The organism is Nocardia sp. CY15, from assembly GCF_009829295.1.
In the GTDB taxonomy this organism is placed as follows: domain Bacteria; phylum Actinomycetota; class Actinomycetes; order Mycobacteriales; family Mycobacteriaceae; genus Nocardia; species Nocardia sputi.
Map to the genome: position 1 here is coordinate 1 of NZ_VUOT01000031.1, position 55,153 is coordinate 55,153.

At 68.3% G+C, this 55,153-nt stretch carries 56 protein-coding genes (1 of these 56 cut by a window edge); 26 read left to right on the top strand and 30 right to left on the bottom strand.

Annotated features, from left to right (window positions below):
* Positions 1-132: 132 nt before the first annotated feature.
* The 5 genes from GVY39_RS26880 to GVY39_RS26900 all read left to right on the top strand — a co-directional run bounded on the left by GVY39_RS26880 (position 133) and on the right by GVY39_RS26900 (position 5,626).
* The gene (locus GVY39_RS26880; protein ID WP_159930397.1) at positions 133-1,323 is read left to right on the top strand and encodes an NAD(P)/FAD-dependent oxidoreductase; all 1,191 of its coding nucleotides are present in this window, start codon (positions 133-135) and stop codon (positions 1,321-1,323) included.
* A gap of 135 nt (positions 1,324-1,458) precedes the next feature.
* Positions 1,459-2,418, top strand: a complete 960-nt coding sequence (locus GVY39_RS26885; RefSeq protein ID WP_159930396.1) for an RNA polymerase sigma-70 factor — start codon at positions 1,459-1,461, stop codon at positions 2,416-2,418.
* Between the two features lie 34 nt (positions 2,419-2,452).
* Positions 2,453-3,496 (top strand): hypothetical protein, encoded by a 1,044-nt coding sequence (locus tag GVY39_RS26890; protein WP_195071610.1) that lies wholly within the window; start codon positions 2,453-2,455, stop codon positions 3,494-3,496.
* 145 nt (positions 3,497-3,641) lie between these two features.
* Positions 3,642-4,304, top strand: a complete 663-nt coding sequence (locus GVY39_RS26895) for a TetR family transcriptional regulator (protein WP_159930404.1) — start codon at positions 3,642-3,644, stop codon at positions 4,302-4,304.
* A 164-nt stretch (positions 4,305-4,468) separates the two neighbouring features.
* On the top strand, positions 4,469-5,626 hold the full coding sequence (locus GVY39_RS26900; protein ID WP_159930395.1) for an acyl-CoA dehydrogenase: 1,158 nt from the start codon (positions 4,469-4,471) through the stop codon (positions 5,624-5,626).
* Positions 5,627-5,782: 156 nt separating this feature from the next.
* Here GVY39_RS26900 and GVY39_RS26905 read toward each other — a convergent pair whose 3' ends face one another.
* The 4 genes from GVY39_RS26905 to GVY39_RS26920 all read right to left on the bottom strand — a co-directional run bounded on the left by GVY39_RS26905 (position 5,783) and on the right by GVY39_RS26920 (position 7,607).
* Entirely contained in the window at positions 5,783-6,040 is a 258-nt protein-coding gene (locus GVY39_RS26905) for a Txe/YoeB family addiction module toxin (RefSeq protein WP_159930394.1), read from the bottom strand.
* Positions 6,037-6,336: a type II toxin-antitoxin system Phd/YefM family antitoxin gene (locus GVY39_RS26910; RefSeq protein ID WP_159930393.1), complete on the bottom strand. Its 300-nt coding sequence runs from the start codon at positions 6,334-6,336 to the stop codon at positions 6,037-6,039. The genes GVY39_RS26905 and GVY39_RS26910 overlap by 4 nt, the downstream gene beginning before the upstream one ends.
* Before the next feature lie 133 nt (positions 6,337-6,469).
* Positions 6,470-6,832, bottom strand: coding sequence for a hypothetical protein (locus GVY39_RS26915; protein WP_223518565.1), 363 nt, complete (start codon positions 6,830-6,832; stop codon positions 6,470-6,472).
* Positions 6,833-7,175: 343 nt separating this feature from the next.
* On the bottom strand, positions 7,176-7,607 hold the full coding sequence (locus tag GVY39_RS26920; RefSeq protein ID WP_223518563.1) for a DNA-directed RNA polymerase subunit beta: 432 nt from the start codon (positions 7,605-7,607) through the stop codon (positions 7,176-7,178).
* A 210-nt stretch (positions 7,608-7,817) separates the two neighbouring features.
* On the opposite strand from GVY39_RS26920, the gene GVY39_RS26925 reads away from it, so the two are divergent.
* Both GVY39_RS26925 and GVY39_RS26930 read left to right on the top strand, forming a co-directional pair.
* Entirely contained in the window at positions 7,818-8,816 is a 999-nt protein-coding gene (locus GVY39_RS26925) for a helix-turn-helix transcriptional regulator (protein WP_236565764.1), read from the top strand.
* On the top strand, positions 8,813-9,010 hold the full coding sequence (locus GVY39_RS26930) for a DUF397 domain-containing protein (protein ID WP_159930391.1): 198 nt from the start codon (positions 8,813-8,815) through the stop codon (positions 9,008-9,010). The genes GVY39_RS26925 and GVY39_RS26930 overlap by 4 nt, the downstream gene beginning before the upstream one ends.
* Before the next feature lie 112 nt (positions 9,011-9,122).
* Here the strand turns inward: GVY39_RS26930 and GVY39_RS26935 are convergent, their stop codons facing one another.
* Together GVY39_RS26935 and GVY39_RS26940 are read right to left on the bottom strand one after the other, a co-directional pair.
* Positions 9,123-9,407: a GNAT family N-acetyltransferase gene (locus GVY39_RS26935; protein WP_159930390.1), complete on the bottom strand. Its 285-nt coding sequence runs from the start codon at positions 9,405-9,407 to the stop codon at positions 9,123-9,125.
* A gap of 46 nt (positions 9,408-9,453) precedes the next feature.
* Positions 9,454-10,812, bottom strand: coding sequence for an FAD-binding oxidoreductase (locus GVY39_RS26940; RefSeq protein WP_236565763.1), 1,359 nt, complete (start codon positions 10,810-10,812; stop codon positions 9,454-9,456).
* 141 nt (positions 10,813-10,953) lie between these two features.
* On the opposite strand from GVY39_RS26940, the gene GVY39_RS26945 reads away from it, so the two are divergent.
* Positions 10,954-11,451, top strand: a complete 498-nt coding sequence (locus GVY39_RS26945) for a GtrA family protein (RefSeq protein WP_159930388.1) — start codon at positions 10,954-10,956, stop codon at positions 11,449-11,451.
* Between the two features lie 28 nt (positions 11,452-11,479).
* On the opposite strand, the gene GVY39_RS26950 is transcribed toward GVY39_RS26945, so the two are convergent.
* Genes GVY39_RS26950 through GVY39_RS26960 form a run of 3 tightly spaced genes read right to left on the bottom strand, consistent with a single transcriptional unit; the run spans position 11,480 to position 13,432 of the window.
* Positions 11,480-12,133 carry a Type 1 glutamine amidotransferase-like domain-containing protein gene (locus GVY39_RS26950; protein WP_159930387.1) on the bottom strand — a complete coding sequence of 218 codons (654 nt, stop codon included), beginning with the start codon at positions 12,131-12,133 and terminating at the stop codon, positions 11,480-11,482.
* A gap of 4 nt (positions 12,134-12,137) precedes the next feature.
* Entirely contained in the window at positions 12,138-12,974 is an 837-nt protein-coding gene (locus tag GVY39_RS26955) for a maleylpyruvate isomerase family mycothiol-dependent enzyme (RefSeq protein ID WP_159930386.1), read from the bottom strand.
* A complete protein-coding gene (locus tag GVY39_RS26960; RefSeq protein WP_195071604.1) occupies positions 12,971-13,432 on the bottom strand; it encodes an HIT family protein in 462 nt (153 codons plus the stop codon). Before GVY39_RS26960 ends, GVY39_RS26955 begins: the two co-directional genes overlap by 4 nt.
* A gap of 405 nt (positions 13,433-13,837) precedes the next feature.
* Between GVY39_RS26960 and GVY39_RS26965 the strand changes: the two genes are divergently transcribed.
* The 5 genes from GVY39_RS26965 (at position 13,838) to GVY39_RS26985 (ending at position 19,006) form a co-directional block, all read left to right on the top strand.
* Positions 13,838-15,094: a Re/Si-specific NAD(P)(+) transhydrogenase subunit alpha gene (locus tag GVY39_RS26965; RefSeq protein ID WP_159930384.1), complete on the top strand. Its 1,257-nt coding sequence runs from the start codon at positions 13,838-13,840 to the stop codon at positions 15,092-15,094.
* Positions 15,094-15,420, top strand: coding sequence for an NAD(P) transhydrogenase subunit alpha (locus GVY39_RS26970; protein ID WP_159930383.1), 327 nt, complete (start codon positions 15,094-15,096; stop codon positions 15,418-15,420). The genes GVY39_RS26965 and GVY39_RS26970 overlap by 1 nt, the downstream gene beginning before the upstream one ends.
* A gap of 3 nt (positions 15,421-15,423) precedes the next feature.
* A complete protein-coding gene (locus tag GVY39_RS26975) occupies positions 15,424-16,842 on the top strand; it encodes an NAD(P)(+) transhydrogenase (Re/Si-specific) subunit beta (RefSeq protein WP_159930382.1) in 1,419 nt (472 codons plus the stop codon).
* Positions 16,843-16,940: 98 nt separating this feature from the next.
* Entirely contained in the window at positions 16,941-18,089 is a 1,149-nt protein-coding gene (locus tag GVY39_RS26980) for a DUF5925 domain-containing protein (protein ID WP_236565762.1), read from the top strand.
* Positions 18,090-18,262: 173 nt separating this feature from the next.
* Complete coding sequence (locus GVY39_RS26985; protein ID WP_159930381.1) at positions 18,263-19,006, top strand: hypothetical protein; 744 nt, start codon at positions 18,263-18,265, stop codon at positions 19,004-19,006.
* Between the two features lie 79 nt (positions 19,007-19,085).
* Here GVY39_RS26985 and GVY39_RS26990 read toward each other — a convergent pair whose 3' ends face one another.
* Complete coding sequence (locus GVY39_RS26990; protein ID WP_236565761.1) at positions 19,086-20,435, bottom strand: MFS transporter; 1,350 nt, start codon at positions 20,433-20,435, stop codon at positions 19,086-19,088.
* 149 nt (positions 20,436-20,584) lie between these two features.
* Positions 20,585-21,433: an NAD(P)H-binding protein gene (locus tag GVY39_RS26995; RefSeq protein ID WP_159930379.1), complete on the bottom strand. Its 849-nt coding sequence runs from the start codon at positions 21,431-21,433 to the stop codon at positions 20,585-20,587.
* An 81-nt stretch (positions 21,434-21,514) separates the two neighbouring features.
* Here GVY39_RS26995 and GVY39_RS27000 point away from each other — a divergent pair, with 81 nt between their 5' ends.
* Complete coding sequence (locus GVY39_RS27000) at positions 21,515-22,480, top strand: AraC family transcriptional regulator (protein WP_159930378.1); 966 nt, start codon at positions 21,515-21,517, stop codon at positions 22,478-22,480.
* A 58-nt stretch (positions 22,481-22,538) separates the two neighbouring features.
* Positions 22,539-22,961, top strand: a complete 423-nt coding sequence (locus GVY39_RS27005) for a thioesterase family protein (RefSeq protein ID WP_236565760.1) — start codon at positions 22,539-22,541, stop codon at positions 22,959-22,961.
* Positions 22,962-22,980: 19 nt separating this feature from the next.
* Here the strand turns inward: GVY39_RS27005 and GVY39_RS27010 are convergent, their stop codons facing one another.
* The 3 genes from GVY39_RS27010 to pdhA are packed head-to-tail and all read right to left on the bottom strand — an operon-like array spanning position 22,981 to position 26,441.
* Positions 22,981-24,318: a dihydrolipoamide acetyltransferase family protein gene (locus tag GVY39_RS27010; RefSeq protein ID WP_159930377.1), complete on the bottom strand. Its 1,338-nt coding sequence runs from the start codon at positions 24,316-24,318 to the stop codon at positions 22,981-22,983.
* Between the two features lie 30 nt (positions 24,319-24,348).
* Positions 24,349-25,332 (bottom strand): alpha-ketoacid dehydrogenase subunit beta, encoded by a 984-nt coding sequence (locus GVY39_RS27015; RefSeq protein WP_159930376.1) that lies wholly within the window; start codon positions 25,330-25,332, stop codon positions 24,349-24,351.
* Entirely contained in the window at positions 25,329-26,441 is a 1,113-nt protein-coding gene (gene pdhA, locus GVY39_RS27020; RefSeq protein WP_159930375.1) for a pyruvate dehydrogenase (acetyl-transferring) E1 component subunit alpha, read from the bottom strand. Before pdhA ends, GVY39_RS27015 begins: the two co-directional genes overlap by 4 nt.
* 150 nt (positions 26,442-26,591) lie before the next feature.
* Between pdhA and GVY39_RS27025 the strand changes: the two genes are divergently transcribed.
* A complete protein-coding gene (locus GVY39_RS27025) occupies positions 26,592-27,083 on the top strand; it encodes an Lrp/AsnC family transcriptional regulator (RefSeq protein ID WP_159930374.1) in 492 nt (163 codons plus the stop codon).
* Positions 27,084-27,276: 193 nt separating this feature from the next.
* Positions 27,277-28,083 (top strand): SDR family NAD(P)-dependent oxidoreductase, encoded by an 807-nt coding sequence (locus tag GVY39_RS27030; RefSeq protein WP_159930373.1) that lies wholly within the window; start codon positions 27,277-27,279, stop codon positions 28,081-28,083.
* Between the two features lie 58 nt (positions 28,084-28,141).
* On the opposite strand, the gene GVY39_RS27035 is transcribed toward GVY39_RS27030, so the two are convergent.
* Positions 28,142-29,323, bottom strand: coding sequence for a benzoate/H(+) symporter BenE family transporter (locus GVY39_RS27035; protein ID WP_223521578.1), 1,182 nt, complete (start codon positions 29,321-29,323; stop codon positions 28,142-28,144).
* 216 nt (positions 29,324-29,539) lie between these two features.
* Between GVY39_RS27035 and GVY39_RS27040 the strand changes: the two genes are divergently transcribed.
* A complete protein-coding gene (locus GVY39_RS27040; RefSeq protein ID WP_201295403.1) occupies positions 29,540-30,346 on the top strand; it encodes a sulfurtransferase in 807 nt (268 codons plus the stop codon).
* A gap of 12 nt (positions 30,347-30,358) precedes the next feature.
* Here GVY39_RS27040 and GVY39_RS27045 read toward each other — a convergent pair whose 3' ends face one another.
* Positions 30,359-30,721 (bottom strand): hypothetical protein, encoded by a 363-nt coding sequence (locus GVY39_RS27045; protein WP_159930370.1) that lies wholly within the window; start codon positions 30,719-30,721, stop codon positions 30,359-30,361.
* Positions 30,722-31,243: 522 nt separating this feature from the next.
* Between GVY39_RS27045 and GVY39_RS27050 the strand changes: the two genes are divergently transcribed.
* The 3 genes from GVY39_RS27050 (at position 31,244) to GVY39_RS27060 (ending at position 35,905) form a co-directional block, all read left to right on the top strand.
* On the top strand, positions 31,244-34,075 hold the full coding sequence (locus tag GVY39_RS27050) for a DEAD/DEAH box helicase (RefSeq protein ID WP_159930369.1): 2,832 nt from the start codon (positions 31,244-31,246) through the stop codon (positions 34,073-34,075).
* Positions 34,072-34,836 (top strand): SWIM zinc finger family protein, encoded by a 765-nt coding sequence (locus GVY39_RS27055; protein ID WP_159930368.1) that lies wholly within the window; start codon positions 34,072-34,074, stop codon positions 34,834-34,836. The genes GVY39_RS27050 and GVY39_RS27055 overlap by 4 nt, the downstream gene beginning before the upstream one ends.
* A gap of 271 nt (positions 34,837-35,107) precedes the next feature.
* Positions 35,108-35,905, top strand: coding sequence for a helical backbone metal receptor (locus GVY39_RS27060; protein ID WP_249644166.1), 798 nt, complete (start codon positions 35,108-35,110; stop codon positions 35,903-35,905).
* On the opposite strand, the gene GVY39_RS27065 is transcribed toward GVY39_RS27060, so the two are convergent.
* The 3 genes from GVY39_RS27065 to icmF all read right to left on the bottom strand — a co-directional run bounded on the left by GVY39_RS27065 (position 35,890) and on the right by icmF (position 40,839).
* On the bottom strand, positions 35,890-36,297 hold the full coding sequence (locus GVY39_RS27065) for a DUF3224 domain-containing protein (protein WP_159930367.1): 408 nt from the start codon (positions 36,295-36,297) through the stop codon (positions 35,890-35,892). The two genes, GVY39_RS27060 and GVY39_RS27065, sit on opposite strands and share 16 nt — an antisense overlap.
* Positions 36,298-36,355: 58 nt before the next feature.
* Positions 36,356-37,426 carry an amidohydrolase gene (locus tag GVY39_RS27070; protein ID WP_159930366.1) on the bottom strand — a complete coding sequence of 357 codons (1,071 nt, stop codon included), beginning with the start codon at positions 37,424-37,426 and terminating at the stop codon, positions 36,356-36,358.
* Between the two features lie 194 nt (positions 37,427-37,620).
* A complete protein-coding gene (icmF, locus tag GVY39_RS27075) occupies positions 37,621-40,839 on the bottom strand; it encodes a fused isobutyryl-CoA mutase/GTPase IcmF (protein WP_159930365.1) in 3,219 nt (1,072 codons plus the stop codon).
* Between the two features lie 244 nt (positions 40,840-41,083).
* On the opposite strand from icmF, the gene GVY39_RS27080 reads away from it, so the two are divergent.
* From GVY39_RS27080 to mmsB, 5 genes are all read left to right on the top strand, one after another.
* Positions 41,084-42,067 (top strand): DUF2157 domain-containing protein, encoded by a 984-nt coding sequence (locus tag GVY39_RS27080; protein WP_159930364.1) that lies wholly within the window; start codon positions 41,084-41,086, stop codon positions 42,065-42,067.
* A gap of 199 nt (positions 42,068-42,266) precedes the next feature.
* Positions 42,267-43,766, top strand: coding sequence for a CoA-acylating methylmalonate-semialdehyde dehydrogenase (locus GVY39_RS27085; protein ID WP_159930398.1), 1,500 nt, complete (start codon positions 42,267-42,269; stop codon positions 43,764-43,766).
* A gap of 3 nt (positions 43,767-43,769) precedes the next feature.
* Positions 43,770-44,909, top strand: coding sequence for an isobutyryl-CoA dehydrogenase (locus tag GVY39_RS27090; RefSeq protein ID WP_159930363.1), 1,140 nt, complete (start codon positions 43,770-43,772; stop codon positions 44,907-44,909).
* Between the two features lie 220 nt (positions 44,910-45,129).
* The gene (locus GVY39_RS27095; RefSeq protein ID WP_159930692.1) at positions 45,130-46,194 is read left to right on the top strand and encodes an enoyl-CoA hydratase/isomerase family protein; all 1,065 of its coding nucleotides are present in this window, start codon (positions 45,130-45,132) and stop codon (positions 46,192-46,194) included.
* Positions 46,194-47,093, top strand: coding sequence for a 3-hydroxyisobutyrate dehydrogenase (gene mmsB / locus GVY39_RS27100; protein ID WP_201295424.1), 900 nt, complete (start codon positions 46,194-46,196; stop codon positions 47,091-47,093). The genes GVY39_RS27095 and mmsB overlap by 1 nt, the downstream gene beginning before the upstream one ends.
* On the opposite strand, the gene GVY39_RS27105 is transcribed toward mmsB, so the two are convergent.
* From GVY39_RS27105 to GVY39_RS27155, 11 genes are all read right to left on the bottom strand, one after another.
* The gene (locus GVY39_RS27105) at positions 47,082-48,392 is read right to left on the bottom strand and encodes a hypothetical protein (protein ID WP_159930690.1); all 1,311 of its coding nucleotides are present in this window, start codon (positions 48,390-48,392) and stop codon (positions 47,082-47,084) included. The genes mmsB and GVY39_RS27105 overlap by 12 nt on opposite strands.
* 205 nt (positions 48,393-48,597) lie before the next feature.
* Positions 48,598-50,295, bottom strand: a complete 1,698-nt coding sequence (locus GVY39_RS27110) for a replication initiator (RefSeq protein ID WP_201295423.1) — start codon at positions 50,293-50,295, stop codon at positions 48,598-48,600.
* Complete coding sequence (locus tag GVY39_RS27115) at positions 50,296-50,922, bottom strand: hypothetical protein (protein ID WP_159930689.1); 627 nt, start codon at positions 50,920-50,922, stop codon at positions 50,296-50,298.
* On the bottom strand, positions 50,919-51,299 hold the full coding sequence (locus GVY39_RS27120; protein WP_159930688.1) for a hypothetical protein: 381 nt from the start codon (positions 51,297-51,299) through the stop codon (positions 50,919-50,921). Before GVY39_RS27120 ends, GVY39_RS27115 begins: the two co-directional genes overlap by 4 nt.
* Positions 51,296-52,000, bottom strand: coding sequence for a DNA methylase (locus GVY39_RS27125; protein WP_159930687.1), 705 nt, complete (start codon positions 51,998-52,000; stop codon positions 51,296-51,298). Before GVY39_RS27125 ends, GVY39_RS27120 begins: the two co-directional genes overlap by 4 nt.
* Entirely contained in the window at positions 51,997-52,197 is a 201-nt protein-coding gene (locus GVY39_RS27130; protein ID WP_159930686.1) for a hypothetical protein, read from the bottom strand. Before GVY39_RS27130 ends, GVY39_RS27125 begins: the two co-directional genes overlap by 4 nt.
* On the bottom strand, positions 52,194-52,523 hold the full coding sequence (locus GVY39_RS27135) for a hypothetical protein (protein ID WP_159930685.1): 330 nt from the start codon (positions 52,521-52,523) through the stop codon (positions 52,194-52,196). The genes GVY39_RS27130 and GVY39_RS27135 overlap by 4 nt, the downstream gene beginning before the upstream one ends.
* On the bottom strand, positions 52,520-52,732 hold the full coding sequence (locus GVY39_RS27140) for a hypothetical protein (protein WP_159930684.1): 213 nt from the start codon (positions 52,730-52,732) through the stop codon (positions 52,520-52,522). The genes GVY39_RS27135 and GVY39_RS27140 overlap by 4 nt, the downstream gene beginning before the upstream one ends.
* Positions 52,729-54,033, bottom strand: a complete 1,305-nt coding sequence (locus GVY39_RS27145; protein WP_159930683.1) for an FtsK/SpoIIIE domain-containing protein — start codon at positions 54,031-54,033, stop codon at positions 52,729-52,731. The genes GVY39_RS27140 and GVY39_RS27145 overlap by 4 nt, the downstream gene beginning before the upstream one ends.
* A 309-nt stretch (positions 54,034-54,342) precedes the next feature.
* The gene (locus GVY39_RS27150; RefSeq protein ID WP_159930695.1) at positions 54,343-54,984 is read right to left on the bottom strand and encodes a DUF2637 domain-containing protein; all 642 of its coding nucleotides are present in this window, start codon (positions 54,982-54,984) and stop codon (positions 54,343-54,345) included.
* Positions 54,985-55,010: 26 nt separating this feature from the next.
* Positions 55,011-55,153, bottom strand: the 3' portion of a protein-coding gene (locus GVY39_RS27155) for a hypothetical protein (protein WP_159930682.1). The gene runs 79 nt beyond the window's last position; the window shows 143 of its 222 coding nt (coding positions 80-222); its start codon lies off the right edge, out of view — the gene reads right to left on this strand; the stop codon is at positions 55,011-55,013.

Here is a 55,153-nt window from a genome sequence, read left to right on the forward strand (position 1 = left end):
CCGGAGCGTCCAGCACGGTGGGGCAGCCATTCCTTCGCAGCCACAACAACAGCAACCAACCATCAGCTACACCCCACCGCCCTGGGCATCCAGGGCACCAACCCCAGACACCCACAAACTTAGGGAGACACCATGAGCGAGAAAACCGAAGTGGTCGTGGTCGGCGGGGGATATGCCGGTGTGATGGCGGCCAACCGCCTGACCCAGCGTGCGGACGTGGCGGTGACGGTGGTCAATCCGCGCCAGGCGTTCGTTCCGCGGTTGCGGCTGCACCAGTTGGTGGGCGGGACCCACGACGCGGTCGTCGACTTTCGAGAAGTGCTGGCCGAGGGCATCCGGCTGGTCGTGGACAACGTGACCGGGATCGACGCGGCCGGGCGGAGGGTGACGCTGGCCGAGGGCGGCGAGATCGGCTACGACTACCTGATCTACGCGGTGGGCAGCGGCAGCGCGGGCCCGCGGGTGCCCGGCGCGGGGCAGTTCGCCTACCCGATCGCCACCCTGGAGGCGGCGCGGCGGTTGCGGTCGGTGCTGTTCGACACGCCGATCACGGCCGCGGTGACGGTCGTGGGTGGTGGTCCGACCGGTATCGAGACCGCCGCGGAGCTGGCGGAGCAGGGCCGCAGGGTCACGTTGGTCTGTGGCGAGGTGCTCGGTCCGTACCTGCATCCGAAGGCCCGGCGCACCGCCCACAAGTACCTCGCCAAGCTGGGCGTCAGCGTGCTGGAAGGCCCCGACGCGTCGGTCACGGAGGTGACACCGGAGTCCGTACGACTCAGCGGTGGCCGCACGCTGAACAGTCAGGTCACCATATGGACGGCTGGCTTCGGCGTGCCCGATCTGGCCGCCCGCAGCGGGCTGAGCACCGACACCGCCGGGCGGCTGCTCACCGATGAGACGCTGACCAGCGTCGATGACGAGCGCATCGTCGCGGCGGGCGATTCGGCGGCACCGTCGGATCTGCCGTTCCGGATGAGCGCCTACGCCGCGGGATGCCTGGGCGCCCACGCCGCCGACACGGTGCTGCACCGGATCGCCGGTGAGCAGCCGGAGCCGGTCGATCTGTCGTTTCCCGCCATGTGCATCAGCTTCGGCCGCCGCGCCGGGATCTTCCAGCTCGCCCACAAGGACGACACCGCGATCCGGCTCTACTTCACCGGACCCGTGGGCAAGAAGCTCAAGGAATTCTCCTGCGCCGCCAGCGTCGAACATTTGGTGGAGGAAGCGCACAAACCCGGCTCGCACTCCTGGCCCAAGGACGGCAAGCACAGGCCGGCGCTGCTGCAGGCTCAGCGCGACGACGCGGCGGCACGGGTCGCGTAGGACACCGCCATCGTGGTCGGGCCGGTGATCTCGGCTGCACGGGTGCGGCAGCGCCTGAAGTACGGACGCTGCCGCCCTGGGCGCCACCGGGCTACCGGGAGCCGGACCTGACAATGGCCGACTGGGGAGGACCCCATGGACACAACAAGTGAACCCCGTGGGCGTCGGCGGGCCGGTGACACGGCAGCGGGTCGCGACAGCGGCGACTACGCCACCATCGAAGCGACCGAGACGTTCGTCGCCCACCGCAGGCTGCTGTTCACCGTCGCCTACGAGATGCTCGGGTCAGCGGCCGACGCCGAAGACGTCATGCAGGAAGCCTGGCTGCGCTGGATCGCGGTCGACGCGACGAACGTCGACGACCCACGCGCCTACCTGGTTCGCATCACCACTCGCCAAGCGCTCAACCGGCTGCGGTCGATGAAGCGCCGCAGAGAGTCGTACGTCGGCTCCTGGCTGCCGGAGCCGCTGCTCACCACTCCGGACGTGGCCGTCGATGTCGAGCTCTCCGAAAGCGTGTCGATGGCTCTGATGCTCGTCCTCGAGACATTGAGCCCGACCGAGCGCGCGGTGTTCGTGCTGCGTGAGGCATTCGGGATCGATTACGACGAGATCGCCGCGGCGGTCGACAAAACCCCGGCGGCCGTGCACCAGATCGCCCACCGCGCCCGCCGCCACGTCGAAGCCCGCCGACCACGTCGCTCGGTCACCGCGCGCCAGGCCGAGGCGGCTGCCGAGGCTTTCCGCCGGGCGTTGGAAACACGGGACCTGCAAGGCCTGCTCGACGTACTCGCCCCCGACGTCGTGGCGATCAGTGACGGAGGTGGCATCAAACAGGCCACGCCACGGCCGGTCATCGGCGCCGACAAGGTCGCGCGCTTCATCGTCGGCGGCCTCACCAAGAACAAGGTCACGCTCACCGTCGAGCCGACCTCGATCAACGGCAGTCCCGCGTTGGCGCTGCACGTCGAGGGAGCGCTCGACGGCGTCATCGCGATGCGCGTCGAGGACGCCCGCATCACCGGCCTCTACTACGTGCGCAACCCGCAGAAACTGACCCACATCGAATCCGAGACCCCACTCACCCTGCGATGAACACCAGCCACGGCCCACTGTTCGAGGAGAAGACATGACCACGCGGGCACCGCTCGCCACCGACCCGCTTCCGTCCCGATGGACGACAGTGGCCGCAGCTGTAGCCCTGCTGACAGCGATCGTCAGCCTGCTGCTGATCGCTTTCGCCTGGCCATCGGTACGATCCTCGGTACACGATGTGCCGATCGCCGTCGCGGGGCCGGCCACGGTGGTCGGGCAGGTTCGCGCCGCCCTCGATCACCGTCTCCCGCACGGCTTCGAGTTCACCGAAGTCGCCGACACCGCGGCCGCCGAACAACTCATCCGTGACCGGCAGGTCTACGGGGCGATCGACCTGAGTTCCGGCGCCCCGCAGGTCCTCCTCGCCTCCGCAGCCAGCACCGCGGTCGCCCAGACCTTGCAGACAATGGCGACCGGCCTCGGCCAGGCGGGCAGCACCGGCACACCGCCCGCAGTCCGCGATCTCGCCGCCCTGCCCGCCGACGACCCACGCGGCGCGGGCTTGGCCGCAGGCGCCCTGCCCCTTGTCATGGGCGGTCTGCTGGCCGCCGTGCTGCTGACCAGGCTCGTTCGTGGCGCCGTCCGCCGGGTCACCGGGGCACTCGCCTTCGCGGTCACCGGCGGCCTGGCCGTGGCAGCGATCCTGCAGTTCTGGTTCGGCTCGCTGAGCGGCTCCTACCTCGCCAACTCCGGCGCGGTCGCCCTCAGCATCGCGGCCACCTCCTTGATCGTCCTCGGGCTGGAATCCCTGTCGGGATACGTCGGAATCGGAATCGGCGCCGTGGTCATGATGCTCATCGGCAACCCCCTGTCGGGTGCCGCGACCGCGCCGGAGATGCTGCCCGGCTGGTCCGGCGCGTTCGGCCAGCTGCTGCCGCCCGGCGCGGGCGGCAGGTTGCTGCGCTCCACCGCCTTCTTCGACGGACGCGGCGCCACCCAAGCCGTCATCGTCCTGCTGGCCTGGCTCGCGCTCGGTGTCGCACTCTGCCTGGTCGGCGGGTCGCGCGCGCGTCGTGCCGCCAACGGCGCGGTGCGCGACGCACCCACCGGCCCACAGCACGCCACCCTCGCCAGCTGACCCGCATCGAGCGGTAAGCCGGCCGGCGGTGGCATCCGATGCCCGGAGCGTCGGCGACTTCCCGCCACTGAGGTGACCGGCAGGAGGATTCCTACCTTCGGCCGCTGGCTACGGTTGGTGCGTGACTACAGGGGATATCGCTCGGATGCGGGGAGACGACGACACCGCGCATTTTCGGCTGACGGTGGTGGATCAGGCGCTGCGGTTGTTCGCCGAGAAGGGGTACGAGGCGACGACGGTGGACGAGATCGCGGAGGCGGCGGGGATCTCGCGGCGGACGTTCTTCCGGCAGTTCCGGTCGAAGGAGGACGTGATCTTCGCCGATCACGAGTCGCAGCTCGCGCAGGCGGCGGAATTCCTATCCGCGTCGCGCGAGGACCCCTGGGAGGCGGTGTGCGCGGCGGTGGTGCTGGTATTCGAGCGGTTCACGCAGTGGCGGGAGATCGCGGCGCGGCGGTATCAGGTGGTGCGCCGGGTGCCCGCGCTGCGTGAGCGGGAGATCGTCACGGTGTTCCGCTACGAACGGTTGTTCACCGACTTCTTGCGGGAGCGGCTGCCGGAGGCCCCGGATCTGGCGCGAGTGCAGTTCACCGCGGCCGTCACGGCGACGCACAACTATCTGTTGCGCCGGATGGTGCGGGGCGAGTCGGACGCGGGCGCCGCCGACCTGCGGGTGGAGCTGGCCGCGATCCCGCGCGGTGCCGGGCGTGCCGCGAATGCCGAGGATCTGGTCGTCGCAGTCTTCCCGCGCGATGTCCCACCCAGGCAGATCGCGGACCTGCTGGTCCGGAAGCTCGGTACTCTCTGAGGCGGATCGGATTGCGACCGATCTGACACTGAGTGCCACGTAATATCTGCACGTGGTCAGCGTTCTTGCGCGTATACTCGACCGGGATGTGGCACTGAGTGCCGATGCGCTGACTCCACTTGGCGGGAATCAGCGATCACCACCGACGACCAGGAGTGAACCCGATGGCGGGAAACCCCGATTTCGACCTGTTCAAGCTCGAGGACTTCCACGATGAGCTGCGCGCCGCGATCCGCGCTCTGGCGGAGAAGGAGATCGCCCCGCACGCCAAGGACGTCGACGGCAACTCCCGCTTCCCGGAGGAGGCGCTGGCCGCGCTGAACGCCTCCGGCTTCAACGCCGTGCACGTGCCCGAGGCCTACGGCGGCCAGGGCGCGGACTCGGTGGCCACCTGCATCGTCATCGAAGAGGTCGCCCGCGTGTGCGGCTCGTCCTCGCTGATTCCCGCCGTCAACAAGCTCGGCACGATGGGCCTGATCCTGAACGGCTCCGAGGAGCTGAAGCAGAAGGTGCTGGCCGACATCGTCAACGGCGAGATGGCCTCCTACGCGCTGTCGGAACGCGAAGCGGGCTCCGACGCGGCGAGCATGCGCACCCGCGCCAAGCAAGAGGGTGACGACTGGATCATCAACGGCTCCAAGTGCTGGATCACCAACGGCGGCAAATCATCCTGGTACACCGTGATGGCGGTGACCGACGCGGAGAAGGGCGCCAACGGCATCTCCGCCTTCCTGGTGCACAAGGACGACAAGGGTTTCGTGGTCGGCCCGCTGGAGCACAAGCTCGGCATCAAGGGCTCGCCCACCGCCGAGCTGTACTTCGAGAACTGCCGGGTGCCGGGTGACCGCATCGTCGGCGAGCCGGGCACCGGTTTCAAGACCGCGCTGCAGACCCTCGACCACACCCGCCCCACCATCGGCGCGCAGGCCGTCGGCCTCGCCCAGGGCGCGCTGGACGCGGCCATCGCCTACACCAAGGACCGCAAGCAGTTCGGCAAGTCGATCGCCGACTTCCAGAACACCCAGTTCATGCTCGCCGACATGGCGATGAAGATCGAGGCCGCCCGCCTCATGGTGTACACCTCGGCCGCCCGCGCCGAGCGCGGCGAGCAGAACCTCGGCTTCATCTCCGCCGCCGCCAAGTGCTTCGCCTCCGACGTCGCCATGGAAGTCACCACCAACGCCGTCCAACTGTTCGGCGGCGCGGGCTACACCACCGACTTCCCGGTGGAGCGCATGATGCGCGACGCCAAGATCACCCAGATCTACGAGGGCACCAACCAGATCCAGCGCCTGGTGATGAGTCGTGCCCTGCTCAAGTGAGCTTTTCCTGGATCACCGGAGGTTCGGGCGTGCCTGCGCACGCTCTGCGGCCGTCTCCAGGCCGTGGAGGAGCGCGGGCCGCCCGAACATTCTGTCGATAGCGTCCGCGCTCGCTCTCAGCTCAACGACACCGATCAGCGGTCCCGGCTGCTTCGATCACTCGTAGTGGTAGCGGCATGCGATGATCACGACTGAGTCATCCTCGATGGCGTACACGATCCGATGTTCAGTCGTGATTCGTCGCGACCAATAACCGGCCAGATGATGTTTCAAAGCTTCCGGCTTCCCGATCCCTTCGTAGCCGTTGCGCTTGATGTCCGCAATCAGTGTGTTGATCCGGCGCAAGATCTTCTTGTCGTTGGCCAGCCACCACTGGTAGTCGTCCCAGGCGGGATCTGTAAACGTCAGTTTCACGCGCTCGCCTTGCCGGGCGTTACGTTGCCTTCGGGCCCCTCGTCAACGTCTACTAGCTCGCGAGGCGTTGCGCCGCCGCCGCGATGTTCGGCTATGGACCGTTCGAGGTGCCGCGCATTAGCCGGACTGCCGAGCAGATACGCGGTCTCTTGTAGCGCTTGATACTCGCTGAGCGCGACAACGACGGCAGGTTCGTGGCCCGCCCGAGTGATCACCACCTCTTCCAGGTCTTCGGTGGCGCTGTCGAGAACCGATGCGAAGTTGGCTCGCGCCTCGGTATAAGTCATCGGCTTCATGCCTTCACTGTACAGGATCCTGTACAGGAAAGGGGTGGGTAAATCGGCGGACAGCTCTACCGGTCGCCCGCACAGACCGCGGGCCGCCCGAACGGTTTTATGGAGAGCATGCCAGGACGGCTGGCGGCTACGCCTAGCCGCGGTAGATCTCGACGTAAGCGTTGGTGGCTACTGCGAACACACCGGGACCCATTCCCGTGCAGCCCGTGGTGATGCGCTGGCCGTTCGGCGTGAAGGGATAGCTGAGTGCCTGGTAGGGCCCGATGCCGTAGAGCGGAAACGGGCCGCTGGCGTAGAGGCCGACGCAATCGACATGCAGGACGTAGTTACTTCCTCCGTCGGGTTGGCAAGTCGCCGACGCGCCGGAAAGATCCCGCTGGACGGCGCAATCCTGCGGCGCGGCTTGGGCGGTGCCGGAACCGACGATCGCGACGAAGGCGAGACCCGAAACACCAGCGGCCGCGACCCGTGCGGCGGCGACAATCGTCTTCTTCATGAAAGCTCCTCCTGTTTCAGTTCGATCTTCGGCCGAGACCGGCGAATGTTACTGCCGGTAGGTTTAATTCGCTTCGCCCCTAGGGCGGGCCTGTCGCTGCGGACCACCGTTGAGCCGGGCAGGTCGATATCAAGGTTCCAAGTACAGGCGTTCGCACGGCAATCGCGGGTAGCCGTCGGTGTCGTCTGTGGATACCTGCACGGCGTCGTGCCAGTGGTGTGCGCGCCATTCCTGGACGAAGAGGCATGCGGCCGTGACGCAGGCGACGAAGTCGAGGCGGGCTCCGTGCCAGAACACCGACAGGTGGACGTCCGGCTCGGAGGGGAGGGGGGATGGCGCACGGTCAGGCATATGCCGCCCATCGCCGACGGCGCGCGGCCTTTTCGGCCACGCAGCTACGGATCGCCGTGACGACGAGACGACCGGAGGGCCGAAAAGTCGTGTCGGGCCACGTTATCCACGCGCGGAACTTGGTTCCTCGATCTGCGGGGCTCGGCATCGCGATCAGCCCGCCGTAGCGGATGATGGACACGTTCAAGCGGAACATCTCGGCGAACAGTGGTACGTCGTCCGGCAGATCCGGCCGGATGATGTACGTCCACCGTTTCGACCGTGGATGCGACAGGATCGGCCCCAGCTCTTGGCCGTGGTTCTGCATCCACACCTTCACGTGCTGTCCCAGCACGGCGGGCATGGTGATCGCCCAGACCATCCCGGTGCGGACGACGATGCGCCCGATCTGGGGAGGGTCGACGGTCGCGGGGAGGCCGCACACCTGGCGGTAGTAGTGGCAGCGAGACAACGGTGTGTTCCCAAACGCTATGTGGCGCATCGAGACCTCTGCTTCGTCGGAGGGGTTCAGGTGCGCCCGGTCCGCGACCAGCCCTGATCGATACCGGGACGGGTGGGAGCGAACAACGTTGTGGGGGACGCGTTTCCGCGTGCCCTCCCGGGCGCAACTTCAGCGAATCACTGGACGTGCTCGATGAACTACGTGAAGATGAGATCTCATCAGCTCCACCAGCATGTTTTTCATCCTGCAATGAGAATTGGCCCGGAGATGAGAAGCCCGGGCCGCCCGAGTGGACAGGAATCCGGCATGGCCGAAAGTGGTGGCTCGACCCTCCCTCGTCGTCAGCTCGGCAGGCACCTGCGGAACGGACGCGAAGCGGCGGGATTGACGTTGGCCGATGTGGGGGAACGGATGCAGTGGAGCGTCAGCACCGTTCAGCGCATGGAGGTCGGCAAGACCGAGCGTATCCGCACCGTCGATATCGAGGCGCTGTGCAAGATCTACGACTTCACCGAGGAGTACACGACCGCACTCGTCGGACTCGCGAAGCAGGCCAGTGTGAAGTCGTGGTGGCATGAGTTCGGCGATCTGATCCCTGAGAACTTCGATGTGTTCGTGGATCTGGAAGCCACTGCGCGGGCTTTGACTTGGTACGAGCCCGAACTTGTTCCTGGGATTTTTCAGACCCCCGCGTACGCGAGTGGGCTGATCCGCGCTGGCTACCCCGACGAGACTCCGCTGGAACATGAGCGTCGGGTCCACCTCCGACGCAAGCGTCAAGCGCTGATCACCCGCAAAACGAAACCCGTGACCGTGAACGCCATCCTTCGAGAGTCCGTGCTTCGGGGAATTGTGGGCGACGATCGCATCATGTCCGCCCAACTCCGACATCTGGTGGACCTCATGGGCCTGCCCAACGTCACGATCCGAGTGCTCCCGTTCTCAGCTGGATTCCCGATGGGTGTGGCCGTCGGGCCGTTCGTGATTTTGAAGTCCGGGGGCGACGGTAAGCGACAGCCGAAGGAGCCTACAGTTGTCTACGTCGAAAGCTTCACGGGCGATTTGTACCTCGAGAAGCTCGGCGCTGTGCGCCGGTATGTCGATGCCTACCAGAAGTTCGAGCGCGCGGCGCTGGACCCGGACCAGAGTAAGAAGCTGATCCGGCAGATAGCAAGGGAGTACGCACCGTGAACATCGAGTGCTGCGAGGCGAGATGGTTCAAAAGCAGCCACAGTGGGGCTGACAAAGCATGTGTCGAGGTCGCCTTCCTCGAGGGAGGGCAGGTCGGCGTGCGGGATTCCAAGAACCCGACCGGCCCGGCGCTGGTGTTCGCACCCGGCGAGTGGGACGCCTTCACCACTGGTATTGCCGACGATCGTCCCTGAACCCATCCGGCACCTCGCTTTTGCCCCGCTACACGGGGCGTCCGCGGGCGGCCCATGGCTGTCGCGACCGCGAGTGGACCTCTCGGTGAGCGGCCAACTCGCGGCGCGTCGCTCAGGAGACCAGGTCCGCGTACTCCCGGTGTTCGGCGATGTACTTCTCCACATACCAGCAAGTGGGGATGACCGAGAAGCCCGCGTTGCGGGAGTCGTCGAGGGCGTATTCGACGACTTGGGCGGCTACTCCTCGGCCCCGGACTTCGGGGAAGGTCATGGTGTGGTGGAAGTCGCGGACCTTCAGGTCCGCGCGTTCGGCGTAGTCGGCGTACCCGGCGAGGGTGTCGTCGATGTAGATCTCGAAACGGGTGTCGGCGACGTTGTGCTCGAGCCTGGTCGTCATGATCGGGTAGAACTCCTTGGCGGTGGGGAATGTTCCGGCGTGGCGGCTACAGGATCGCGCCGGGGTTGAGGATGCCGTCCGGGTCGAGCGCGTCTTTGATGCGCCGGGTCAGAGCCATCACGTCGGGGCCGAGCTGCTCGGGCAGCCATGCTTTCTTCAAACGTCCGACGCCGTGCTCGCCGGTGATGGTGCCGCCGAGGGCGATGGCCAGATCCATGATCTCGCCGAAGGCGCGGTGCGCCCGCGCGGTGAGGTCGGCATCCGACGGGTCGTGCACGATCAGCGGGTGGGTGTTGCCGTCGCCCGCGTGGGCGATCACCGACACCGTCACCGCGTTGCGCTCGGCGATCTCGGCGACGCCGCTCACCAGATCACCGAGCCGGGGCAGGGGCACGCCGACGTCCTCCAGCAATAGCGGTCCGAGCTTTTCGACGGCGGGAATCGCCAGACGCCGGGCAGCCGTGAACGCCTCTCCTTCGTCGGGATCCTCGGTGTGGAAAACCTCTGTCGCGCCCGCCTTCTCACAGGCCGCGGCCATGATCTCGGCTTCGCGCCGGGCGAATTCGCCTGGTGCGTCGGAGCGCGCGACCAGCAGCGCGGCCGCCTGCCGGTCCAATCCCATCCGCAACTCGTCCTCCACGGCGTTGATCGACACCGAGTCCATGAACTCGAGCATCGACGGCCGCAGTTCGCCGGTGATGGTCAGGATCGCCTCGGTGGCCGCGGTGAGCGTGGCGAAGCTGGCGACGACCGTGCTCTGCGGCGGTTGCGCGGGCAGCAGCCGCAAGGTCAGCTCGGTGATCACGCCCAGTGTGCCCTCGCTGCCGACGAACAGCTTGGTCAGCGACAGGCCGGCCGAGTCCTTCAATCGGGGACCGCCGAGTCGCACGGCGGTGCCGTCGGCGAGCACGACCTGCATGCCGAGCACGTAATCGGTGGTCACGCCGTATTTGACACAGCAGAGCCCGCCCGCGTTGGTCGCGGCGTTGCCGCCGATCGAGCAGATCTCGAACGACGACGGGTCGGGCGGGTACCACAGGCCGTACTCCGCGACCGCGCGCTTGACCTCGGCGTTGAGCAGGCCGGGTTGCACCACGGCGGTGCGCGTCACCGGGTCGACGGTGATCGCGCGCATCCGTTCGGTGGTCAGCACGATCGCTCCGTCGACGGCCGTCGCACCGCCGGAGAGACCGGATCCGGCCCCGCGCGGGATCACCGGGACGCGCTGCGCGGTGGCCCACCGCAGCGTCGCGGCCACGTCGTCGGTGCTGGTGGCGCGTACCACGGCCAGGGCGGTTCCCGCCTCGGGATCGCGCGCCCAGTCCTGCCGGTAGCCCGCCAGCAGGTCGGCGTCGGTGAGCACCGTGCCGTCGGGGAGAGCCGCGATCAGATCATCCAGGTCCACAACCTTCACGCTAGCGCCCCGCGCCCGATTTCCGCCGACCGGCCGACTGCTGCGCGTGTGCGACCGAGGGAGACCGGCTGAGCCACCGGCCGGTCGCCGTCCGCTCATCTGACGGACACCTGCCGCTGTCACCCTGGTCGCGTGCATGAGCTGTCCGAGACCGCCGACACGATCGCCGACCGGTTCACCCACTGGTGCGAGGCCGTCGTGGACCGGCTTCCATTCGGGCTGAACCGTCTTGTGCCGCCCACCTTCCTGGGTTTCGGGCTGATCAACAGCGGCACCTTCGGTGTCGACCTGGCCCTGCTGACGATCTTGCACGGGTGGTTCGATCTGCCGGTGTGGCTGTCCTACGTGTGCGCGTTCGGGCTCGGCTTCGTGCTCAACCGCACGTTCAACTTCCATTCGCACGCGCCGGTGGGCAGGCAGGCTGCGGTGTATGTGGTGGTGGTCGTGGTCAACTACCTCGCGTTCATCCTCGGCGTCGGCAGCGGACTGACCGCGCTGGGCCTGCAGTACCACCTGTCCCGGTTGCTGGCGGGCGCGTGCGAAGCCGTCTACATGTACAGCGCGATGCGCTGGGTGGTCTTCCGCCGGGCCGCCGAGCCGGAACCGGCGCTCGCACCTGACGCGACGTGAGTCGAAGCGCTGCGTGCCACCCCTCCGTTCATGACCTCGCTGGATTGATCAGCACTTCGGTGCGCGCGCCGTCGACGACGATCGCGTCCTCGTCGGTGAGCGCCCAGTGCGCGACGCCTTCGGCGCGGTAACGGGCGGCGAGCCGAGTGCAGTCACCCTCGGGGTCGGTGGCCGAATCGATGTGCGGCACGATCCGGCGGTCGACCAATCCGAGGCCATCCCACCGCGGTTGCACTCCGCACGCCGGGGCGACCTCGCCGGGGTCGTCCACCGACTCCAGGCCGTGCAGGTCCGGGGTCAGTACGCAGGCCCCGGCGCTGTAACCGGCGTAGACCAGCGCGTCGGCGGCGAGCAGCCGGGGAAGAGCTCGGTCCGCTCCGCTGCGGGCGAACTGGGCGCGCAGAACGAACGTGTTGCCGCCGCGCACCCACACCAGCGGGAACTCGGCCAGCTTCCGCTCCAGCTCGGCTTCCCGCCCGGCGTACTCGCGCAGGTCGAGCACCTCCGGCGTGTAGCCGAGCTGGCGCAGTGGCGTCACGTCGCTGGTCACCGCGCCCGCCCACGCCTCCGGCCAGGCGTCGCAGGCATTCGGTATCACCGCGACCCGGCCCGGCGGGCCCGCGAGTGCGACGAGCCGGTCGTAGTGCGCCCCGAATCGGTAGCTGGAGAGGAAGAGTCGCATCGCGTCAGATGGTGAAGGCCAGGTGGCGGATGACGCGCTGCCCCAGTTCGGCGTCACCGTCGATGGTGATCTCGTCCCAGTGCTCCTCGGCGGTCGTCCGGCCGCCACCGAGACGCACGAAAAGCCGCGAGTCCAGACCGATCTCGACCGTAGCCGGTTCGTCGAAGGCGTCCACGTAGCTCGCCCGGCCCGCCACCTGGATGTGCAACGTCCTGGCCAGCGGACCGCTCAGCGCGAAGGTGATCCGGGCGCCGTCGGGCGCACCGCCTTTCTTGACCACCACGCGCGGGATGCTGCGCCCGAACTCGAGGAATGCCAGTTCGCCGCGTAGGCCGCCCTCCTCGACCGTGACCCCGAGCGCATCGGCGATGTCGAGTTCGTGCATCCAACAATCGAACAACCGCACTCGCATGAAGCGGCCATAGGTGATCTGCCCGATCGGCGACACCGTTTCCTTCTGCCACTCGGCATCGCCCAGCGCGGCGAGCGCCGCACGCCTGCGGTCCACGACGTCGCGATAGAGCTCGAGCAGCCGGGCGCCGGGCAGTGGGCGCAGCCGGTCCACCCAGATCTCGTTGAGCACCGCGGTCTCGTTGCGCACGTAGGGGAGGGTGCGCACGTCGGTCTTGGCCCTGGTCGGGTCGTGCGCGGGCGGGCGATCACCCAGCAGCCACGACTCGGTGCCGATGACGTGGGCGACGAGGTCGAACACCGTCCAGCCGGGCAGCGACGACGGAGTACGCCAACGGTCCTCGTCCAGCGGAGCGACCAGCGCGTCGATCGCGCCCCATTGCCGGGACAACAGGTCGATCAGCACGGTGCGGTCCAGCGTCTCGGTCATCCGTCGGTTTCCTTTTCCGGGCCTTCGCCCTCGTTGTCCAATGCCGCGATGCCGCCCCGGATGGCCGCGGCGGTGGCGACGGGGTCGTGCGGGCGACGCAGCAGAAACCCCTTGGCGAACTTCAGCGTGTCGCCATGCCGGCGGGGGATCACGTGCAGGTGGACGTGCGGGACGGTCTGGAAGGCGGCGGTGCCGTCGTTGAGCACCAGATTGGCCCCATCGGCGGCGAGGCTGCTGCGCCGGATGGCCAGTGCGAGCCGATGCCCGGCCCGGAAGATCTGCGCGCCGAGTTCGGCGTCGAGGTCCTCCAGTTCGGCGGCGTGCCGTTTCGGTATGACCAGCGTGTGCCCGCGGGCGACCGGCCGGATGTCGAGGAACGCGCACAGCGTGTCGTCCTCGTACACTTTCGCCGCCGGTGCCTCGCCCGCCACGATGCGGCAGAAGACGCAGTCGTTCACACGCTGGACCATACGGCGTACGAGCCGACCGGAACAGCCCGGACGGGCGATCGGCATGACGCGGGTCACCGCGCCCGTCCCGGCGAGGCCGAGACCAGGTATCGAACCTCGAGGTTGGTAACGAACTTCTTCGTACGGTCTTGCTGTGTTCACCGGCGGCGACAACGATCACACATCGAGAAGGAAAACGAGCAACTCGTTGCTCGGCGGCGGGCGGCGCGCTCCGAGGCGACCGGGACATCCGGCTTACCGGCGCGATTCGTCCGGCGTGTGTGACGGGCATCTCAGCTAGGCTCACCGCGGGCCAGGTACAGTGGCGAGGATTTGGACGAACTTACTCAGCGGTAACATCGTCCGGACGTCTACCCGTTGCCTGAAGCTCAGTAAGAGAAGGAAGTCTGACAAGTGGAGACAACGCAGAGCGTAGGCGATCCATCGCCGCGCGGCGCGCGTGTCGGTGTCGTCCGCGAATCCAACGCGGGCGAGCGACGTGTCGCTTTGGTGCCGAAGATCATTCCGTCGCTGTTGAAGCAGGGCGTGGAGGTCGTCATCGAGTCCGGGGCCGGGCAGGGTGCGCTGATCCCCGACGAAGCCTACGTGGAGGTGGGCGCGTCGATCGGTGATCCGTGGTCGGCGGACGTGGTGGTGAAGGTGGCCCCGCCCAGTGACGCCGAGGTCGCGAAGCTGTCGTCGGGGCAGACGCTGATCGGATTCCTCGCGCCGCGCAACGCCGACAATCAGATCGCCGCGTTGAAGTCGGCGGGGGTGCAGGCGTTCGCCGTGGAGGCGATTCCGCGGATCTCCCGTGCGCAGGTAATGGACGCGTTGTCCTCGCAGGCGAACGTCGCCGGTTACAAGGCGGTGTTGCTGGCCGCGTCGGAGTCGACGCGGTTCTTCCCGATGCTGACCACCGCGGCGGGCACGGTGAAGCCCGCGACGGTGCTGGTGCTCGGTGTGGGCGTCGCCGGCCTGCAGGCTCTCGCGACCGCGAAGCGTCTGGGCGGGCGGACCACCGGTTACGACGTGCGGCCGGAGGTGGCCGATCAGGTGCGGTCGGTGGGTGCGCAGTGGCTGGACCTGGGTATCGATGCCGCGGGTGAGGGCGGGTACGCCCGTGAGCTCACCGACGAGGAGAAGGCCGCTCAGCAGCAGGCTCTGGAGGACGCGATCAAGGGCTTCGACGTGGTGATCACGACCGCGTTGGTGCCGGGGCGTCCCGCGCCCAGGTTGGTGACCGCCGAAGCGGTCGCGGGAATGAAACCGGGCAGCGTGATCGTGGACCTGGCCGGTGAGACCGGCGGTAACTGTGAGCTGACCGAACCCGGCCGGACCGTGGTGAAGCACGAGGTGACCATCGCCTCGCCGTTGAACCTGCCCGCCACCATGCCCGAGCACGCGAGCGAGTTGTACTCCAAGAACATCGCGGCGCTGCTGGAACTGATGCTGGTCGACGGCGAGCTCGCACCGGATTTCAGCGATCAGGTGCTCGCTGATTCCTGCGTCACTCGTGATGCGACCGAATCGGCCGCCGCGACCGAGACGGTGGAGTCGCCCGCGGCCGCTGCGGCGGCGGAGTCGACTGTCGCTGAGGTCGCGGAGTCGACCGAGGGAACGAATACGGCTGAGGTGGCGGAGACGACCGAGGCGAAGGTGGAGAACTGATGTATACCGAACTGCTGGCGAATATCGCGATCCTCGTGCTGTCGGGGTTCGTCGGTTTCGCCGTGATCTCCAAAGTCCCGAACACGCTGCACACGCCGCTGATGTCGGGCACCAACGCCATCCACGGCATCGTCGTGCTGGGTGCGCTGGTCACCCTCGGCAAGATGGACGACCCGTCGATCGGCATCCAGATCATCCTGTTCGTGGCGCTGGTCTTCGGAACCTTGAACGTGGTCGGTGGTTTCGTGGTCACCGACCGCATGCTCGGCATGTTCAAGGGCAAGAAGCCGGTCGCCGCCGAAAGTTCTGCGAAGGCGGGGAAGTAAGCCATGGACAACCTCGTCAACATCCTCTACATCATCGCGTTCTCGCTGTTCATCTACGGCCTGATGGGCCTGACCGGACCGAAGACCGCGGTGCGCGGCAACTGGATCGCCGCGATCGGTATGGGCCTCGCGGTGGTCGCGACGCTGATCGCGGTCCGCGACACCGGCAACTGGATCCTGATCGTCGCCGGGCTCGTGCTCGGTGTCGTGCTCGGCGTGCCGCCCGCGCGCTACACCAAGATGACCGCGATGCCGCAGCTGGTGGCCGCGTTCAACGGCGTCGGCGGCGGCACGGTCGCGTTGATCGCGTGGGCGGAATTCCTCGACACCACCGGCTTCTCCGCGTTCAAGCACGGTGAGGAACCGACCGTGCACATCATCGTCGGATCGTTGTTCGCCGCGATCATCGGTTCGGTGTCGTTCTGGGGCTCGCTGATCGCCTTCGGCAAGCTGCAGGAGATCCTGCCCGGCAAACCGATCGGGGTCGGCAAGCTGCAGCAGCCGCTCAACCTGCTGCTGCTCGTCGTCGCCGTGGTCGCCGCCGTGGTGATCGGCATCGGCGCCGCCGATGGTGGCGCGCCGTGGTGGTGGATGGTGCTGTTGCTGCTCGCCGCCGGTGTGCTCGGATTGATGGTCGTGCTGCCGATCGGCGGGGCGGACATGCCGGTGGTCATCTCGCTGCTCAACGCCCTGACCGGTTTGTCGGCCGCGGCCGCGGGTCTGGCGTTGAACAACACCGCCATGATCGTCGCGGGCATGATCGTCGGCGCGTCCGGCACCATCCTGACCAACCTGATGGCCAAGGCGATGAACCGGTCCATCCCGGCCATCGTCGCGGGCGGTTTCGGTGGCGGCGGGACCGCGCCGGGCGCCTCCGGTGGTGAGCAGAAGCAGGCCAAGGCCACCTCCGCCGCGGACGCCGCGATCCAGATGGCGTACGCCAACCAGGTGATCGTCGTCCCGGGCTACGGCATGGCCGTCGCCCAGGCGCAGCACGCGGTCAAGGAGATGGCGTCGTTGCTGGAGGCCAAGGGCGTGGAGGTCAAATACGCCATCCATCCGGTCGCCGGTCGGATGCCCGGCCACATGAACGTGCTTTTGGCCGAGGCCGAGGTCTCCTACGACGCGCTCAAGGAAATGGACGACATCAACGGCGAATTCAATCGCACCGATGTCGCCCTGGTGATCGGCGCCAACGACGTCACCAACCCCGCCGCCCGCGAGGACGCCTCCAGCCCGATCTACGGCATGCCCGTGCTCAACGTCGACCAGGCCAAGTCGGTGATCGTGCTCAAGCGCTCGATGAACTCCGGCTTCGCGGGCATCGACAACCCGCTGTTCTACGCCGACCACACCTCCATGCTGTTCGGCGACGCCAAGAAGTCCGTCGGAGCGGTCACCGAGGAACTGAAGGCGTTGTAGGCCAGAGGTTTCGCGCGAAGCGCCTCTCCACTTCCGGTGGAGGGGCGCTTTCGTAATTCGATGGACAGCGCGGTCGGCCGCCCCGGATCATTCTCGGAGTGTCCGCACGTCATGAGCCCCTTCGGTTGATCGGTCCCGGGGAGCCCTCGGTCGATCCCGCCGAGCGGCTGCCGTGGACCGTCACGGTCGATTCCACCTACTCGATTCGCGACGCGATCGATGCCCTCGCGCTCAATCCGTTCCTGCGCGGCGATCAGCCGTGCGCGCGCACGGCGCATCTGGAGCGGGTGCGGCCGGACGCGCCGCTGCGTCCCGCACGCGGCCGCGTGGTGCGCACGGTGCGCGACAACGACAGCGGGGCCACGCTCGTGGTCGGGCACGGCTGGTCGCTGCGGTCGGTGCGCTGGTCGGGTGGTTCGGCGATGGTCGAGGTCACCGCCGTCACCGACGCGCTCGCGGACGAGTTGCTCGCCGAGGCCGTGCGCGACGCGGCAGCGCCGCCGGAGACGGGCGACACCGTGGAGATGGGCTTCTGGCACATGCACACCCATGGCCCGCAACGGCGTTCGCGTTCCATCTCCGCGCCCGAGTGGTCCTCGATCCGCGGCAATTACGCCGGCGAGGTGGCCGCCACGATGGATCGCCTGATGGCGATCACCGCCGACGACGTGCGCGGCCGGCTGGTACTGCTGCACGGGCCTCCCGGCACCGGGAAGACCACCGCACTGCGCGCACTGGCACGGGCCTGGGGCGCGTGGTGCCAGTTCGACTGTGTGCTCGACCCCGAGGTGATGTTCGGCAAGCCGGGCTATCTGATGGAGGTGGCCGCGGGTGTCGACAACCCCGACGAAGGCGCGCCCCGCTGGCGGATGCTGGTTCTGGAGGACTGCGACGAGCTGATCCGCGGTGAGGCGAAGGAGGCTGCGGGGCAGGGACTCTCGCGGCTGCTGAACCTGACCGACGGAATGCTCGGCCAGGGCAGGGACGTGCTCGTCGCCATCACCACCAACGAGGACCTGTCCCGCCTGCACCCAGCGGTGACGCGGCCGGGCCGGTGCCTGGCGCGAATCGAGATCGGGCGGCTGTCGGGCACGGAGGCGACGGCCTGGCTGGACCGGGAGCAGCGCTCCGAGGCCGGCGCGTATCCGGACGGAGCGACGTTGGCCGAACTCGTCGCGGTGCGCGACGGCGAGGCCCGCATCGACTCCGTCACCGAGAAAACGGTTAGTCCGGGACTGTATCTGTGAACCGGTTGGAAGGGCTCGGCTGAGCGGAACCTTTGCAGCGCGCGTCATTACGAGTGAGTGAAAAGAACCACGCGGTATCTCGCACGGCGGTGTTCATACCGATCGGCTAGATTCCATGGGTTCGCCCGTCGCGCTGTGCGCACGGAACCACGCGAGACCCGGGGAGGGGATCCATGACCACACCACCGAACTATCCGAATCCAGGCCCGCCCGGCCACCCACAGCAGCCGCCCGGTCCCGCTCCGCAAGGCTTTCCGGGGCAACAGGGTTACCCGGGGCAGCCTCAGGGCTACCCCCAGCCCGGATACCCTGGCCAGCCGGGCTATCCGCCGCAGGGTGGCTTCCCGCAGCAGCCGGGCTACCCGGGTGGCGGGTTCCCGCCGCCGGGGCCACCACCGCGGCAGAACAGGGGCGGCGGTGGCGTCGGCAAGATCCTGGCCGTACTCGGTGTCGTCGTGGTGCTCGGCTTGCTGGTCGTGGGGGCCCGCACCGTGTTCCGCTCGGACGGGGAGAAGATCGAGATCGGTCAGTGCGCGAAGTTGTCGGGCACCACGATCAAAGCCGAGTTCGCCACCAAGGAATGCTCCGATCCGGAAGCCAACTACGTCGTGGCGCAACGGCTCGACGGCTCGAACGCGGACTGCCCGACCAAGGATTACGCCAGCTACTACCAGACCGGCAGCAACGATTACACGCTGTGCCTGCGGCTGAACGTCAAGGAGGGCGACTGTATCGACGGCGGCTTCCTCGGCGCCAGCACGAAGGTCGCGTGTGGTTCGGCGGCGGACTTCAAGATCGGCCGGATCGTGCGCGGCACCGCGGACAAATCCGCGTGCGGAGCGAAGGCGACCGAGAACGACACGATCGTCTACCCCAAGCCCGAGCCGATAACCCTGTGCCTGGCGCCGCCCAAGTAGCGGTTCGTGGATAGTCGAGGAAGTCGGGGCTCGGCCATCGAGTGAGTGCCGATGGTCGAGCCGCGAGGCACCGAGGCGGTCAGGCCGCCTGCCTACCGGGCTCGGCGACGACGCTCGCGAACCAGCAGCAGAGCAGTATGGCGACCATCGGTACGACCATGGCCGTGGTCAGCGACACCACGGCGGTGAGCCAGCCGATGACCGTGGGACCGGCGAGCAATCCGACGTAGCCGACGCTGAACACCCGGGACATGTCGGTCGCGGCCGTGCCGGAGCCCAGATTGCCTGCCGCGGTGAAGATCTGCGGTACGCCACCGGCCAGTCCGATCCCGGTCATTGCCCAGCCCAGCAGCGTCAGCGGAATCCAGGGCGAGACGATGATCACCGCGAAGCCGAGGGCGGCGATCAGCGAGCCGTAGCGCACCACCGCGACCCGGCCGAAGACGTGGCTGACCCGGTCGATGCCGAAACGCCCGATTGTCATCGTGGTGGAGAAGGCGCCGAAGGCCAGCGCGGCGGTCGCCGCGTCGGCGCCCAGATGCTCGCGCATCTGCAACGCGCTCCAGTCCGCGGCCACGCCCTCGGCCAGGAGCAGTGCGAAGGCGATCGCCGCCAGAGCGAGAACTTTTCGGGCGCGATCGCGGGCGTTCACCTGCCCGCGTGCCACCTTGTCATCGCGAGGTCGGTCCAGCGGCTGTGCCGTCGCCGTCCCGTCGTACGCGGTCGGCGTGACGTCGTGCCCGGACCCGGCGGCCTCGTGCCGGGGCGTCATCGCGTCGTGGCCGAGCGGCGTGGCGTCGAGCTCGGTCGCGTGCACTGACGCGACACCGTGGGTGGCCGTGTGCGCGGAGGGGGAGACTTCCCGCAGCAGCCGCGGCACCAGCGCGAGCGTCAGCGCGACACAGGCGAGCGCCGCGAGCGTCAGGGTCGCCCGCACATCCCAGCCCGCCCGGAGCGCGGCGGCTCCGAGCAGTGAACCGAGCAAGCCACCGCCGGAGAACAGCGCGTGGAAGGCGGCCATGATCGGACGCCGGTAGGCCCGCTCGACCAGTACCGCTTGGGTATTCATCGACACGTCCAGCGCTCCGTTGCCGAAGCCGAAGAACATCAGAGCGAGCGCCAAAGTGAACGGGCCGGTGGCCAGGCCGGGCCCGATCATCGCCACCGACCCGATGCACGCGGCCGCGCCGACCAGCGTCCTGCTGCCGAACCGATCGGCGAGCGGACCCGCCAGCCGCATCCCGACGATGCCCGCACCGGACATCAGCAGGATGAACATCCCCAGTGTCGATTTCGAGATCCCGGTGCGGTCGATGACGACCGGGATGTGCACCACCCACATGGCGAGTAGGAAGCCGTTCAACGCGAAAACGGTGAACACCGCGGCGCGCGCGACGCGGATCGGACGATCGACCGTCGGGCTCAACACCACTTCGACGGTACCGATAAATGGTCCGTTTCGGCCGGCCTCGCCCGCGGAACCGGTCCAGGGCGTCGTCGACCTGGTCGTGCGACCGTGCGTGACGCTCGGCATTGCGCGTCGCGTCCGCGAGCGAGCCCGCTTATCTTCTCAACGCCTCATGCGGCCGGGACATTCCAGATTCCGGTGGCCGCCGTCTGCGTGACGTAGTCGGCGAAATCCTTCGGACTGCGGCCGATCGCACGGCGTACGCCCTCGCCCGGCTCGGCGTTGCGCCCGTCGAGCACCGTGCCGAACAAGTAGTCGAGCAGGCTCACCACGTCGGCGGGAACTCCGGATTCGGTCAGTCCGGCGACGAAATCCGTTCGGGAGACGGGCACGAAGGCGATCGGCCTCCCGGTGGCCGCGGCGATCTCCGCGACCGCCTCGCCGAAGGTGATCGCCCGCGGCCCGGTCAGTTCGTAGATCTCGCCGTCGTGCCGGTCCGAGGTGAGCGCGGCGACGGCTACGTCGGCGATGTCGTCGGCGTGCACGAACGGCTCGGGCACGCTGCCATTGGGCAGTGCGAGTTCCCCGGCCAGGATGTAATCGGTGAACGCGCCCTCACTGAAGTTCTGCGCGAAGAAACTGCTGCGCATGATCGTCCAGTGCAGGCCCGAGTCCCGCACGGCCTGCTCGCACTGCACGGCCTCCGGCTCGCCCCGCCCGGACAGCAGCACCAGCTTGCGCACGCCTGCTTGCGCGGCGGCCCCGGCGAACGCGCGGATCACCTCGGGCGCGCCGGGGACCGCGAGGTCCGGCTGGAACGCGACGTAGACGGCGCGCACGCCGGTCAGCGCGGCGGGCCAGGTGCCGCGGTTGGCCCAGTCGAACGGGATGTCCGCGGCTCGCGAGCCGACGCGGACCGGATGCCCGGCCGCGCGGAGCCGGGTGAGGACACGGCTGCCGGTCTTGCCGGTGCCGCCGGTCACGAGGATGAGGTGGTGGTCAGTGGTGGTGTTTGTCATGGATCCAAGTACATCCGCCGCAGCTGAGACGGAACATGGTTCAGCGGCTCATGATCATGCGTGATCGTCTACTCTGGAGGCGTGGATGCGCTCGCCAGTCTGCTCGAAGGCCCTCGCGCTCGCGGCGCGTTCCTGATGTGCTCGCTGCTGAATCCGCCGTGGTCGCTGCGCATCGAGGACGAGGCGCCGCTGACCGTGCTGTCGATGATCCGCGGCGGCGGGTGGATCGTCACCGATCAGGGCGCGCCGCGGCAGTTGGGCGCGGGCGATGTCGCGATCTTTCGCGGGCCCGCGCCGTACACGGTGGCCGACGACCCGGCCACCGAACCGCAGATCGTCATCCATCCCGGCCAGGTGACGAAGACGCCGGACGGCGAAATTCTTTGCGAAACACTCAGTTTGGGTGTCCGGCAGTGGGGGACCGATCCGCACGGAGCGACCCTGATGGTCACCGGCACCTATGAGTCCGCGGGCGCGGCCAGCCAGCGCCTGCTGCGCGCGCTCCCACCCGCGCTGGTGTTGCAGCGCGACGACTTCGACAGCCGGGTGCTCGACATCCTGGTCGACGAGGTGACCAAGGACGAGCCCGCCCAGAGCGCCGTGCTGGATCGCCTGCTGGATCTGGTGCTGATCGCCGCGCTGCGCGCCTGGTTCGCCCGCAACGACGCGCCCGCCTGGTACCACGCCTACGGTGACCCGCTGGTCGGCAGAGCCCTGCGCCTGCTCCAGCACAATCCGGCGCACGGGTGGACGGTCGCGGGCTTGGCCGAGGCGGTGGGGGTGTCGCGGGCCGCCCTGGCGCGCCGGTTCACCGACCTGGTGGGTGAGCCGCCGATGGCCTTCCTCACCGAATGGCGGCTGGCACTGGCCGCCGACCTGCTGCAGGAGTCCGACGCCACGATCGAGGCCATCGCCCGTCAGGTCGGGTACGGCAGTGCCTTCGCGCTGAGCACCGCGTTCAAGCGGCACTTCGGCGTCTCCCCGCGCGACCACCGGCACAGCCGCGTGCGGTCAGGCCCGGAGGAGGGAGCTCGCGTAGCCACGTAGGGCCCCGCACGCGGCTCGATGGATACAGCCGCATTCCCACTGAGCTATCGTCGGCCGGGTGACGCAGCAGTATCCGGTGCTCTGGCCGGTGCCGACCCGGTGGGCCGACAACGACCACTACGGGCACGTGAACAACGTGACCTACTACTCGTACTTCGACACCGCGGTCAACGCGTGGTTGATGCACGCCACCGGAACCGACATCCGCGAGTTGCCCGCGCTCGGAGTGGTGGCGCAGACCTCCTGCCAGTACCTCGGCTCGATCAGTTTCCCCGACCAGTTGCAGGTCGGCTTGCGCATCTCCCGGCTCGGCCGCTCCAGCATCACCTACGACCTGGCCATCTTCCGGGAGGCCGACGGCGCGCTGGAACTGTCCGCCACCGGCGTCTTCGTGCACGTCTACGTGGACGCCGAGACCCGCAAGCCGGTCGAGATCCCGGAGGTCATCCGCACTGCGGCGGCGGCGCTCGTCACGGACTGAGCGCCGAGGGCGGACGGCATCACACGCGGCTGAGCAGGGTGAGCGGGTCTTCCAGGAATCCCGCGGTGGTGGTGAGGAATCGGGCCGCGAGCTCGCCGTCGATCACGCGATGGTCGAAGCTGACGCCGAGGGTTGTCACCCACCGGACGGCGATCTCGTCCCGGACGACCCACGGCCGCTTGCTGATCGAGCCGAGACACAGGATGGCGGACTCGCCCGGATTGACCAGCGGGACTCCGGCGTCCACGCCGAAGACGCCGACGTTGGTGATGGTGAAGGTGCCGCCGCGCAGGTCGGCGGGCGTCGCGCGGCCCGCGCGGGCGGTCTCGGCCAGCCAGCCGATCTCGCGGGTCAGGTCGCGCAGGCTCGAGGTCTGCGCTTCTTTGATGTTCGGTACCAGCAGCCCACGCTCGGTGGCCACCGCGATGCCCAGGTTCACGTAGTGCTTGGTGACGATTTCTCCGGAGGCTTCGTCCCAGAAGACGTTCATGCCGGGATGGTCGGCCAGCGCGGCGAGCGTGGCCTTGGCGACCAGCGGCAGCGGCGTCAGGGTCAGGCCCGCGAACGGTTTGGTGCTGCGCAGGTGGTCGAGGAGTTCCATCGAGGCGGTGCAGTCGACGGTGACGAAAGCCCCGGCCTGCGGGATGGTGCGCGCGCTGTTCGTCATCGCCGCCGCGGTGCGCTTGCGGATGCCACTGATCGGAGTGCGTTCCTCGCGCGCTGACGGGAGGGCCGTCCCGGCGGGCGCGTCGGCCGGTCCGACCGGACGCGGCTGGGAGACGGGCACCGCGCCGCGGACGTCATCGAGGGTAACCGCGCCACCCGGACCTGAGCCCGCGATGAACCACAGGTCAATGCCGAGTTCACGAGCGAGTTTTCGTGCGGCGGGTGTAGCCGCCGGGCGGGTTTCGCCGAGCGCTTTGCCCGGCCGTTCCGGTTCCCGCAGTTCGGTATCCGCCTCGGCGGGCGGCGAGACGCGGTGTTGTTCCGAGGGAGGCCGCCGCCGGGATGTGGCCTCTTCTTCGGGGCCATAACCCACCAAGACCGACGCACGGCCCGTTTCCCTCGTGGTCTCTTCCGGCCGGGCCGCCTGCTCCACGCGGATGAGCGGCGCCCCCACCGCGACGGTGTCGCCCGGCCGCGCGAGCAATTCCACCACCCGGCCCGCGAACGGCGACGGCAACGACACGACCGCTTTGGCGGTCTCCACTTCGGCGATGGCCTGATTCAACTCGACCGTGTCGCCGACGGCCACCTCCCACGCCACCAGTTCGGCGTCGGCGAGGCCCTCCCCGAGGTCCGGCAACCGGAATTCCAACACGGACGCCGAAAAGTCTTGACGGGCCGAGTTGTCCACGGGAGCACCTCTCACTACGGCGAGCCCGCCTCACGCGGCGAGGGAACGGTCGACCGCGTCGAGAATGCGGTCGGGGTCGGGCAGGTGGTGTTTCTCGAGCTTAGCCGGGGGGTAGGGGATGTCGAATCCGCCGACGCGCAGCACCGGCGCCTCCAAGTGGTAGAAGCAGCGCTCGGTGATTCGCGCGGCGATCTCGGCGCCGAGCCCGGCGAATACCGGCGCCTCGTGCGTGACGACCAGCCGTCCGGTCTTCGCGACCGACTCCTCGATGGTGTCGAAATCGATCGGAGACAGGCTGCGCAGGTCGATCACCTCGAGTGCGCGTCCCTCCCGCGCGGCGATCCGCGCGGCCGACAGCGCGGTCGCCACGGTGCCGCCGTAGGCGACGACGGTCGCGTCCGAACCCGTGGTGCACACGCGCGCGCGGTCCAGTGCCAGGCCGCCGTCGCGGTCGAGCGCGACGAAGTCGACGTCGGCTTTGTCCCAGTACCTGCGCTTGGGCTCGAAGAAGATCACCGGGTCGTTCAACGCGATCGCCCGGCGGATCATCGAGTACGCGTCCGAGGGGTTGCTCGGTGTCACGACGCGCAGCCCGGCGGTGTGCGCGAAATAGACTTCGGGTGATTCGGAGTGGTGCTCGACCGAACCGATTCCGCCACCGAAAGGGATGCGAATGGTCAACGGCGCGTTGACCTTTCCCTGCGTGCGATAGTTGATCTTGGCGACGTGCGAGACGATCTGATCGAAGGCGGGATAGACGAAGCCGTCGAACTGGATCTCGCACACCGGCCGGTAGCCCCGCAGCGCCATGCCGAAAGCCGTTCCGATGATGCCGGATTCGGCCAGCGGCGTATCGATGACGCGGTTGTCGCCGAAGTCCTTCTGCAACGTGTCGGTCACCCGGAATACGCCGCCGAGGCGGCCGATGTCCTCGCCCATCAGCAAGACCTTCGGATCGTCCTCCAGCGCGCGGCGTAAGCCGGTGTTGAGCGCGGCGGCGAAGGTGGTGATCATCGCGGGACTCCTTCTGCTGGTGCGCGGTGCCCGCCGGGATCACCGGCCAGGTATTGCGCGTATGCCCTCCGCTGTTCGGTGATCAGCGGGTGCGGAGCGGTGTAGACGTGGTCGAACAGCTCGCTCGGCGCCGGATCGGGCATGCCGATGGTCGCGCCGCGCACCGCTCGGGCGACCGCGTCCGAACGCTCGGCGACCTGGGCGGCGAACGCGTCGTCCCAGTGCCCTTCGTGCTCGAGCAGCCTGCGGACACGGTCGATCGGATCGCGCCGCGCCCACTGCTCGGTCTCGGCGGCCGAGCGGTAGCGGGTGGGATCGTCCGCGGTGGTGTGCGGACCCATCCGGTAGGTGAGCGCTTCGATGAACGACGGGCCGCCGCCGGAGCGCGCCCTGGCCGCCGCCTGTCTGGTCACGGCGAGCACGGCGAGCACATCGTTGCCGTCGACCTGCGTGCCCGGCATGCCGTATCCGTACGCGCGGTGGGCGATCGGTGTCGCGCTCTGGACCCGCACCGGTTCGCTGATCGCCCAATGGTTGTTCTGGCAGAAGAACACCACGGGCGCGCTCCAGCTCGCGGCGAATCCGAGCGCCTCGGCCAGATCGCCCTGACTGCTGGCGCCGTCGCCGAAATAGGCGATGGTGGCGATCTCGGCGCCGTCCAAGTGCGCGGCGAACGCGTAACCGGTCGCGTGCAGGCCCTGGGAACCGACGACGATGTTCGGGTTGGTCATGTTCACCGGACGCGGGTCCCAGCAATGGTGGGCGGCTCCGCGCCAGAGCCGGGTGAGATCGGTGGGCGGCACCCCGCGGCAGTAGGCGACCGCCGTTTCGCGGTAGCTGCAGAACACGTAGTCGTCGGGACGCAACGCGTGCGCCGAGCCGACCTGGACGGCCTCCTGTCCGAGTAGGGGCGCCCACAGGCCGAGCTGGCCTTGCCGCTGCAGCGCGGTGGCCTCGACGTCGATCCGCCGGGTGACCACCATGTCCGCGTACAACGCCCGCAGCTGCTGCGGCCCGATGTCGGTGACCAGCGCGGCATGCGCTGGATCGAGGACACGGCGACCATCCGGCTGCACCAACTGAACCGGATACTCGGACTTGCCGGGCATGGACGATCGCCTCCTCACCAGGCCGTAGCGACACACCGGAATGTGCCCTACTTCACAGCATCCACCTCAATGCGAACTGCGCAAGCGGTCGGCCGATGGATGGGCAGAATGCTCAATTGCGACTGGCGGGCTGATGTCATACTGCGTGGTATGACCAGAGAAAACGTCGCCGTGAGCCTGGATGCCACCGACGCCAGGCTGCTCCTGGAGCTGGTCGCCAATCCCAGGGCAACGGGTGTCGAGCTGGCCGCGCGGCTCGGCCTGTCCCGCAATACCGTGCAGGCTCGGTTGTCCCGCTGGGAGGCCGGTGGCGTGCTCGGCAGCTTCGAGCGTCGAGTCGAGCCGCGCGCGCTCGGTTATCCGCTCGCCGCGTTCGTGGCGGTCGTCGTCGACCAGCACCGGCTGGATTCGGTGGTCGACGAACTCGCCGAGGTGCCCGAGGTGACCGAGGTGTGCGGCATGACCGGACTCACCGATCTGACGGTGCGAGTGGTCGCGCGCGACGCCGACGACCTGTATCGCATCGCCGGGCAGATCCTCAAGATCCCCGGCGTCGAGCGCACCAACATGGCGCTGGTGATGCGCGAGCTGGTCGGTCCGCGCACCGCACCGCTGCTCGATCGCCTGGCGAACTCGGGGTGAACGCCCCTGACCTCGACTGTGCTGAGGTTCGAGTCGTCGCCGTTCGCCAAGTAGACGAGTGGGATAGCGGGGGTTGTGCGCGTCGGCTCGAACTTCCGGGCCGCCCGGTTACACCGCGCGACCGATTCCCCGACGCGGCTCGCGGCGGCCGCGATGGCTCCGGGACAGCGCGATGTCCCGCTAGGGTGCGGGAATGGAGATTTCGGGCAAAGTGGCCATTGTGACGGGGGCGGGCGCGGGGATCGGGGCGGCGTTGGCCGCCCGGCTCGTCGCGGCAGGCGCGCGCGTGGTGCTGGCCGATCTGGACGGTGCGAGTGCGGCCAGGGTGGCGGAGTCTCTGGGGCCGGGTGCGGTCGCGGTGGGTGGTGATGTGGCCGACGAGGCGGTCATCCGCGAGTCGATCGACCGCGCCGAGGCCGAATTCGGGCCGGTGGACCTGTATTTCGCCAACGCGGGCATCGGCGGCGGCGCGGGCCTGGACAGCACCGACCAGCAGTGGGCAGCCGCGCTCGAGGTCAACGTGATGGCGCACGTCCGCGCCGCGCGGATGCTGGTGCCCGGATGGCTGGCGCGCGGCGGCGGCTACTTCGTCGGCACGGCGTCGGCGGCGGGGCTGCTCACCCAGCTCGGTTCGGCGCCCTACGCGGTGTCCAAGCACGCGGCCGTCGGGTTCGCGGAATGGCTGTCGGTCACCTACGGCGACCGTGGGGTCCGGGTGAGCTGCGTGTGCCCGATGGGCGTGGACACGCGGTTGCTGCAGGGCGGCCTGGTTCCGCCGGAGCACGCCGCCGAGGCGGAACTCGCGGTGAAGGCCGTCACCAGCGCGGGTGCGGTGCTGTCCCCGGAGGAGGTCGCCGAGGTCGTGCTGACCGGGGTGGCCGACGAGCGCTTCTTGATCCTTCCGCACCCCGAGGTGCTGAAGATGTACCGCCACAAGGGCTCCGACTACGATCGCTGGCTCGACGGAATGCGCCGCTTCCAGGCCGCACTGCAGGCGTAGGCGGCTGCCGAGCCTTCGCTCGACCCGGTGAGCCGTGGACGCACTTCCTCGGCCGGACTCATTGCGACCGAGGCAGCACTTTGCGCACCACGAGCCCGGCGAGCAGCGCCCAGAAAGCGGCGCCGATGCCGGCGAACCCGACCCCGGAGGCGGCGATCACGAAGGTCACGACGCCTGCCTCGCGGTGCTCGGAGCGCAGTGCCGCGCCGAGCGCCGCCGCCAGGGTCGCCAGCAGGGCCAGGCCGGCGACGGTTTCCAGCGTTCCCGCCGGAGCGGTCGCGATCAACGTCACCAGGGCGGCCGAACCCAGCGCTAGGGCCAGATACATCACGCCCGTGGTGAACGCCGCGATCCAGCGCCGCTTCGGGTCCGGATGCGCGGCGGGGGCTGCCGAGAGCGCGGCGCTGATGGCGGCGAGGTTGATCGCGTGCCCGCCCGCGGGCGCCCCGGCGACGGTGCCGAGACCGGTGACGGTCATCGCCGCGCGCCAGGGCACCCGGTAGTCGAACGAGGCCAGTACCGCGGTCCCCGGGATGTTCTGCGACGCCATGGTCACGACGTAGAGCGGGATCGCGACGCCGATCAGCGCTTGCCAGCTCCAGTGCGGCAGCGTCAGTTCCAGCCGCGGGGCCATCGCGGCCACGTCGAGGTGCCGGTGCTGCGCCATGATGCTGATCGCGGCGCCGAGCGCCGCGGTCGCGAACGCGGCGATCACGGCCCAGCGCTGGGCATACCGTTGCAGCACGAGCCAGACCAGGATCACCGGCACCACCACCGCCGGACTGGTCTGCACGGCCCGGACCGGAGCCAGGCACAACGGCAGTAGCACACCGGCCAGCATGGCCTGTGCTATCTCCACCGGGATCGCGGCGACCAGCGTGCCCAGCCGCTGCCACAGTCCGGTGACCACGATCAGCGCCCCCGCGACCACGAACGCCCCGATCGCGGCGGGCCAGCCGCCCGCCACCGCGCCGGTCCCGGCCAGCAGCGCCGCGCCGGGCGTGGACCAGGCCAGCGTGATCGGCATCCGGTAGCGGTAACTCAGCGCCATCATGCCGACCGCCTGCGTGAGGCACAGCGCGAGCAGGCCCGACGCGGCTTGGGCGGGACTCGCTCCCACCGCGGTCAATCCGCTCAGCACCACCGCGAACGAGCTGGTGAAACCGACGAGCGCCGTCACCGCGCCCGCGCCCAGCGGGGGCAGTAGCCCGGTCTTCGACCGTTCGGGTTCCCGCGTCACGGGGGTGGGGTCGGTGGAAACATTCGACACCGGTCGGATATTGCCCCTGGTCACGCGGGCGTGTCGCCTGCCAGTGCCCGGAAACTGGCCTGACTTGGACCGGCGGGTGACATGGGACACGAGAGTATGGCGACATCGGCACATCCGGATGCGTAGGGTAGGGGAGTCGGTGCGCGAGGACGCGATTCGGGACGAGGAGCTGAGTTGAGCGCGGTACTGATCTCACCGGGAGAGCTTCGGGACGCCTTGGCGGACAAGCGGCTTCACCTACTGGATGTCCGATGGGCGCTGGGCGACCCGGACGGGCCGCAGCACTATCTCGCAGGCCACATCCCGGGTGCGGTGTTCGTCGACCTGGAGATCGAACTGGCCGCGCCGCCCTCACCCGCGCGCGGCAGGCATCCCTTGCCGGACCTCGCGCAGTTGGAGAAGTGCGCGCGCAGTTGGGGTCTGCGCAACGGCGATCCCGTGGTCGTCTACGACGCCACCGGTGGCATGGCCGCCGCCCGAGCCTGGTGGCTGCTGCGCTGGGCGGGTGTCGCGGACGTGCGCATTCTCGACGGCGGGCTGCCCGGCTGGATCGAGGCGGGTGAACCCGTCGCGACCGGCGCCGAACCCGATCCCGAGCCCGGCGACGTCGACCTGAGCCCCGGCCATCTGCCGGTGATCGATGCCGACGCGGCGGCTCGCTGGAAGGGCGTACTCCTGGATGCCCGGGCCGCGGAGCGTTTCCGCGGTGACGTGGAGCCGATCGACCCCCGCGCCGGCCACATACCCGGCGCACTGAGCGCGCCGACCGCCGACAATCTCGATGCCAAGGGCCGCTTCCGCGCAGTGGAGCAATTGCGCGATCGTTTCGCCGGTTTCGGGTCCGGGCCGGTGGCCGTGTACTGCGGTTCCGGCGTGACAGCGGCGCACCAGGTCGCGGCCCTCGCCATCGTGGGAGTGGAGGCGGCCTTGTATCCCGGGTCGTGGTCGCAATGGTCGAACGATCCGAAACGACCGGTCGCGACAGGTAGCTGACCAGCGGGGGACCTACAGCCAGGCGCGGGCCAGGAGATCGTCGTCGGTGACCTCGCTCGCCCGGGGCGGGAACCGAGTGGCCGCGATCGACTCGATATGCGTGCCGTCGTGCCCGATCAGCCACGAGCCGCCCTGCTCCTCGCATTCGGCGATCTTGGCGAACGTGGTGAGCAGGAACGTGATCGCCTCGCTCGGGTGGGTGGTGCGGGCCAGGCACTGGGATTCCCCGGGCCGCGACAGGTCCAGCCATACGCCGCACTGCCCGTCGAGCCGCATGCCGACGATCTTGTCGGCGTGCACGAAGGTCCACTTGCGCCGTTCCCACGCGGTCGTCGGTGTGAAGCTCTGCTCGAGAACCTGGAGCAGGATCGTCATGCTGCTTCCTCCGCTTCCTCGACACCAAGCTGCGGTTTCTCTACGATGACCTGCGAATAACCCAGTATGTGCCGAACCGGCGCCGATCGGTAGTGACACGTCCATTCGTCCGGCCGCGACATTGCGATGTCTTCCCGGTACACGTGGTCCACCTCGAATTCGCGTGGTCCAGCACACTGTCGGTACCGTCCATACTGCTCCTGAACTGGGGGTTTCGCATGGATCATCGGTACGACATCCCGAAGGACCTGCACCGTCCCGGCTGACGGCAGGCGGCGAGTCCCGCTCGTGCCGCCTCGGGTGACATCCGGTGCTCGTGCCACGGCAGCGGAGTCGGTTCGACCGGGCCGAAGGCGCGCCGGTCGGGTGTTCTCGGCGTGGAAACCCGGACGTCGGCGCGGTGTGACGGCTCGGTGCGGTGGTCACGTTCGGCGCGTTCCGGCCACCCCGATCGAACTGCTCGACGATCCTGCCGACCACGGGGTGCGCGGGCGTGTCGGGGCCGCCTGCTTGGATGGGTTGATGCTGCACGGACTGTGGTCGCCGGGATCCGGGTTGCTGCTCTGGCACGACTCGCCGGTCGCTGCCGCGTCCGCCGAGCTTCCCGATCCGCTGGGCCGCGTGCTGCGGGCGTCGAAATTCCGGCACCGGGCCGAAGTCTTGGTCGTCGCGGGCGGCGTCACCGCTACCGAGCGGGTGCGTGCGCACGCCCTGGCCCCCGTGGCGGCGGCCGAGGCCCTTCGGCAGCGGCTTCCCGCCGAGCTGGTGTCGGGCGATCTGCGTTTCCTCGCCCACGTCGCCCATGGCATCGAACGCTGGGTGCGCGCCGGGCGGGTCGTGCCGGAGCTGCGCAGGGAGGACGGGCAGTGGTGGGTGCGCTGGCGGCTGGTCGGCGGGGAGCGGCAACGTGCGTGGCTGGCCGAACTGGCGGTCGCCATGCCGCAGGCCCTGCGGGTGGCCGGGCGTCCGGGCGCGCTGCTCGACGATATGGTCACCGAACTCACCGATCCGATCGCGCGGGCGCTGGCCGACCCGCCGGGCGCGTCGCATCCGTTGCTGGCCGCGCTGGTGGGCGACACCGCGCTGGACAACGGCAGCTACCAGGTCGCGGAGGTGCTGGAGCGCTGGCGGGCCAGTCTGACCGGTGACGAGCCGGAGCTGGTGCTGCGCCTGCTGGAACCGGACGGCGAGATCGGCGTGGCCGACGATGGGGTGGCGCTGTGGCGACTGGAGGTCTGCCTGCGGGTCACCGGTGAGGCGCCGAAAACGGTTGTCTTGCAGGAAGATCCGAATCTGATACGGATCGCCGTGGACAAGCTCGGCGCGGCGCAGCGCGCGTATCCGAGGCTGCGCGACCTGCCGAGCGATCCGCGCAGCCTGGATCTGCTGTTGCCCACCGAGGTGGTGCTGGACCTGGTGGCGCACGGCGCGCACGCCCTGCACGCCGCCGGAGTCCAGTTGCTGCTGCCGCGCGCGTGGAGCGTCGCCGAACCGAGTATGCGGCTGCGCGTGGACAGTGCGGTGCCCGCGGCGGAGAGCGCGGTCGGTCTGCGTGGCCTGGTCTCCTACCGGTGGGAGCTCGCGCTCGGCGACATGGTGTTGACCGCGGCCGAGATGCAACGCCTGGTGCGCGGCAAATCCGATCTGGTCCAGCTGCGCGGTCAGTGGGTGCAGGCCGATCACAAGGCGCTGGCCGCGGCGGCCCGGTATGTCGCCGCGCATGCCGACGACTCGCCGGTCACCTTCGCGGACATGCTCGGCGAGATCGCGGTCTCGCGCGTGCCGCAGGTGCCGATCACCGACGTCACGGCCTCGGGGTGGGCGGCCGACCTGCTCGACCGCACGCACGAGCCGGCGGCGGTCGCCCCGCCCGTCGGCCTGAAGGCCGAGCTGCGCCCGTACCAGGAACGCGGCCTGTCCTGGCTGGTCACGATGAGCCGGATGGGGTGCGGTGGAATCCTGGCCGACGACATGGGACTCGGCAAAACCGTTCAGGTGCTCGCGTTGCTGGTACACGAGCGCGAGAACTCGTCGCCGACCGTTACGCCCGATGCTGCTGAGCCGGGCCCCACCTTGCTCGTGTGCCCGATGTCGGTGGTCGGCAACTGGCAGCGCGAGGCGGAACGCTTCGCCCCCGACCTGCGGGTGTGGGTGCACCACGGCGCGGGACGGCGGACCGGCGCCGAACTCGACGAGACGGTCGCCGCCGCGGATCTGGTGATCACCACCTACGCGCTGCTCGTCCGCGACGCCGAGGAACTCGGCAAGCAGCAGTGGAACCGCGTCGTCTTGGACGAAGCGCAGCACATCAAGAACGCCGGAACGCGGCAGGCGCGGGCGGCGCGGTCGCTGCGGGCGCGGCATCGGTTGGCGCTCACCGGCACTCCGGTGGAGAACCGGTTGGAAGAACTGCGCTCGATCATGGATTTCGCGATGCCGAAGGTGCTCGGCAGTCCACAGTCGTTCCGCGCCCGCTTCGCGGTGCCCATCGAACGAGAACGCGACCAGAACGCGATCAGCCGCCTGCGCTGGCTCACCCAGCCGTTCGTGCTGCGGCGCGTGAAGACCGACCCCACGGTGATCAGCGACCTGCCGGACAAACTCGAGATGACGGTGCGGGCCAATCTCACCGTCGAGCAGGCCGCGCTCTATCAGGCGGTGGTGGACGACATGCTGGCCAAGATCAAGGACGCCGAAGGGATGGCGCGCAAAGGCGCCGTGCTCGGTGCGCTCACCCGGCTCAAGCAGGTGTGCAACCATCCGGCGCATTTCCTGGGCGACGGGTCGGGTGTGCTGCACCGAGGGGCGCACCGCTCCGGCAAGCTCGCCCTCGTCGAAGACGTAGTGGACGCGGTGCTGGCCGACGGCGAGAAGGCTCTGCTGTTCACGCAATTCCGGGAGTTCGGGGAGCTGGTCGCGCCCTATCTGGCGGAGCGGTTCGGAGCGCAGATCCCGTTTCTGCACGGTGGCGTGCCGAAGAAGAAGCGCGACGCGATGGTCGCCGGATTCCAGGCGCCGGACGGACCGCCGCTGATGTTGTTATCGCTCAAAGCGGGTGGCACCGGAATCAATCTCACCGCCGCCAACCACGTGATCCACTTGGACCGCTGGTGGAATCCCGCGGTGGAGAACCAGGCCACCGACCGCGCCTTCCGTATCGGTCAGCGACGCAACGTGCAGGTACGCAAGCTGGTCTGTGTAGACACGATCGAGGAGCGGATCGACGAGATGATCAACGGAAAGCGGCAACTCGCCGATCTGGCCGTCGGTGCGGGGGAGAATTGGATCACCGAACTGAGCACCGACGAACTGCGCGACCTGTTCACCCTCGGCGCGGCGGCGGTGGGTGAATGAGTTTCGTCGACTACTCCGAGTACGGGAAGAAGCTGCCGGTGCGCGGCGGAGTCCCAGCACGCAGCCTGCGCGGCGGCTTCGGTCGCACCTGGTGGGGTAAGGCGCTGGTGGAAGCGGTCGAGCGGATGGCGGAGCCGGGCCGGCTGGCGCGCGGCCGCAATTACGCCAGGTCCGGCCAGGTCGTGAACTACCGGATCGAGCCGGGCGCGGTGACCGCGGAAGTTCAAGGCAGTCAACCGCGCCCGTTCACAGCGGTGTTCACTGTGCGCCCGCTGCGCGAGGACGAACTCGAGTTGCTCATCGAGACCATTCGTTCGGCTCCGGGCATGCTCGCCGAGATCGCCTCGGGCGCGTTGCCGACGGGGTTGGGGCCGCTGCTGCTGCCGAGCACGGCGGCGGACCTGGATTTCTCCTGCACCTGCCCCGACCCGGGCTGGCCGTGCAAGCACGTGGCCGCGGTCTGCTACCTACTGGCCGAGCGACTCGACGAACGCCCGCGAGAGATCCTCACCCTGCGGGGACTCGACCTGGACACACTCATCGGCGGCATCGAGCGCGAGCCGCGATCACCCGTTTCCGACGACCCGTACGGCGAGCACGCTGCTCTGCCCGACCTGCCCGCCGTCGAATTCCGCCCGGCGCCGGAGGATCTGGATCCCGTGCTGCTGCGCAAAGCCTTGCGGATGACCTCGGCCGACGAGACGGTCGCCGCGACCGGTCTGCGTGAACTCACCGCTGTCTATCGGCTGTTCGACCGCTGACGTTGGTTGGCACCCAGCATCGAGGCTGTCGGTTACCGCCGGTCTGTCGGGGCGGGATCGATTCCGGCGGAGCGAAGGGACCGGAGACTTCCCGACGCCGGGTGCCGATATCAATTCTCCTGCCGCGCAACCCGGCACGGAACTGCCCCAGGAGCGCCTTGGCACTGCCCTTGCGCCGAACTTGGCGGTGAACCGCCGACTGCCACACAGCCCCTCTTCGTGCTCGAAAAGGGCACCGAGCAGCGCGGATGTTCTGTTATAGGCTGACAGCGTGGCAGGGAATAGTCCGTGGGCCGGATTGCCTCGCGACGACCTCGCAACTCCCGTGGACGTGCGCACACCGCCGCGCCGGGTGGTGTCGCTCGTTCCGTCACTGACCGAGGCGGTGGCACTCACCTGTCCCGAGGTCCTGGTTGCCGCCACGCGATGGTGCACGCACCCGGCCGATTTGGCGGTCGAGCGGGTTCGCGGCACGAAGAACCCTGACGTGCGGCGCATCGTCGAACTCGCTCCCGACTTGGTGCTGTGCAACAAAGAGGAGAACCGCCGCATCGATGTCGAACGCCTGCGCGCGGCGGGGATCCCGGTGTGGGTCACCGAAATAGAGACGGTCGACGACGCCATCGCCTCGCTCGCCCGGCTCTGCGTGGAAGCGCTGGGTGTCGAGGTCCCGGCGTGGCTGGCCGAGGCCGAAACCGCCTGGAAGCCACCGCCACCGGCACCGCCTCGTGCCGCCGTGATCCCGATCTGGCGCAACCCGTGGATGGTCGTCGGGCGGGACACGTTCACCGGCGACATCGCCCATCGCCTGGGCCTGCGGCTGGTGCACGCCGATCGCCCCGATCGCTATCCGCGCGTCAGCGAGGAAGAGTTGACCGCGGGTGTCGAGTTGGCAGTGCTTCCCGACGAGCCGTACGTCTTCACCGAATCCGACGGGCCGGACGCGTTCGCGGGGATTCCGGTCGCGTTGGTGGAGGGTCGCGCTCTCACCTGGTACGGGCCGTCACTGGCGACCGCTCGCGGCACGCTCACCGCGCGACTGGCTCGCGCGGCTCAGCCGAGTTCGTAGTCGAACCAGATGCGGTGGGTGCCGTCGGCGTCCACGCTGAGCCCGCCGGTGCCCGTGATCCCCGCGAGGCCGCCGGTGCCGCTGCTGGGGACGATTGCGCAGAACTCGTTGGTCCGGTCGGAGCCGGTGGTGCTCGCGACATGCAGGAAGTTGAAGGCGCCCGAGACGCCGCCGAGGGCGCCATCGAACGACTCCATGGCCACGTAGCTGCCCACGCCGGTGGCCTGGTCGAACGCGGAGGTGAAGACCGTCGACGAGCGGCCCTCGATCCCGCCGTGGAACTGCTTGGCGATGATGGCGACGCCCACCGGTAGCGCGGTGGTGATCGTCGAATCGGGGGCCACTTCGGCCGCGACGAAGGAACTCACGGAGAAGGTGCCGGTCGCTTTCACGCGGCAGATCCTAGCCACGGGCACCGACATGATCGCCCGGCCCCGAAGTGGGACCGTCTCAGTCCGCGATCCGGTACACCCGCTGCGCGGTGGTGCGGAAGACCCGCTCGAGTTCCGCGCGCCCGCCGCCGTGGCCGGTGACAGCCGTCGCGATCGCCTCGATACTGTTCGCGATGCTGGTGACCGGCTTGTCCACGGGGAAATTCGAACCCCAGATGAGTCGGTCCGCGCCGAAGACTTCCAAGGCGTGCTCGACCAGTGGGCCGATCCGGTCGAGCAGCTGCGGCACGGGCGTCGAGGTGCCCCGCGGTGGAATCGGGTGGCCGAGGATCGGCATCATCAGCCCGCTCACCTTCGCGACCACGTTCGGGCGCGCGGCGAGTGCGGCGAGATCGTCGCGCCACCGCACCAACAGCTGCCTGCGCAGTCCGGGATTGGTGCCGGTGTGTTTGCCGACGCCGCCGAAGATCCCCGCGGGCGTGCCCAGGTGGTCCAGCACTATCGGCACCTCGGGATAGCGTTCGGCCAGCGCGGTGACGTCGGGAATGGCGTGCGAGTACACCCACGCTTCGAAGGACAGGCCGCGCTCGGCCAGGCGCGCGAATCCGTCGAGGAACTCCTTGGTGGTCAGTTTGCCGGGCGCGTCGGTGAACGACCGCACGCCGGGATCGGGATGGTGGGCGACCATGGTGCGGATGCCGCGCAGCAGCGGCGACGCGGCCGCGTGCGCGTCGAGCAACTCGGCGAACCCCGGGTCGGCCGGGTCGCCGCCTGCGAGGATCGCCCCGAGTCGTGGCGCCGTCTCCAGCGGCAGGCCTGCCACCCACGCGGTCTCCCCGGCCTTCCCGAGCGGGCCCGGCTGTGACCATTCGACCTCGATGTGCGCGACCACCTCGACCGGTGCGTTCCCCGCGTCGGCGCGGTAGTCGAACGGCAAGTAGGGCCGCAGGTAGGCGGCCGGATCACCGACGAACTGCCGGTCCCGCCGCGGTGCGAGGCGCTTCGCCGCGTCCACCGGCACCGGCAGCAGGCGGAACATCTTCGCCAGGACGCTGAAATCTCGCGGTGTGGTGAACGGATCCCACTGGTGGATGTGTGCGTCGATGATCCGAATGCCCGAGAGATCCATGTCTGCCGTCCCAACCGCGCCGAAGGTTTGCTCGGCGATTGTCACATGCCCGCGCGCGGTGGGCTCGAAAACACCCGGAGCGGGATCGCTCGGCGAGTTCGGCCCAATCCTCGGTCGCGGGCCCCTGCCCGCGAGCGCGAGCCGGGCCACCGGGCGACGCCGTATCGGGTGCTCGAAGATGCGCGAGCGACCGCTCACACATTGCGGCGGTACTGACCGCCGACGGTGAAGAACGTGTCGGTGATCTGCTGCAGCGTGCACACGCGGGCGGCGTCCATCAGGACCTCGAAGATGTTGTCGTCGGTGCGGGCGACCGCTTCGAGCCGGGCCAGGGCGGCATGGGCGGCATCGCGGTTGCGCTGCTGGAACTCGCGGACCCGCCGCAATTGGGACTGTTTCTCCGCTTCGGTGCCACGCGCCAGCTCCAGCACCCGCTGGAGTTCGTCGTGGGAGTTGCGGAAGGTGTTCACCCCGATGATCGGCAGCGAACCGTCGTGTTTGCGCTGCTCGTAGCGCATCGATTCGTCCTGGATCTTGCCGCGCTGGTAGCCGGTCTCCATCGCGCCGAGCACGCCGCCGCGTTCGCTGATCCGGTCGAACTCGGCCAGCACGGCCTCTTCGACCAGATCGGTGAGCTCGTCGACCAGGAAGCTGCCCTGGAGCGGATTCTCGTTCATCGCCACCCCCCACTCCCGGTTGATGATGAGCTGGATGGCCAGCGCGCGGCGCACCGAATCCTCGGTCGGGGTGGTGACCGCTTCGTCGTAGGCGTTGGTGTGCAGGCTGTTGCAGTTGTCGTAGATCGCGATCAGAGCTTGCAGCGTGGTGCGGATGTCGTTGAAGTTCATCTCTTGGGCGTGCAGCGACCGGCCGGAGGTCTGGATGTGGTACTTCAGCTTCTGCGACCGTTCGTTGGCGCCGTAGCGGTCGCGCATGGCGACCGCCCAGATACGGCGGGCCACCCGGCCGATCACCGAGTACTCCGGGTCCATTCCGTTGGAGAAGAAGAACGACAGGTTCGGCGCGAAGTCATCGATGTGCATGCCGCGCGCGAGATACGCCTCCACGTAGGTGAATCCATTGGCCAGGGTGAAGGCCAGCTGGCTGATCGGGTTCGCGCCCGCCTCGGCGATGTGGTAGCCGGAGATCGACACCGAGTAGAAATTGCGGACGCCGTTGCGCACGAACCATTCCTGGATGTCGGCCATCATGCGCAGACTGAATTCGGTGGAGAAGATGCAGGTGTTCTGGCCCTGATCCTCCTTGAGGATGTCGGCCTGCACCGTGCCGCGCACCGTGGCCAGCGTCCGGGCGCGCAACTCGGATGCCTCGGCGTCGGTGGGCGGCCGCCCCTGCTCCGCCGTGAAGCGGTCCAGCGCCTGATCGATGGCGGTGTTGAGGAAGTAGGCCAGGATGGTCGGCGCGGGGCCGTTGATGGTCATCGACACCGACGTGGTGGGCGCGGCGAGATCGAAACCGTCGTAGAGCACCTTCATGTCGTCGAGCGAGGCGATCGACACCCCGGACGTGCCGACCTTTCCGTAGATGTCGGGACGCTCGGCCGGATCGTGCCCGTAGAGCGTCACCGAATCGAACGCGGTGGACAGCCTTTTCGCGTCGGAATGCTCGCTGAGCACCTTGAACCGGCGGTTGGTGCGGAACGGATCGCCTTCGCCAGCGAACATCCGCGCCGGGTCCTCGTTGTCGCGTTTGAACGCGAACACGCCCGCCGTGAACGGGAATCGGCCGGGTAGGTTCTCGGCGCGCAGGAAGCGAAGCAGTTCACCGTGATCGGTGTAACGGGGCAGGGCGACGCGCGGAATCGAGTTGCCGGACAGCGTCTCCCGGCGCAGCGGAGTGTGGATCTCCCGATCGCGCACCCGTACTACCTGCTCGTCGCCGCGATAGGACTCGGCGAGCGCGGGCCACTCGGCCAGCAGCGCGGCGTTCGCGGGGGTCAGGTCGGCGCGGGCGCGTTCGGCCAGTTCGGCGACGGCGGTGTCGCCGGGTAGCTCGGCTGCCACTTGCTCCAGGCGTTGCAGCCGCCCCCCGGCGACGACTTGGGCGGCGGTCTCGGCGTGGTAGCCGCGCACCGTCTCGGCGATCTCGGCCAGGTAGCGCACCCGCGCGGGCGGGATGAGCTGGGCGAAGCGCGTGGACGTGCGGGTATCCACACGGGGCAGCGCGCCGGGCTCCAGTCGCAGGCCGTGGTCGGCGAGCAACCCGGTCAGGTGCTGGTAGAGCGCCGTCACCCCGTCGTCGTTGAACGTCGCCGCGCTGGTGCCGAAGACCGGCATGTCCTCCGGGGCGGCGTGGAACTCCTCCCGGTTGCGGATCAGCTGCCGGGCCACGTCGCGCAGCGCGTCCGCGGCGCCGCGGCGCTCGAACTTGTTGATCGCCACGACGTCCGCGTAGTCCAGCATGTCGATCTTCTCCAGCTGGGAGGCGGCGCCGAACTCGGGCGTCATCACGTACATCGACACGTCGACGTGGTCGGTCACCGCGGCGTCGCCCTGGCCGATGCCGGGTGTCTCCAGGATCACCAGGTCGTATCCGGCGGCCTTGCAGGCGGTCAGGATGAGGTCGATGTTGTCGGGCAGCTCCCGTCCACCGCGGGTGGCCAGCGAGCGGAAGAAGACGTGGTCGCCGTCGAGGACGTTCATCCGGATGCGGTCACCGAGCAGCGCGCCGCCCCCGCGGCGGCGGGTCGGGTCCACCGCGAGGATCGCGACCCGCGGCTTGTCCTGCTGGTCGGAACGCAGCCTGCGGACCAATTCGTCGGTGAGCGACGACTTTCCGGACCCGCCCGTACCGGTGATGCCGAGCACCGGCACGGTCCGCGCCGCCGCGGCGTCGGCCAGCTTCTGCCGGTCGGTCTCCGGCAGGGTGTTCGCTTGCAGGCAGGTGATGGCGCGAGCCAAGGCGGCGCGCTCGCCGGCGAGCACCGCGTCCGCCACCGGCGGCTCGGCCGCGAGGTCGATATCGCAGGCGCGGATCAGTTGGTTGATCATGCCCGGCAGGCCGAGTCGCTGTCCGTCCTCGGGGGAGAAGATGGTCACGCCGGATCCGGCCAGTCGCGCGATCTCCTCCGCGACGATCACGCCACCGCCGCCGCCGAAGATCCGCACGTGCCCGGCTCCGGCCTTCCGTAAGGCGTCCGCCAGGTATTCGAAGTACTCGACGTGGCCGCCCTGATAGGAGCTGACCGCGACACCCTGGACGTCCTCGGTGAGCACGGCGTCGACGACCTCGGTGACCGAGCGGTTGTGGCCTAGGTGGATCACTTCGGCGCCCTGGCTCTGCAGGATGCGGCGCATGATGTTGATCGCCGCGTCGTGCCCGTCGAACAGGGCCGCCGAGGTGACGAAGCGAACGGGATGAGTGGGTGCGTAGAGCGCGCTGCTGTCGGCCACGGGATTCCTCCGGGGATTCCATTGTCGCCCGATACTAGGACGTCAAACTAATCGTACGGTGACTGTGATCACATCGCCAGCAGCGCGGACGGCCGAGGCGCTTCGGCTGCCGGTCGTGCGACGTGCGCGCGCCTGCGTCGTATCGCCCGGCGGTAGCTCGAACATCCGACCGGCGTGCGGGTTCGCCCATTCGCGCCGAGGGCGATTGTGTTGTCCGGGCGGCCGACTCGGACATACTGGGCGCATGGCGAGCGACGACAGGACGAGGACCGCGGTAGGGCGGCTGGTCGCCGAGGGCGTGCTGACCCGGGACCAGGCCGATGCCGTGGTCGCGGCGCTCGCCGCCGAGCAGGCGGCGGCGGCCGCGCGCGGAAAGGTGCTCGCCGAGATCGCGGCCTACGTCGGCGCCGGCCTGTTGTTCGGAGGGATCTTCCTGGTGGCGGCCTCGTCCTGGGATGATCTCGGGCGGCCGGTCCGGGTGGGCGTGCTCGCCGTCGTGGCGGCGGGCCTGCTCCTGGGAGGCGTTCTGCTCACGGGGTTGTCGTCCAGCCGCGCGAGCGCGAACAGTGCGCGCGCCAGGCTGGCGGCCGTGCTCTTCGCGCTGGGCGCCGTCGCGCTCGCCGGGTCTGTCGGCACGGCGCTCGAGGGTGGACAATCCGACGCCGCCTGGGTTTTCGCGTGCGCGGCGGGAGCGGTGATCGCGGTACTCGGTTACCTCGCGCTGCCCTCGGTCGTGGGACTGCTCGTTTGTGCCTGCTTCGTGCCCGCGGCCGTCGCGGGGGTCCTGACCGAGCTGATCGGTCTCGATGACATCTGGGGCAGCGCGGCGGTGTTGTTGCTCGGTGCCGCGTGGTTCGCGTTGACGCGGATGGGCGCCGTGGTCGACATCCGGGTCGGATACCTGGTCGCGATCGTCACTTCGGTCGCCGCCGCGCAGAGTCTCGAGATCGATGGCCGGACCTCGGCCTACTCGACCACAGCGCTGGTGGCGCTGGTCTGCTTCGCGCTGTACGCGACCCAGCGGACGGCGGTGCTGGTTCTCGGGGGCGGTGCGGCCATCGCGCTGGCGGCAGGTCAGGCGGTCTCGGATTGGACCGACGACTCGCTCGGCGCGGCGGCGGTGGTCGTCGCGATCGGCGCGATCACGCTCGCTTCGGGCGCGTTCCGCCTCGCACGACCGCGGCGGGCAAAGGGCGACGATCCGGCTGTTCCGCTATCGAAGGCATAGCCCGCGAGCGACGTGGATTGCCGCGCGCGTCCGCCGGAATGGGCGGGGGAACGGCTCGGCGTGTCGGACCAGGCGGGCCGTGGAGGCGTGGGATGAATCACATCACGCTCGCGGCTGTACGAATACTTGGACATCCAACTATAGGATGACCGCATACCGCTTCAGCGGTGTCCCGATCGGCTACGAGAACAGGACTGGCATGGTTCGCGAACTCACCCATTTCATCGGCGGACAGCATGTGCCGGGCAAGTCCGGCAACTTCGGCGACGTCTTCGATCCCAACCTCGGTCAGGTGCAGGCGCGGGTGCCGCTGGCGAGCAAATCCGAGGTCGAGGCGGTGATCGCGAACGCCGAGGCGGCGCAGCCGGTGTGGGCCGCGTTCAACCCGCAGAAGCGGGCGCGCGTACTGATGAAGTTCCTGACCCTGGTGCAGGACGAGATGGATTCGCTGGCCGCCCTGCTGTCCTCCGAGCACGGCAAGACCATCCCCGACGCGAAGGGTGACATCCAGCGCGGCCTGGAGGTCATCGAATTCGCCACCGGCATCCCGCACCTGCTCAAGGGCGAGTACACCGAGGGCGCGGGCACCGGCATCGACGTGTACTCGATGCGCCAGCCGCTCGGCGTGGTCGCGGGCATCACCCCGTTCAACTTTCCGGCCATGATCCCGCTGTGGAAGGCCGGTCCCGCGCTGGCCACCGGCAACGCGTTCGTGCTCAAGCCCTCCGAGCGCGACCCCTCGGTGCCGCTGCGGCTGGCCGAGCTGTTCCTCGAGGCGGGTCTGCCCGCCGGTGTGTTCAACGTGGTCAACGGCGACAAAGAAGCCGTCGACACACTGCTGCACGATCCGCGCGTCAAGGCCGTCGGCTTCGTCGGCTCGACGCCCATCGCGCAGTACATCTACGAGACCGCGACCGCCAACGGCAAGCGCGCCCAGTGCTTCGGCGGCGCGAAGAACCACGCGATCGTCATGCCGGACGCCGACCTCGACGACGTCGCCGACCAGCTGATCGGCGCGGGCTACGGTTCGGCCGGCGAGCGCTGCATGGCGATCTCGGTGGCCGTCCCGGTCGGCGAGGAGACCGCCGACCGCCTGGTGGCGAAGCTGACCGAGCGGGTGCACAAGCTCAACGTCGGCCGTTCCGACGACCCCGGCGCCGACTACGGGCCGCTGGTCGGCCAGGACGGCGTGAACCGGGTGAACAACTACGTCCAGATCGGCATCGATGAGGGGGCCGAGCTGGTGGTGGACGGCCGCGGCCTGGTCGTGGAAGGCGCAGAGGACGGCTACTTCGTCGGCGCGACGCTGTTCGACAAGGTGACGCCGCAGATGCGGATCTATCGCGAGGAGATCTTCGGCCCGGTGCTCAGCGTGGTGCGCGCCAAGGACTACGAAGAGGGTTTGCGGCTGGCCAACGAGCACGAGTACGGCAACGGCGTCGCGATCTTCACCCGCGACGGCGACACCGCCCGCGACTTCGCCGCGCGCGTGCAGGTCGGCATGGTCGGCATCAACGTGCCGATCCCGGTGCCGATCGCCTACTACACCTTCGGCGGCTGGAAGCGTTCCGGCTTCGGCGACCTGAACCAGCACGGCCCGGATTCCATCCGCTTCTACACCAAGACCAAGACGGTGACGCAGCGCTGGCCTTCCGGCCTGAAGGAGAGCAACGCCTTCGTCATCCCGACGATGGACTGAGCGATGTTCACACTCGACGATGACGAGAAGGCGATCCGCGACACCGCGCGCGGCTTCGCCGACGAATTCCTCGCCCCGAACGCGCTGGAATGGGACGAGCAGAAGCATTTCCCCGTGGACGTGCTGCGCAAGGCGGGCCCGCTCGGCCTCGGCGGCATCTACGTGCGCGAGGACGTGGGCGGTTCGGGGCTGCGCAGGCTCGACGCCGTGCGCATCTTCGAGCAACTGGCCACCGGCTGCCCGGCCATCGCCGCCTACATCTCCATCCACAACATGGCGACGTGGATGATCGACCGCTACGGCGACGACGACCAGCGCAACCGCTGGCTGCCGCGGCTGACCGCGATGGAACTGCTGTCCAGCTACGCGCTGACCGAGCCGGGTGTCGGCTCCGACGCGGCGGCATTGAGCACCAGGGCCGTTCGCGACGGCGACGACTACGTCTTCAACGGCGTCAAGCAGTTCATCTCCGGAGCCGGCGCCACCGATGTCTACGTCGTCATGGCGCGGACCGGTGACGCGGGGGCGCGCGGGATCTCGGCGTTCATCGTGCCCGCCGACACGCCCGGCGTCTCCGTGGGGGCCAACGAGAAGAAGATGGGCTGGAACGCGCAACCGACCCGTCAGGTGATCTTCTCCGACGCGCGCATCCCGGCGGCCAACCGGCTCGGCGCGGAGGGCGACGGTTTCCGCATCGCGATGAACGGCCTCAACGGCGGCAGGCTCAACATCGCCGCGTGCTCGGTCGGCGGCGCGCAGGCGGCGCTGGACAAGACGGTGCCCTACCTCGCCGAGCGCAACGCGTTCGGCAAACCGCTGCTGCGCAATCAGGCGCTGCAATTCGAACTCGCCGATATGCGAACGGAATTGGAGGCCGCCCGCACGCTGCTGTGGCGCGCCGCGTCGGCGCTGGACGCCGACGCGCCGGACAAGGTGGAGCTGTGCGCGATGGCGAAGCGCTTCGCCACCGACGCGGGCTTCGAGGTGGCCAACAAGGCCCTGCAACTGCACGGCGGCTACGGCTACCTGTCGGAGTACGGCTTGGAGAAGATCGTCCGGGATCTGCGCGTGCACCAGATCCTCGAGGGCACCAACGAAATCATGCGGGTAGTCGTCGCCCGCGCACTGGTAGGAGCGGCATGAGCGGTCAGGCCTGGAGGCGGCAGCGCAGCGTGACCACGCAGGGCCCCGCTCGTGCCGCCGGAAGTTACGGCATGAGCGGTCAGGCCCGGAGGCGGCAGCGCAGCGTGACCACGCAGGGCCCCGCTCGTGCCGCCGGAAGTTACGGCATGAGCGGTCAGGCCCGGAGGCGGCAGCGCAGCGTGACCACGCAGGGCCCCGCTCGTGCGAGAAAGGACACAGCATGAGCGAACCAGAGATTTTGCTCGAACAGCGCGACGGGCTCGGCCTGATCACGCTGAACCGGCCCAAGGCCATCAACGCGCTGAATCACTCGATGGCCCTTGCCATCACCGACGCGCTGCGCACGTGGGCCGACGACGACGCGGTGCGCACCGTGGTCGTCACCGGCGCGGGTGAGCGCGGCCTGTGCGCGGGCGGCGACATCGTCGCCATTCACGCCGACGCGAAAAGCGGTGCCACCACCGCGGATTCGGCGACCGGACGGTTCTGGCGCGACGAGTACGTCCTCAACGCCCTGATCGGCCGCTACCCGAAGCCCTACGTGGTGATCATGGACGGCATCGTGATGGGCGGCGGCGTCGGGCTTTCCGGGCACGGCAGCCACCGCATCGTCACCGAGCGGTCGAAGATCGGCATGCCCGAGGTCGGCATCGGCTTCGTCCCGGACGTCGGCGGCACCTACCTGCTCGCCCGCACCCCGGGTGAGATCGGCACGCACGTGGCGCTGACCACCGCGCGCATGAACGCGGGGGACGCCATCGCGGCGGGCTTCGCGGACTACTTCGTCGCCTCCGATGATCTGCCCGCGCTGCTGGAGACGCTGCGCTCGGAGAGCGCCGACATCGCGATCGCCAAGTTCGCCACGGACGCACCGGAATCGGAGTTGGTGGCCGGGCAGGGCTGGATCGACGCCTGCTATCGCGCCGACTCCGTCGAGGAGATCGTGGCTCGGCTCCAGGCGCACGAAGCCGCGCGGGCACAGGCGGCGGCCGCCGAGATCCTGGCGAAATCGCCGGTCGCGTTGAAGGTCACGTTGCGCTCGCTGCGATCGGCGCGCACCGCGCCGAGCCTGGAGGCGGTGCTGAACGAGGAGTACCGGGTGTCCATCGCGGCGCTGGCCTCGCACGATCTGGTCGAGGGCATCCGCGCCCAGGTCATCGACAAGGACCGCGACCCGCGGTGGTCGCCCGCGACCCTGGAGGCGGTCACGGACGCGCAGGTGGACGCATACTTCGCCGAGTTGGGCGATCGAGAGCTGGGTCTGGTGACCCCGGAGGTGTCGTGATGAGCAAGCGAATCGGTTTCCTCGGCCTCGGCCACATGGGCGGGCCGATGGCGGCCAACCTGGTGCGGGCGGGCTACGAGGTGCTCGCCTTCGACCCGGTGCCCGCGGCGCGGGAGCAGGCCGAGCGGGACGGCGCGATCGTGGTCGGCTCGGCCACCGAGGCCGCCGCCGCCGACACCGTGATCACCATGCTGCCCAACGGCAAACTCGTCCTCGACGTGTACGCCGAGCTGCTCCCGGTCGCCGCGCCGGGCACGCTGTTCGTCGACTGCTCCACCATCGACGTGGCCGATGCCAAGGCCGCGGCCGAACGCGCCACCGCCGCGGGCCACCGTGCGCTGGACGCCCCGGTTTCCGGCGGCGTGGCGGGCGCGGCGGCGGGCACGCTGACCTTCATGGTCGGCGGCGCCGCCGAGGACTTCGCCGACGCGCTCGGAGTGCTCGAGGTGATGGGCGGCAAGGTCGTGCACTGCGGCGGCTCCGGTGTCGGGCAGGCGGCGAAGATCTGCAACAACATGCTGCTCGGCATCTCGATGATCGCGCTGTCGGAGTCGCTGGTGCTGGGTGAGAAGCTGGGGCTGAGTCATCAGTCGTTCTTCGACGTGGTCTCCACCGCCTCCGGCCAGAGCTGGGCGCTGACCAGCTATTGCCCGGTGCCCGGCCCGGTACCGGCCAGTCCCGCCAACAACGACTACCAGCCCGGTTTCGCAACGGCGCTGATGTCGAAAGACCTGGGTCTGGCCGCGAACGCACTGCGCGAGAACAACGTCGACGGGCAGCTCGGTCTGCTCGCCGCCGCGATCTACGACCGCTTCAACCAGACGGATGCCGGACGGGACTTCTCGGCTATCGTCACCGATATCCGGGAACGAAGCGATAACCCCAGCTCAGACGGCTGATGAGCTGAGCACAAGGCCGAGAATCGTCACTTTGCCGTCACTTTCAGCCGGGTAGAGACCTTCGAGGGCGTCCGCATTGTCCACAGCTTTGCGGACGTACCCACTCCGGTCGATGTAGTGCCGAGTCGCCATGCTCGACCCCTCCGAGTGCCCCAGTTGCGCACTGGCACGCTTGGAGTTGCCGGTCTTTCCGGTCACCTCCGTCGCCACTGTGTCGCGCAGATTGCCCCAACTGAGCCACTTTAGAGCCGTGTTCTTGCGGATGCGATCGAGGCAGTACCCGGGGTTGTCCGGGTCGACCACCCCGCCCTTGTGCGTGAACATCAACTCAGCCTCATCCCGCGGCGCACAGAACCGTTTCCACACCCTCAACTCACGCGTGAGCCACGTAGGCAAGGTCACGAAGTACGAATCACCCTTCTTGCGGTGATCCTGCCTGAACGGCTTCTGACCGTCGAGCCGAACGACGGTGCCACACACGTGCAGCACCGCACGGTCGACTGTTTCGTCATCCAGGTCGAGGCAGTCCATCCAGCGGAACGCCAGACCCTCACTCGGCCGAACACCGGTGCCCAGCAGCGCCAACGTGAACGGCAGCAGGTAGCCGGAGTTCTTCGGCCGGCGAGGACTCGACAACACCAGATCGAGAAGCATCACGCGCTCATTCGGCCTCAACGCGCGCTGTTGGCCCCCACCCGTGTACGGATTGGGAACCAACCGCATCGGTGAATCATCGAACAGGCCCTCCAGCGTCAACGACGCGAAAACCGCTGTCAGGATCAGGTGATGCCGTGCCGCCATGCTCGGGGAATGCTTGGCCACTGCTCGCAGATACCTGTTCAGGAACTGCGGCTTCCCGACTTCACCGATCGCCAGATTGCCGAGTTCCTGATCCAGCTTGATCGCCTTGTCACTGGCACGAGCACTGTCGGTCGAATAGATCGCGTTCTTGTAGTCGCGCAACGATTGAGCCTTGAGCTTGCCCTCTTTGACCCGCTGCTGCTGTTCGTCCACGTACCGCACGAAAACGTCGGTCATCTTGTCCGTGAGCGTCAATTCACGTTCATCATCCAGCGCGTAGGCAACCACACTGCCCTTACACCGATTCTTCTGGAACTTTCGTTCCCAATCGGCCAAGCAGTCTTTCTTGGTGGTCCCGATGCCGCTGGTACGCACGTAGACGCCACTGAACGATCGGTGGCGAACCTCCGGGAGCCGCCAAAGCCCATCCGCACCTTTGACCGGCTGGAGTTTGTGCTTCGGCGGATACGCGCCCGGTTCCAAAGCGACTTGAGGCATTACGCTGCCTTCGCCGCCTGCGCCTCTTGCCAAGCCACCACGTCAGCCAGATCGTAACGGCACTGCCGGCCAACCTTGATGAAGCGTGGCCCCTTCGGGGGCGTCTGAGCAGCCCAGTTCGCCAACGTCTTCACCGAAAAACGCGTTCTCTGACTCACCTCATCACGGGTCAACCACGTCGGACCGTTGTTCATCATTCCTCCCTCTACGCTGCTTGCCGCATTGCCGAAAGTTGTTGTAGCGCCGCAGGTCCCGCGTCCAGGAGCGCTCTGTTGTACTCGACTCTCCACGCGAGACGTTGAGAGATCGCGGACATGATCAGGTGATCCCGCGGTGGCACCGCCTGGTCGCCGGGCTCGACCGGGGTGACCTGGAGGTGTGAGGTATCGGGTTTGACGATGCCGACCAGAGCCAACAGTTGCCGAACGAACTCCGCGCGTTCGGCCTTGTGGTCGGGGAGGGTTTTGCCCGACCACTGCCGGGAGTTCTTCACCCGCTTGCCCGGCAGCCCGAGCAGGTCACGGCGGTGCACTTTGCCGCGGCAGCGACCGGGCACGGTCTTTTCGTTGACGCCGGCGGGGACGATGCCGAAGCGCAGCCACACCGGGCAGGTCTTGGAGCACGGCACATGCTGAAGCTCTGCGTGCAACCGGTCGTAGTGCACCGCGGTCCGGGTGTTGGGTGGTTCGAGGATTTCCCCGATGGACTTGGTCAGGTACTTGGTGATGTAGCCGATGTGCCGGCCGGCTTCCTCTGAATTGCCGAGCACACCGCGCAGGGTTTTGCGGTCGATCTGGGTGCCGAACCGCACCACATGCGCTGGTTGCGGGTTTTTCACCGTCGCGAGGCATTCTTGCCTCTCATCGAAGGTAGGCAGGACCTCTCCGGTGTCCGGGTCCACGAACGTGAGCTTGTGGTCATCCCACACCGGGACCTTGTCACCAGGGTAGATTTCCTCCTCCGGGTCGAAGTGAGGCCACCACACTTGCAGGTAGGTCGCGTCGATGACCTGCTTGACCAGCTCACGCGGGACGGTGCCGCGGATGAGCATGTGGATATGCGGTGCGCCGCGGCGCTGGGGTTCCACGACGCCGTAGTACTGGACGTTCCAGCCGACCGCGCGGCGAAGGTTCTGCATCAGCCGATCCAGCAGGCCGGCGAAGTGCACGATGTCACGCGCCGCGCGAGCGTAGTCGTAGGTTTCCGGGTCGATCGGGGAGCCGTCGCCGCAGGGTTCGCCCTTGCTGTTGACCGCCCCGTCGCGGTGGACGTGCCCGTAGGAGGGCATGGTGAGCGTCAGCATCATCGAGGGCCGGAACTTGCCGGCGAACTCCCGCCCGATCGTGGTCTTGGCGACCCTCTTACGCGGCAGGTTCGGCGCATCCTGCCGGCGTCGAGTCGACCGCACCCGCCGCTTCTTGCCCGAGACTTCCAACGGCGGCAGCGGCTTACGCAGCCCGGTCGCGCGGAGTTGCTTGTCGATGCCGGCCACGTCTTCGGCGGCGTCGTCCATCCGCTGTTGGTCGCCGTCCTGCTTCGCAGCCTGGTAGACGTTGAACAGGTCCGACCGGCACGCCAACAGGTCTTGCTGCTGCTGGGTGGGTTCGTTCACCTCGTTCACGGGTTCTTCGTCCAGGTGCCAGCCCTCACGACATTGGGTGATGCGTAGATACCGGTTCTGTTCGGCGCAGGCCGGGCAGACCGAGGCGATGGTGGACTTGCACGGTGCGCCCACGTAGTACTCGGTGAGGGTCTTCGGGTCATACACCCGCATCGGCACCGGCCGACGGCACACCTTTTCCTTGTCGGCGAGAGCTTCGGCGATGTCCCGGAAATCCGGCATCGCACGACGCTGGGCCGCGGTCTGCCGGATCGGGACCACATTCTCTGCGGTGGATTCCATCTATGCCGCCTTCGGTCGGGTCCAGTGATCCACCCGCGGCAGGGCGATCGTTTGAGCCAATGCATCGGAGTGGCGGAAGGCCAGTTCGACCGTGCCGGGACCGGTGATGGTGGCGCGGCAGTCCAGGGCGCCGAACGCGTGCGCCAGATGCGTGACGCGGTTTTCGAAGTCGGCCGGGCAGTGGCCTTCCAGCATCCGCACCCGAACCCGATCGGTGGCCGGACCGATCTCCACACTCAACAGCCGCGGGATGAACGTGCGGTCGCCACGGTCGATACTCAGGTGGCAGGCGCTCATGAGCTTGGCCCACCGCCGGCGGTAGCGGTGCCAGGTCAGGAACCGGGTACGAGCCCGCGCGGTAACCCAACGCTCGAACATCGCAGGGCGAGCACGCTGCCACGCCAGGAGTCCCGCGACGGACACCCCGCCGGCCGCGAGACCCACCGGCCACCCCAGGACAACCCACGCGGTGACGACGAGGGCGAGGGGGATGGAGATCATCGGGAAAAGGATCAGCCACCACACGCCGATCACTGCGGCCCACAGCAGGTTGAGCAGGGCCAGCGCGAATCGGTCGGACGCGTCCAGGTGGGTGTCTTTGCGGATGTGAACGGTTTTGGTGGTCATCGGTTCGCCTCCAAGGTCGAGGGATCGAACAAGGTCATCTGCCCCCGGCAGGGGGCGTGCAGGTCGGTGGAGCGCCGCCGCTTGCGGACTTGACTCGCCGCGGCAGCCACGACCGGATTGACGCGTTTGACGGTGTTGTCGCGTCCGACTTTCAGCCGGGCATCGGCATCCACCCGCCGCGGACCACCGTGTTCGGGCATCAGTTCCCACCCGCCGCGACCGGCAGAGGTGGAATCCGTTGGCAACGGACGTGTTTCGTGGATGATCAGCGCACCGCCGGACAGCGGTCGGTCGTTGATCTCGTAGACGACATCACCGGGTTTCACCTGTGCGGGGTGGAGCAGGTAGAAGAACACCGCAGGCTCGGAGGCGCTCATGCCGCCACCTCTTGTCCGCCGGCCAAGTGAGCGAGCAGCGCGGTACCGATCCAATGGGTGTAGGCGGGTGGAATGGCTTCGGCGAGCCTGCGCCGGTTGGTCGTCCAGTCGATACCCATGGCCTCCTGCCACTCCGGAACGCTGCCCTTACCGCCACCCTCGCCGTACACCGCGACATACGGACCGGTGAACCATTCACCGTGACGGCAGCCCGACACCCGCCCGCGATGCTTCGGATGAACCGGCTGCGGAGTGCTCCACCCACCGAGTTCGAAGTAGCGATGGCGCAGCACACGAAGCCCGAACATCTCCCCGCACAGCCGCAGGTCCCGCCGGATCGGTGCACCTTGGACGTTCTCGATCACGAACGGTCGACCGATCTGCTCCAGCACCGCACGGGTTTCCGGGATCAACTGCGGATGCCGGCGACCCAGAGCCGCATTCCGGCGGGCGTTGGTGCCCTTCGTCAGCGCGGTCGAGGACTGACACGGAGGCGAAGCGTGGATCGCGTCGAACTCGTGGCCATGCCGGCGGGCGAACTCCAACGCATCCGCCTGGAACCCCTCGAACGGGTAATCCGGTTGCGAGTCGATGTCTACGCCTACTACGTCGAATCCGGCACGGTGGTAACCCATTCCGGCACCGCCGGCGCAGCAGAACAGGTCCAACAGCCGCGGACGACGCCCGATCGAGGTGTTCATGCCGCCTCATCCCATCCGTAGCCGTCGTCCAGGTCGGCATCCCACCCGGGCGCGTGCCCGGTCTCCACCAGCAGGTGAAACGCGATGCTCACCGGGTCGACGCCGCGGCGGTCGAGTTGGCAGCGCCGGCGAGCGCGGGTATCGATCACCGCATCGATCTCGTCTTGGGAATGGAGGGACCGGACGTTGCTGCTCATGACAGGGCCTCGATTTCCGGGATGCCGCACACGGTGCAGGTGCGGGAACGAGTGGAGGTACCCGGCGACCGCAGCGTGGTTTGCCAGGACTCGGGGAAGGAGTGGCCGTGCTCGACGCAGCAGGCGGTAGCGAGGCAGCCGTCACAGCGCACTTGGTCGCCGTCATACAGCCAGCCGATACCGCCGCCGCTGCGCGCGTTGAGGTAGTTCACGGCCTGATGTACGGAGTCGAAGCAGATTCCTTCGTTCTCGCCTTCGGAGTAGATGTCGCCGCAGCCGTCGCAGTAGACGACCACGTGTTCCTCGATCACGAACCCCCGCCTCATGCCCGCTCACCGCCCCGAGACCGCCAGATCCGGACGTAAGCGCGGGCACGGCCACGGTGGCGGCTGAAATGGAACTCGCCGTCCCACTCGACGTGGTAGTCGATGAGTTCCAGGAACTCCACCACTGTCTCGATGTCGGAAGGCGAACCGATCAGACGCACCGCCACCGGAGGCGAGCCGGCCGCGGCATTGGGGTTGGTGGTTCTCATGCCGCCACCGGCCCGTCATCAAACCCGCCGAAGCCGTCGAAGTCGGCCAGGCTGACCGGCCGCGGCAGCGGTGTGTACTGCTTCACGATCCAATCGATATCGGCGTTGGTGATGTGGAAGGCCCGAGCGCGGCGGAAACCGGGTTTGCCGTCCTCCTGCACGTAGCACACACCCGGAGTCGAATGCGGAATCTCATCACAGCGCGAACCCCGCTCACGAGCACCTTGGCCGTGGATCATGGCGACCTGAGTGGGTTCGTCCATCCGCATCCCGATCCGATACGGCAACAACTGCCGTTGCGGCACAGTGTCTTTCGACGGATCGATCACCGTTTCGATCACCGAGAACAGCGGAGCCCGACCCTGCGAAAGCAACTGCCCGTGGGCGTGTTCGAACCGGTTGCGCAACTCCGAAGTGGTGAACGCCGACAACACCGCCGCCTCATCAATGATCGTGACCACCAGCGGGTTCTCCGGTGTCGGCACCGGCTTGCGCACCCCGTCTTGGCCGTAACGGTCAGCCGCGGCTTTCATGTCCGCAACCGTCGCCTCCAACTGGGCGATCATGAACTCCGGTTCGGTGTGCGCGAACTGGGTGCACAAAGGCTCCAGATGCCCGAGTTCCATCCGGCCCTTCGGGTCGATCAGCCGCAGGTCCACCCGCCCGGAGCGGATCGCCGGACCCATGCCCTTGACCAGTGCGTGCAGCACCGTGGACTTGCCCGACCCCATGCCGCCGGCGATCAGCACATGCCGGCCTTGCACCGGCACCGGCCACACCTCGCCGTCCTCGAACACCCCAGTCGGCACCGCCTCCAGATCCACCCCATCCCCGAACGCCACCAGCGGCGCGGCAACGGCATCGGCCAAGGTGTCGTAGACGCGCAGATCCAGACGGACGAACCCGGGACCTGCACTCGCCGCTGTGACCGCGGGAACACCGAAGTACTGTGCGAGGGCGTCAAGGGTGTCTTCGTTGGTCCAGTCCTTGAGCTTCTGCCCGCCGAGCATCTGCACGTCCACCGACATCCCGAACGGCGTGTAGGTGGTGGACAGGACGTTCGGAAACCCGGTCTCCGCGGAGCCGAGCCCCACAGCCGGCCACATCAACGACCGTTGCCCCGAGTCGGTCACCACCAGCACCGCCGTGCGCAGCTCGACCGGAGCAGCCGCAACGACCTCACGGACATCACCAGCCGGTTGCATATCCGCACCGCGCGCCGCGAGTGACCGCAGCCACCACACTGCCGACGCCCCCGTGCACATCCCGCCGGCGAGCATCACCGAACTCGCGATACTCATCGGGAGAACCCCCAACCTTCCGAGCCTCGCTCCAACTCGCAGAACAGGCGGCACCCATCCGGAGCCACGGAGGAAGCCGGAGCCTTCTCGACCTCCTGCCGACCGAGACCCGCGTCCTCGCAGAACATCACGCACTTGGGCGTAGTCGGAGCCGGAATCTCGGTGGTGGTGGCTACCGCCGAGGAAGACGCAGCGGCCGGGACAGTCGGGGCCGATGCGACCGAGGAGGTCCCGAGCACTCCGACACCAGCCAAGAGGGTTACCAGCGAGGAAACGCCCATCGCTACAGCAGGAACAGAAGCAGTCATTTCAACCCCCCACAGGGATAGCGAGCGGCAGCATCGGCTGCTGAACCGGCCGCGGACGAACAGGAACAGGACGGATAGGCCGAACCGGAGCCGTACGCACCACCGCCGGGACGACGGGCAGCGGAAGCTGAGCCGGTTCGGGATCGAGATCGGGCACGGGTTCGACCACAGGAATAGCCGGCGTGTCGGTTTCCGGCCCCGGATCGGGCTCGACATCGGAGACGGTCTCGGTCGCGGGCTTCTCGACGCGTTTGCGTTGGGCAGCGCGGAACAGCATCACCCCGCCGTGGGTGTCCACCAACAAGGCGATCGGGGCGATAGCCGCGATCACCGCCGCCACCCAGTTCGGAAGCTGTTGCCCATCGGTGAAGGCATGCAGGCTGTTGCCGGCCACCGACACCACCGCACCAACACCGAGCACCCAGGAGAACCAGCGGCGCTCATCGGGGCGGTTGGACAGCACCATCACCGACACCGTGGCCTGAATGATGGTGCCGTCCACGATCACCGGGAACAGCCACGAATCATCGCGGTCGATGCCGGCCAACTCCGCCAGGTCGCGGAGTGTTTCGTAGCTGAGGACGAACGCGGCGACGCCGACACCGACGATGATCAACACCGCCGCCACCAGCGCCAACCGCATCCGCATCGAGCGGTCATCCCCGAACATCACGCCACTGCCTTCGAGCCGGTACCCGACGTGGCGGTGTAGTCGTTCAGCGCCTTCGCCAACCGGTCGTGCAGATCGGCCGCGATGTCCGGCGTCATGTACAGATCCCCGGAACCGGTCGAGACAACGACCATGCCGACGC

What these genes read in the sequence shown, in the direction of transcription:
- GVY39_RS27080 (WP_159930364.1), top strand. Translation starts at nt 41,084, where the DNA reads ATGGCGAGCGACGACAGGACGAGGACCGCGGTAGGGCGGCTGGTCGCC.
- GVY39_RS26925 (WP_236565764.1), top strand. Translation starts at nt 7,818, where the DNA reads ATGAACTACGTGAAGATGAGATCTCATCAGCTCCACCAGCATGTTTTT.
- GVY39_RS26975 (WP_159930382.1), top strand. Translation starts at nt 15,424, where the DNA reads ATGGACAACCTCGTCAACATCCTCTACATCATCGCGTTCTCGCTGTTC.
- GVY39_RS26900 (WP_159930395.1), top strand. Translation starts at nt 4,469, where the DNA reads ATGGCGGGAAACCCCGATTTCGACCTGTTCAAGCTCGAGGACTTCCAC.
- pdhA (WP_159930375.1), bottom strand. Translation starts at nt 26,441, where the DNA reads ATGCCCGGCAAGTCCGAGTATCCGGTTCAGTTGGTGCAGCCGGATGGT.
- GVY39_RS27110 (WP_201295423.1), bottom strand. Translation starts at nt 50,295, where the DNA reads ATGGAATCCACCGCAGAGAATGTGGTCCCGATCCGGCAGACCGCGGCC.
- GVY39_RS27140 (WP_159930684.1), bottom strand. Translation starts at nt 52,732, where the DNA reads ATGAGAACCACCAACCCCAATGCCGCGGCCGGCTCGCCTCCGGTGGCG.
- GVY39_RS27105 (WP_159930690.1), bottom strand. Translation starts at nt 48,392, where the DNA reads ATGCCTCAAGTCGCTTTGGAACCGGGCGCGTATCCGCCGAAGCACAAA.
- GVY39_RS26995 (WP_159930379.1), bottom strand. Translation starts at nt 21,433, where the DNA reads ATGACAAACACCACCACTGACCACCACCTCATCCTCGTGACCGGCGGC.
- GVY39_RS27125 (WP_159930687.1), bottom strand. Translation starts at nt 52,000, where the DNA reads ATGAACACCTCGATCGGGCGTCGTCCGCGGCTGTTGGACCTGTTCTGC.
- GVY39_RS27150 (WP_159930695.1), bottom strand. Translation starts at nt 54,984, where the DNA reads ATGCGGTTGGCGCTGGTGGCGGCGGTGTTGATCATCGTCGGTGTCGGC.
- GVY39_RS27095 (WP_159930692.1), top strand. Translation starts at nt 45,130, where the DNA reads ATGAGCGAACCAGAGATTTTGCTCGAACAGCGCGACGGGCTCGGCCTG.
- GVY39_RS26935 (WP_159930390.1), bottom strand. Translation starts at nt 9,407, where the DNA reads ATGACGACCAGGCTCGAGCACAACGTCGCCGACACCCGTTTCGAGATC.
- GVY39_RS27120 (WP_159930688.1), bottom strand. Translation starts at nt 51,299, where the DNA reads ATGAGCGCCTCCGAGCCTGCGGTGTTCTTCTACCTGCTCCACCCCGCA.
- GVY39_RS27145 (WP_159930683.1), bottom strand. Translation starts at nt 54,033, where the DNA reads ATGAGTATCGCGAGTTCGGTGATGCTCGCCGGCGGGATGTGCACGGGG.
- GVY39_RS26985 (WP_159930381.1), top strand. Translation starts at nt 18,263, where the DNA reads ATGACCACACCACCGAACTATCCGAATCCAGGCCCGCCCGGCCACCCA.
- GVY39_RS27045 (WP_159930370.1), bottom strand. Translation starts at nt 30,721, where the DNA reads ATGACGATCCTGCTCCAGGTTCTCGAGCAGAGCTTCACACCGACGACC.
- GVY39_RS27025 (WP_159930374.1), top strand. Translation starts at nt 26,592, where the DNA reads ATGACCAGAGAAAACGTCGCCGTGAGCCTGGATGCCACCGACGCCAGG.
- GVY39_RS27115 (WP_159930689.1), bottom strand. Translation starts at nt 50,922, where the DNA reads ATGACCACCAAAACCGTTCACATCCGCAAAGACACCCACCTGGACGCG.
- GVY39_RS26895 (WP_159930404.1), top strand. Translation starts at nt 3,642, where the DNA reads ATGCGGGGAGACGACGACACCGCGCATTTTCGGCTGACGGTGGTGGAT.
- GVY39_RS27090 (WP_159930363.1), top strand. Translation starts at nt 43,770, where the DNA reads ATGTTCACACTCGACGATGACGAGAAGGCGATCCGCGACACCGCGCGC.
- GVY39_RS27130 (WP_159930686.1), bottom strand. Translation starts at nt 52,197, where the DNA reads ATGAGCAGCAACGTCCGGTCCCTCCATTCCCAAGACGAGATCGATGCG.
- GVY39_RS27070 (WP_159930366.1), bottom strand. Translation starts at nt 37,426, where the DNA reads ATGGATCTCTCGGGCATTCGGATCATCGACGCACACATCCACCAGTGG.
- GVY39_RS26880 (WP_159930397.1), top strand. Translation starts at nt 133, where the DNA reads ATGAGCGAGAAAACCGAAGTGGTCGTGGTCGGCGGGGGATATGCCGGT.
- GVY39_RS27085 (WP_159930398.1), top strand. Translation starts at nt 42,267, where the DNA reads ATGGTTCGCGAACTCACCCATTTCATCGGCGGACAGCATGTGCCGGGC.
- GVY39_RS26915 (WP_223518565.1), bottom strand. Translation starts at nt 6,832, where the DNA reads ATGAAGAAGACGATTGTCGCCGCCGCACGGGTCGCGGCCGCTGGTGTT.
- GVY39_RS26885 (WP_159930396.1), top strand. Translation starts at nt 1,459, where the DNA reads ATGGACACAACAAGTGAACCCCGTGGGCGTCGGCGGGCCGGTGACACG.
- GVY39_RS26950 (WP_159930387.1), bottom strand. Translation starts at nt 12,133, where the DNA reads ATGCGACTCTTCCTCTCCAGCTACCGATTCGGGGCGCACTACGACCGG.
- GVY39_RS26970 (WP_159930383.1), top strand. Translation starts at nt 15,094, where the DNA reads ATGTATACCGAACTGCTGGCGAATATCGCGATCCTCGTGCTGTCGGGG.
- GVY39_RS26955 (WP_159930386.1), bottom strand. Translation starts at nt 12,974, where the DNA reads ATGACCGAGACGCTGGACCGCACCGTGCTGATCGACCTGTTGTCCCGG.
- GVY39_RS27135 (WP_159930685.1), bottom strand. Translation starts at nt 52,523, where the DNA reads ATGAGGCGGGGGTTCGTGATCGAGGAACACGTGGTCGTCTACTGCGAC.
- GVY39_RS27050 (WP_159930369.1), top strand. Translation starts at nt 31,244, where the DNA reads ATGCTGCACGGACTGTGGTCGCCGGGATCCGGGTTGCTGCTCTGGCAC.
- mmsB (WP_201295424.1), top strand. Translation starts at nt 46,194, where the DNA reads ATGAGCAAGCGAATCGGTTTCCTCGGCCTCGGCCACATGGGCGGGCCG.
- GVY39_RS26890 (WP_195071610.1), top strand. Translation starts at nt 2,453, where the DNA reads ATGACCACGCGGGCACCGCTCGCCACCGACCCGCTTCCGTCCCGATGG.
- GVY39_RS27030 (WP_159930373.1), top strand. Translation starts at nt 27,277, where the DNA reads ATGGAGATTTCGGGCAAAGTGGCCATTGTGACGGGGGCGGGCGCGGGG.
- GVY39_RS27015 (WP_159930376.1), bottom strand. Translation starts at nt 25,332, where the DNA reads ATGATCACCACCTTCGCCGCCGCGCTCAACACCGGCTTACGCCGCGCG.
- GVY39_RS27055 (WP_159930368.1), top strand. Translation starts at nt 34,072, where the DNA reads ATGAGTTTCGTCGACTACTCCGAGTACGGGAAGAAGCTGCCGGTGCGC.
- GVY39_RS26910 (WP_159930393.1), bottom strand. Translation starts at nt 6,336, where the DNA reads ATGAAGCCGATGACTTATACCGAGGCGCGAGCCAACTTCGCATCGGTT.